The organism is Pseudomonas sp. Seg1 (assembly GCF_018326005.1).
GTDB lineage: Bacteria > Pseudomonadota > Gammaproteobacteria > Pseudomonadales > Pseudomonadaceae > Aquipseudomonas.
In genome coordinates this window covers 5,659,098-5,714,940 of the sequence record NZ_AP021903.1, presented here as the reverse complement: position 1 = coordinate 5,714,940, position 55,843 = coordinate 5,659,098, and the positions used below count along the sequence as shown (strand labels likewise).

Genomic DNA, 55,843 nt, shown 5'->3' with positions numbered 1-55,843 from the left:
CTCGCGCAATGCCTGGAATGCCTGCTCGACAACGCGATCAAATTCACCCGCGTCGGTGGTCTGGCGCTGCGAGTGACGGGCAAGCCGTCGACGGATAATCGTCTGGCGCTGTCGTTTGCGGTGATCGACACCGGCATTGGTTTTACCGATCTCGGCGAGGCAACCATGTACCAGCGTTTCTTCCAGCTCGACGGTTCGATGACCCGCGAGTACGGCGGCCTGGGTGTCGGTCTGGCGATCTGCCGACAATTGGTCGAACTGCTTGGCGGCAAACTGACTCACCGCTCCGAGCCGGGGCGTGGCAGTCGCTTCCAGCTGGACGTCGAGTTCGACCTGCCGGTGGTCGAACCCGCACCAATACCCGCGCCTTCGCGTGATTGCCTGCGCGCCCCGCAGGACTGCACGGTGCTGCTGGTGGATGACAACAGCGTCAACCAACTGGTGATGCGCGGCATGTTGCTCAAGCTCGGTTTCCGCGTGCGCACCGCTGACAACGGCGCGGCGGCGCTCGATTGCCTGCAACGCGAAATCGTCGATGCGGTACTGATCGATTGTCAGTTGCCGGCCCCCGACGGCGCGTCCTTGTGCTGCCAGATTCACGCTTTGCCGGGCTGCGCTCACCTCCCGGTGTTCATGCTTGCACTGGGCGCGGATCGCGAAGTCTGCGCCACAGGCACGGTGATCGATTACCTGAACAAACCGGTGAAATTCGAGGATTTGCAGTCCGCGCTGGAGCGGCGGGTTTTGTGCGGTTGATAGGGTAAAAGCGCCGCAAATTCGGCGGATATGACACTTTGTTCAGTGTGAGGGCGGTGCTTAACTGACCTTCTCGCTGAAGAAGGAACCCGTCATGAACCTGCATCAGTTCGCCGAAACCCACGAAGTCACCAACCAGCCGCCGTCGCTGGATGGCACCAACCTCTATCGCATCGACCTGCCTTTGCAGGAGTGGTCGCGCAGGTTCGGCGCCGGTTGGGCCGAGTCGCGGATCGACGCTTACGGCGCGCTGGCCGGCGGGCCGTTGATGGAGGCCGGGTTCCTGGCCAATCAGAACAAACCGGTGTTCGCCAGCCATGATCGTTTTGGCCATCGCATCGATCTGGTGGAGTTTCATCCTGCCTACCACGAGTTGATGCGCACCGCGATCGAGCATGGCCTGACCTCATTGCCCTGGACCCATCCGCAGGACGGCGCGCATGTCGCCCGCGCCTCCATGAGTTATCTGCACAGTCAGGCTGAGGCTGGCAGCGGTTGCCCGTTGACCATGACCTTCGCCAGTGTCCCGGCCCTGCGTTTGCAGGCGGATCTGGCCGAGCAGTGGTTGCCGAAAGTCCTCGCCACCGAGTACGACCCGCGTAATGTCGGCATGGCGCACAAGGCCGGCGTCACTATCGGCATGGCGATGACCGAGAAACAGGGCGGCACCGACGTGCGCGCCAATACCACCAAGGCTTATCCGGTGGGCGCCAGCGGTCCGGGTCAGGCCTATGAACTGGTCGGGCACAAGTGGTTCTGCTCGGCACCCATGTGCGATGCATTCCTGACCCTGGCGCAGACAGACAAGGGCCTGACCTGTTTCCTGCTGCCACGCCATCGCCCCGATGACACGCGCAATCAGTTCTACATCCAGCGCCTGAAAAACAAACTCGGCAACCAGTCCAACGCCTCCAGCGAAGTGGAATTCCGTGGCGCGCTGGCGTGGATGGTCGGCGAAGAAGGGCGCGGCGTACCGACGATTATCGAAATGGTCGCGATGACCCGTTTCGATTGCATGGTCGGCTCCAGTTCGTTGATGCGCCAGGCGCTGACCCAGGCCAGCCATCACTGCGCACACCGCAAGGTTGGCGGCAAACTGCTCAGCGAGCAGCCACTGATGCAAAACGTGCTGGCCGATCTGGCGCTGGAAAGTGAAGCGGCGCTGGCGCTGAGCCTGCGCATGGGCAAGGCGCTGGATCATCTGGATGATCGCCACGAAGCACAATTCGCCCGGCTGGTAACGGCGGTGGGCAAATACTGGATCTGCAAACGTGCGCCGGGAATGATCAACGAAGCGGCCGAATGCATGGGCGGCGCGGGGTATGTTGAAGAGAGCATCCTGCCGCGGCTGTACCGCGAGGCGCCGGTGAATTCGACGTGGGAAGGTTCGGGCAACGTGCAGTGTCTGGACGTGCTGAGAGCGTTGTCGAAAGAACCGGGTGTGCTGGATGTACTGTTCAGCGAACTTGGTGACGGGCATGGCGACAAACGGCTTGCCGCGCATATCCAGCAGTTGCAGGCGGCCTTCAAGGACACCAGCGACATTCAGTATCGGGCGCGGCAGTTGACCGAGGACATTGCGCTGGGCCTTCAGGCCAAATTGTTGCTGGAGGCGGGGAATCCGGCGGTGAGTGATGCTTTTATTGCCAGTCGCCTGAGCGGCAGCGGTGGGGTCTATGGCACGTTGCCGCGCGGCCTTGACGTCGAAGCCATCGTCGCCCGCTCGACCCCGCAAGGCTTCTGACCTCAATCTCCCCAACTCCACAAAACCCTGTGGGAGCTGGCTTGCCAGCGATGGCGGCCTGTCAATCAACATTGATAATGAATGTGACGGCCTCATCGCTGGCAAGCCAGCTCCCACAGGTATTCGAGTTGCCTGAAAGATTTGGGTACACCCATTACGCCACTGTTCCCGTGAGACCACGATGCAGGCAAGATGAAGCTCTGCAAGTCAGAACACAGGAAGCTGATCGTGACCGAAGCGTTTATTGTCGTTCAAACCGCCGAACAAGCCGTGGATCGTCTGGCCGAGCTGCATGAGCAGGCCACCACCGCACTGAATTCCGCACTCAAGCGTTACCTCAAGGATCGCGTCGAGCCCGACGCCGAGCAGCGTGCTCTGTTCCGTTATCCCGAATTGCGTCTGACCTACCACTGCCAGGGCGAAGTCCCGCAGACCACCCGCGCCTACGCCAAGGTGCAACTGCCGGGCACTTACAGCGTCACCGTCACCCATCCGAAAGCGTTCCGCAAATACTTGCTGGAACAGTTGGTGCCGTTGATGCACGACTTCACCGTGACCGTGGAAGTCGGTGTCAGTCAGCAGAACATTCCATATCCGTACGTGGTCGAGCAGGGCGATGAGCTGGCCGGCTCCGGCGTCACCGCTGCGGTGCTGGCGCGGGTGTTCCCGAGTACCGACCTGTCGGCGGCCACCGATGGCATCGCCGACGGCCTCTACGACTGGGAAAACACCGATCCGCTGCCGCTGGCGCTGTTCGATGCGGCGCGCGTCGATTTCTCGTTGCGCCGACTGGTGCACTACACCGGCAGCGACTGGCGTCATGTGCAGCCGTGGATTCTGCTGACCAACTATCACCGCTACGTCGACCAGTTCATCGTCCATGGCCTGGAACAACTGCGCAACGACCCGCGTTTCGTGCGCATGGTGTTGCCGGGCAACGTGATCATCGAGAAGGGCATGGATCACGGCGAGGCCTCGGCGATTGCCGCCGGTGTGGTCTGGCACCGTTATCAGATGCCGGCCTATCACCTGATCGCCAGCGATGGCCACGGCGTGACCCTGGTGAACATCGGTGTCGGCCCGTCCAACGCCAAGAACATCACCGACCATTTGGCGGTACTGCGTCCGCATTGCTGGCTGATGATCGGTCACTGCGGCGGCCTGCGTCAGTCGCAGACCATCGGCGACTACGTGCTGGCGCACGCCTACATGCGTCGCGACGGGATTCTCGACCGGGTGGTGCCGCCGAACATTCCGATCCCGGCGCTGGCCGAGGTGCAGATGGCGCTGCAACAAGCCGCAGCCAACATCACCGGCGAGAAGGGCGATGACCTGAAAAAACGCCTGCGCACCGGCACCGTGCTGACTTACGACGACCGTAACTGGGAACTGCGCTGGGCGCAGGAGCGTCCGCTGATCAACCTGTCGCGCGCTGTCGCGGTGGACATGGAAAGCGGCACCATTGCCGCCCAGGGTTATCGCCTGCGGGTGCCGTACGGCACGTTGCTGTGTGTTTCGGACAAACCGTTGCACAGTGAAATCAAGCTGCCGGGTTCGGCCAACGCGTTCTACGAGCGCGCGGTCAGCCAGCACTTGAAGATCGGCATCGAAGCGGTGGACCTGCTGCGTACCGAACTCAACTCGTTGCACTCGCGCAAACTGCGCAGCTTCGACGAGCCGCCGTTCCGCTGATTTGTTGATGGTCATTTAACGGTCAGGCTACTAGCATTGGCAGCCCTGACCGTTAGATGTTCTTTTCGCCATGTCCCGTCCCCCGCGTCCACCTTCCCGCCGCCCTGGCGCGAAGCCTCAATTGTCTTCCCCGCGCCGTGTCGCCAAAGCGCCACCGGCCGAGCCAAAGCTGATCCTGTTCAACAAACCGTTCGATGTGCTGACGCAATTCAGCGACGGTGAAGGGCGGGCGACGCTCAAGGATTACATTGATGTGCCCGGCATCTATCCGGCCGGACGCCTTGATCGCGACAGCGAAGGTTTGCTGCTGCTGACCAATGACGGGCAGTTGCAGGCGCGGATTGCCGACCCCAAACACAAATTGGCCAAGACGTATTGGGTGCAGGTTGAAGGCGTGCCGACGGTCGAGCAATTGCAGCGTCTGCGCGACGGTGTCGAACTGAATGACGGCATGACCTTGCCCGCTGAAGCGCGGCAATTGGACGAACCCGAGTTGTGGCCACGCAACCCGCCGGTACGTTTTCGCATGACCGTGCCGACCTCATGGCTGGAATTGGTGATTCGCGAGGGGCGCAACCGTCAGGTTCGCCGGATGACAGCGGCGGTCGGGCTGCCGACCTTGCGACTGGTGCGGGTCAGGATTGGGGACTGGACGATCGAAGGGCTCGATCAGGGCCAGTGGAAAGAAGTGCCGGCGCGCTTATAGAGCGCCGGACTCGATCAGGCCGATCACCACGCTTTTAATGATGAACGCGGCCACGCCCAGGCCCAGCACGAAAAACAGAATGAACGAGCCAAAGCGCCCGGCCTTGGACTTCTTCGCCAGATCCCAGACGATGAAACCCATGAAAATGATCAGGATGCTGACCAGGCCAGTCATCATCCATTCTTCAAATACTGCTGGATCCATCGGTCATCTCCGGCGTAGGCGGGGCAGGAAGGGCGGCGGGGATTATACGCCGAGGGTGGCATAGCCGCATTGACCTGCGTCGGTGTGCCGCAGTTATAAGGTGCCTGTACCGGCCTCTTCGCGAGCAGGCTCGCTCCCACATTTGGAATGCATTCCCCTGTGGGAGCGAGCCTGCTCGCGAAGACGATTTCAGCTACGCAGGTGGGTCAAGGGCAGTTCAGTGCTGTTCAACACCTGATTCAGCACAAAACTCGAACGCACACTGGTCACGCCCTCAATCCTGGTCAAATGCCCGAGCAACAGCTTCTGATAGTGATCCATGTCCGGCACCACCACCTTCAACTGATAGTCAGCATCCACGCCCGTCACCAGGCTGCACTCCAGCACCTGCGGCAACGTACGGATAGCCGCCTCGAAATTCTCGAAGCGCTCCGGCGTGTGCCGGTCCATGCCGATCAGCACATACGCGGTCAGGCTCAGGCCGAGCATCTTGCGATCAAGCAAGGCCACCTGACGCGAGATATAGCCGTCATCCTCCAGTTGCTTGACCCGGCGCGAGCATGGCGACGGCGACAGACCGATGCGCTCGGCCAGCTCCTGGTTGGAGATGCGGGCATCGCGCTGCAATTCCGCCAAAATGCTCAAGTCGTAACGGTCGAGTTTGCTCATCAATCTGTCCTTGGTTGTAACTATTGCGGCGGATTATCTATCCAGGGTTAAAAATTGCGCAAGTGGTGTTTATTTCAGCAATCTTCGCAATCATCTGTCGTGGCCCCGGGCCTATTCTTATCACCAGAATCACTGCTCGGTAACACAGTCCACTGCGGCCCGCCTATCAGGCCCGCCGCGGCCGCCACCCCCACCGGGGTCGTGCCGGCCCCCGAGCTGCACACTGTCCAGAAGACGGCGTGAGGTGAGCCGACGTCAAAAGCGTCGAGCCAGGACGAAGTTCTCTAGAAGGGAGGCCGACGGGTCTCCCTTTTTTCTTGCCTGCGATTTTTGCCGCGATGCGCCGCCGTCCTCAATAAATAAGTTTCGTGACTGATAACCTGTTGCAGAACCGGGCCTGTACATTCCCGGTCTTAGCTACAGGCCCCTCTTGATGACAGGCCGCCAGCCACAGTGAGGAATTTCATGAAGTCGCGCATCTGGCATCTGGCCAGTGTTGGTTTGCTGTGTGTGAGTGTCAGTGTGCAAGCACTTGCCGATGATCCACAAAGTCGCGGACCGGAGGGCGGTGGCCACGGTCAGGACCATCAGGGCAACAATCAGGGTCATGGCGGCAACAATCAGCCGCGCCCGCAGAATAATCCGCCGCCGCAAAATCAGCCTCGTCCGCAGAACAACGAGATCATTCGTGGCGACAACAGTCGTCAGTTCGAGCACAACGGCCAGCAGCACAACAATAACGGCCAATGGCAGAACCACGATCAGAACCGTCCGGCCTACAACCCGAATCCGGTACGTCAGCCGCCACCGCCGCCGCAATTGCCGGCCAATAGCCTGCCGATCCAGCCACGACCCGATGCCGTGCGCCAGACTCAGGAGCCACGTCAGGGTTACTACCGCGACGAACGTCCGCAGAACGGTTACAACAACCAGCATTGGCAAACCAACAACCGGCCCAACGACAATCGCTGGCCGGGGCGTCCGGACGGGCATGGCAACGGTTGGGGCCCAGGCCCGCAATATCGGCCGGGGCATGTGATCGACCGTTTCCCGGATCGCGACTATCGCGTGCCGTATCGTGGCCAGGATTACTTCTATTCCGGTGGTTACTGGTACCGTCCGCAAGGCCCGCGTTACATCGTCGTGCAGCCGCCACGGGGTATCCGCACTCAGTACTTGCCGGACTACGCCCGTGAAGTGTGGATCGGTGGTTCGCTGCTGTTTCTAGCGGCCGGTTCCTACTACGCCTATCAAGAAGCGACGCAGGATTACGTGGTGGTCGAGCCGCCGGTTCAGCAACAGCCGCAGCCGCAATCACAGGGCTATGACGTCGAGGCTTACCCGGCCAACGGTCAGTCGCCGGAGCAGGTGCAGCAGGACGGGTACCAGTGCTATCAGTACGCCGTGCAGCAAAGCGGTTTCGATCCGCGCAGCGCGACTTATCAACCGGCGCCCGAAGTGGTGCAAGCGTACCGTCAGGCGCAGGGCAATTGCCTGAGCAGTCGCGGTTATCAGGTGAGTTACTGAAGCCGGGTTTGCGTCCGTTCAGCCTTGACCACTTCCTGCGGGTCGGCGTGCACCAGCACTTCGGCCCGTGGGTAGGCTTTGTGAATGGCATCGGCCGCCTGATCGCTGATGCCGTGCGCGACTGACAGGGTCAATTCCCCCGGCAGCTCCAGATGCAACTGCACGAACCAGTGGTTGCCGGAAATCCGCGTGCGCAAGTCGTGCGCGCCCAACACTCCCGGCACACTGCACGCCAGTTCGAGCATGTGCTGACTGACGTCCGGTGGCAGCTCTTCATCCATCAGCACCGAAAAGCTCTCCCGGGCGATCTGGACCGCGCTCCACAAAATGTACGCGGCAATCCCCAGGCCGAACCACGCGTCCAGTTGTTGCCAGCCGAACCCGGCCAGCACCAGCGCCACCAGAATGCTGCCGTTAAGCAGCAAGTCTGATCGGTAATGCAACGAGTCGGCACGCACAGCGTTGGAGCCGGTCTGCTTGACTACCCGGTGCTGCAAGATCAGCAAAGCCACTGTCAGCAGCAGGGAGAAAATGATCACACCAATGCTGATCCACGGCGCACCGAGCGGTTCAGGTTGCTTGATCCGCTCATAGGCCTGCAAGGCAATCAGCACCGCACTGCCGCCGATGAACAATGCCTGCGCCATGCCGGCCAGGGATTCCGCCTTGCCGTGGCCGTATCGGTGATCGTCATCCGCCGGGCGCAGTGCGTAATGCACCGCCAGCAGATTGAGCAACGAAGCAATGCCATCCAGCGCCGAGTCGGTAAGGCCGGCGAGCATGCTGACTGATCCGCTCAGCCACCAGGCGATGGCTTTGGCGATGATCAGCGTACAGGCCACCGCCACCGAGGCGCGTGTCGCCAACCGCAGCAGGCGGGCGTGTTCGGGGCTGGAGGTCATGAAGTTTTTGATTCCTTATGCGGCAGGTTGCAGGCCGAACATCGCCAGTTGTTGAGTGCTGCCTTTGTGCTGGATCAGGCGCGGATCATCCAGCGGCAGATTGCGGCCCAGTTCAGATTCGAGAATAGCCTGCAACTTCATGTTATCGACCTGACCATCCGGGCCGATGGCTTGCTTGAGCTTGGCCGGATCGATCTGCGCGGTGTGCCCTGGTTCGAAATAGATCGCCCCCGTGGCGAAGTCGACGGCAAACGCGATCAGGCCGGGAATAACGTAGAACAGCAGGCCCACGGCATCGAGCACGGCAATCGCCGGATCGATCTTGCCGTCGATCTGGCCGCGACGATCCGGATAGAAAATCGAACCGCACGCGGTGATTTGGGTGAGCAGGGTGGCGACCAGTACACCGCCGATCAGGCGAAAAGGTAAGCGCATGGAAAATCTCCTGAGTCATCTGATAACGAAGCTTCGTCTTGTGAAGTTAAGACCCTGACGAACGCCAAGCAGTTCGCCGTTATACTCGCGGCTCTGTTTTGGAGCCAGTATGAATTCGCTGCCGATCGATGAAGTTTTACCCGCCCTGCGTGAAGCCCTCGCGACACGCCACGAAGCCGTGCTCGAAGCACCGCCCGGCGCCGGTAAAACCACCCGCGTGCCCTTGGCTTTGCTCAATGAAGCGTGGCTGGCGGGGCAAACCATTCTGATGCTCGAACCGCGCCGTCTCGCTGCGCGTGCTGCTGCGGAACGACTGGCCAGTGAACTCGGCGAGAAGGTCGGTGAAACCGTCGGTTATCGCATCCGCCTCGACAGCAAGGTCGGCCCCAACACCCGCATCGAAGTGGTCACCGAAGGCATTCTCACCCGGCGCTTGCAGGATGATCCGGCGCTGGAAGGCGTGGGTCTGCTGATATTCGACGAATTTCACGAACGCAGCCTCGACGCCGATCTGGCGCTGGCCTTAAGTCTGAACGGTCGCGAGCTGTTTCGAGCTGAACAGCCGCTGAAGATTTTGCTGATGTCCGCCACCCTTGAAGGCGAACGTCTGGCCGGGTTGCTCGATGACGCGCCGATCCTGCGCAGCGAAGGGCGCATGTATCCGGTGACGATGCGCTGGGGCCGTCCGTTCCAGCCCGGCGAATACATCGATCAGCGCGTGACACAAACCGTACTCGAAGCCCTGCACGACGAGACCGGCAGCCTCTTGGTGTTTCTGCCGGGGCAGGCGGAAATCCGTCGTGTCCATCAACAACTGGCCGACGCCATCGGTGAGCGCAAAGACGTCTTGCTCTGCCCGTTGCACGGTGAACTCGACCTCAACGCCCAGCGCGCAGCGATCGATCCGGCACCGGCCGGTCAGCGCAAAGTGGTGCTGGCGACCAACATCGCCGAGACCAGTTTGACCATCAACGGTGTGCGCGTGGTCATCGACGCCGGGTTGGCGCGGGTCCCGCGTTTCGATCCCGGCAGCGGCATGACGCGTCTGGATACCCAGCGGATTTCCAAGGCCAGCGCCACCCAGCGTGCCGGTCGGGCAGGGCGACTGGAACCGGGCGTTTGCTATCGCCTGTGGTCGCAGGATCAGCACGAACAACTGGCGGCGTATGGCAGCGCGGAAATTCTTTCGGCGGATCTGGCCAGCCTGGCGCTGCAACTCGGGCGCTGGGGCGTGACGCCGGGCGAACTGGTCTGGCTGGATGTGCCGCCAGCAGCGGCTTATGCACAGGCGCAGGATTTGCTGCAGCGGCTCGGCGCGCTGGAAGGCGAAGCGCTGACAACTCATGGTCAGGCCATGGCTGAATTGCCGGCGCACCCGCGCATCGGCCATTTGTTGCTGCGCGGTCAGGCGTTGGGCCTGGCCAACATGGCGTGCGACGTTGCTGCATTGCTCGGCGAGCGCGATATCTTGCGCGGCGCCGGGGCGGATTTGCACAGTCGCCTGGTGCTGCTGTCTGGCGAGGAGCGCGCTGCCCGTGGCGCGCAGGGTGGTGTGCAGCGCGCCCGGCAACTGGCGCGGCAATATCGCGGTTACCTGCGCGGCAAGGCGAGCGAGCCGGTCAGCGATCCCGATCATCCGCGCTGGCTCGGCGCGTTGCTGGCGCTGGCTTACCCGGATCGCGTCGCGCAACAGCGGCGTGCCGGTGGTGCCGAATATCGACTGGCCAACGGTCGCGCCGCGCTGTTCGCTGAGGCCGACAGCCTGATGAAAGAGCCGTGGATCGTCATTGCCGACCTCGGCAGCCGTCAGGGCCAGCGCGAGGAACGGATTTATCTGGCGGCGGATTTCGATCCGGCGCTGTTCGATTCCGTGCTCGCCGAGCAGGTGCGCAACGTCGATCAACTGGACTGGGACGAGCGCGAAGGTGTGCTGCGCGCCGAGCGTCAGCGCAAGGTCGGCGAGCTGATCTTGAGTCGCGAACCATTGACCGGTCTCGATGAAGCCGCACGCAGTCAGGCGCTGGTCAATCTGGTGCGGCGCAAAGGTCTGGAGCTGCTGCCATGGACACCGGAACTGCGTCAGTGGCAGGCGCGGGTGGCGTTGTTGCGCCAGCTCGATCTGACGAATCAGGATGACAGCCAATGGCCGGATGTCAGCGACGCAACGCTGCTGAAAACCCTTGAAGACTGGCTGATGCCGTATCTGGGCAAGGTCTCGCGACTCAGTCATTTTGCCAACCTCGATCTGTCGAGCATCGTGCGCAACCTGCTGCCGTGGCCACTGCCGCAACGCCTGGACGAGTTAGCGCCGCATCATCTGAGCGTGCCGTCGGGGTCGTCGATTCGTCTGGACTACAGCGAGTTTCCACCGATTCTGGCGGTGCGATTGCAGGAGTTGTTCGGCCTGGCCGAGACCCCGCGAATCGCTGGCGGCCGGCAAGTGGTCAAGCTGCACCTGTTATCGCCTGCGCGGCGTCCGGTACAGGTGACGCAGGATCTGGCCAACTTCTGGCGCAGCACCTATGCAGAAGTGAAGAAGGATTTGAAAGGGCGCTATCCGAAGCATTACTGGCCGGATGATCCGTTGGTAGCCGAGGCCACCGCGCGGGCCAAACCGCGCGGCACCTGAGGCGCGCAGGATCGCAACTTGCGATCCTGGCGATTTAGAGCTCATGGCGGTGCGCCACTAGCACATCCGCCCTAATTGCCCTTGTTTGTTTGCCCTCCTAAAGTCGCGGCTTGAACAATAAGCAGACCTGCTGCCTTGCAAGCTGCCGCCAAGGAACGGAATCGCCCTATGTCATCACTCTTCAAGTTCAAGAAGTTGTTCTTCTTGTCGGCTGCGCTGCTGGCCGCCTCCACTTCGGTCAGCGCCGAACAATCCAATCCTGTTGGCGACTGGTGGATCATCTACGGCAACGGTGTTGCGCATAAAAACATCATGTATGTCGCCGATGCCACGTCAGTGGTGCCATCGCAAAAAACCAAAGGCGCGACGATGGTTGCGGTGACCCTGGTTTACGAAGAGCCGGGAAAACCGATGATTGATGTCTACAACCTTGAAGCTCAGTGCTCCGCCGGTAAGGTGCGTTTTATCAACGGCCAGTCGATCGAGCGTCTGGCCTATACGATGCGCCACTTGAAAGTCTCGGATACATGGCAGGCTCCGAAAGAATTCTGGATCCAGCAAGCGTTGAAGTTTGCCTGTACGCCTGGCAGTCGTAATAAGAACGAGATGGTCACGCTGGGCAAGATGGAATACTTGCAGATGATCCAGACCCTGCAGCAGATGTTCTTCAAGCTCGCGCCGGTTCAGGAAAAGAGCCAGATGATGGACGACATGGACACCATGCTCGAGCTGAAAAAATAAGCGATCTGTCAGGGGACTCACGATGAAACAGTGGACGAAAACACGTTTACCGCTGGCGACAATTCTGGCGGTGTTGCTCTTGAATGGTTGTTCGACCATCGCACAGAACCGTTGGGAAGGTCGCGATGCCCAGGAAGCGCTGGACCTGTTCGGCAAACCCGATTCGATGAAAAAGGAAACCGGTCCGGACGGCCAGCCCTACGCTGTGCTGACCTGGTACAAGTCGTCGAGCTGGTCAACCACCGAAGCGGCCGGGACCTCGATGACCCATACCGGCAACGGCATGGTGTACACCGAGCATTATCAGCAAGTCGGGCACAGTTCCGATTGCAAGTTGCAGGCGAAGATCAACCAACAAAAGAAGATCGCGCAGTTTCTGATTGAAGATGGACGGATCCTTCATGGCAAATGCACCAACGTAAGGTATGTCCCCGGTTACATTCCGCCAGGGTTCTAAGCGGTCTTGGCGGTCAATTGTTCGCGGCAATAATCCGCGAACAACTGCGCCGGTTTGGTCAGTTGCCCACGCTTGAGCCACGCCGCCACCAAACCTGAACCGGTGACGTCCTCGACGATGTCCACGCACACAACCTTCTTGCCGTCGTAAGTGCATTCCGAATGCGGTCGCGTAACCAGGATCGAAAAGCCGAAACCCTGACCGACCATCCCGCGCACCATCTCGATGGACGGTGAGCTGAACTCGATGCGCGGCGTCAGGCCCAGCTCTTCGAACAGGCTGACGAAGTAGGTCCGGCTCGGTTGCACATCCAGCAGAATCATCGGTTCCAGGCACAGATCGCGCAGCGACACTTGCTTGTACTCGGCAAAGCGATGATCGGCCGGCAGTAGCGCATAGGGTCGTTGCGCCGGCATCAGCGGTTCGGTCTGAATCGTCGCGTCGAGTTCGTGTTCATAGAGGATCACCAGGTCAAACGCGCCTGAGGTCAGGCCTTGTACCAGTTCCTGTTGTTCGCCGTCGCGGATGCGGATCTTCACGCCCGGGTACAGGGCGGAAAACCCGGCGATCAATTGCGGCAGGTACAACGGCGCAACGGTTTCGAAACAGCCGATGTCGATCTGCCCGGCCACCACATCGTTATCGGCAAGGGCGTTCTGTTCGAACTCCTTGGCCATGCGCAGCAGTTCCTGGGCCTTGCGCAGGAAACGCGCGCCGCTCGGTGTAAGAGAAACCCCTTGGGCGTGATGGCGGATCAGCAGTTGCACGGCGAAGCTGTCTTCCAGCGCCTTGATCGCCGTGGAGATCGCCGGTTGAGCGATGTACAGCTTGCGTGAAGCCTCGGCAACGCTGCCGCACTCGACGGTGGTGATGAAGTATTTCAACTGACGCAAATTGTAGGCGGCCACGGCAAACCTCAGGACGAGCGGACTCGACTTCCAAGCAATTTGTGCGCCGCCGCGTCCGCTGCGCGACGTTGTTCTTATCCCTCAACCATAGCCACCTGTGCGGCGTTTGGGGGAAGTCACTGCCCAGTGTTTTTATTGCCTGCGAAGACATTTTTACTATTTTTAGCCCGTGCGGGCCTGAGCGACCATCGACGGCACAATAAAGCCCTAGGAGCATCCGCCGTGTTCGAGCTTGCAGAGTGGCAGCGCCGCGCCGTTGCATTGAAGTTTCCCGATCAAGCCGTGATCGACGGCAAACATTACGCGGCGCAATCGGGGCAGACCTTCGCCGCGATCAACCCGGCTACCGGCCAGTTACTGGCCAACGTTGCCGCGTGCGGCGAGGCCGATGTCGACGCAGCGGTGGGCAATGCCCGACAGGTATTTGAGGCGGGCGTGTGGTCGCGACGTTCGCCGGCCGAGCGCAAGCAAGTGTTGTTGCGTCTGGCCGATTTGCTGATGAGCCATCGCGAAGAGCTGGCGCTGCTCGACTCGCTGAACATGGGCAAACCGGTGATGGACGCCTACAACATCGACGTGCCGGGCGCCGCTGGCGTGTTCCGCTGGTACGCCGAAAGCATCGACAAACTCTACGACCAGGTTGCGCCGAGCGCGACCAACGTGCTGGCGACCATCACCCGTGAAGCACTGGGCGTGGTTGCCGCTGTGGTGCCGTGGAATTTTCCTTTGGACATGGCCGCGTGGAAACTCGCGCCAGCGCTGGCGGCGGGCAATTCGGTGATCCTCAAACCGGCCGAGCAGTCCCCGTTTTCGGCCTTGCGTCTGGCCGAGCTTGCGCTGGAGGCGGGCCTGCCGCCGGGTGTGCTGAATGTGCTGCCGGGGCTTGGCGAGCAGGCCGGCAAGGCCTTGGGTTTGCACGCGGATGTCGATTGTCTGGTGTTTACCGGTTCGACGCAGGTTGGCAAATATTTCATGCAGTACGCTGCGCAATCAAACCTCAAGCAGGTGGGGCTGGAGTGCGGCGGCAAGAGCGCCAATCTGGTCTTCGCCGATTGCCGGGATCTGGAGCTGGCGGCGGAGAAAGCTGCGTTCGGGATCTTCTTCAATCAGGGCGAAGTCTGCTCGGCCAACTCGCGATTGCTGGTGGAACGTTCGATTCATGATGAGTTTGTCGAGCGTCTGCAAGCGCAGGCCGAGCGTTGGTTGCCGGGCGATCCGCTGGATCCGCAAAGCCGCGCGGGTGCCATCGTCGATCAGCAGCAGACGGCGAGCATCATGCGCGCCATTCGCCAGGCACAAGAGCAGGGCGCGACGCTGGTATGTGGCGGTCAGCAACGGCGTTTCAATGGCTCGGACAACTTCATCGAGCCGACGATTTTCACTGGCGTGAAAGCCTATATGGCGTTGTTTCGTGAAGAGGTGTTCGGCCCGGTGCTGGCGGTTGTGCCGTTCGACAGTGAAGAGGAGGCCGTGCGTCTGGCGAATGACAGCGTGTATGGGTTGGCGGCGTCGCTCTGGACAGATGACCTCAACCGCGCACACCGAGTGGCGCGGCAGTTGCGGGCCGGTACGGTGTCGGTCAATACGGTGGATGCGCTGGACGTGACGGTGCCATTTGGCGGCGGCAAACAGTCCGGGTTCGGTCGCGACCTGTCGTTGCACTCGTTCGACAAATACACGCAGTTGAAAACCACCTGGTTCCAATTGCGCTGAAACCGCGTCGCCCCGCTATCGCGAGCAGGCTCGCTCCCACAGGGGATTCTCGGTACGGCATAGATCCAGTGTGGGAGCGAGCCTGCTCGCGATAGCGGTGGGTCAGGCAGCAAAGATATCGACTGACCTGACGCCATCGCTGGCAAGCCAGCTCCCACAGGTTTCGGTGGTGTGCAGAAATTCCGGGTACAACCGAGATCCCTGTAGGAGCGAGCCTGCTCGCGATAGCGGTGGGTCAGCAACGAATATCTCGACTGACCTGACGCCATCGCTGGCAAGCCAGCTCCCACAGGTTTCAGTGGTGTGCACATATTCCGGGTACAACCGAGATCACTGTGGGAGCTGGCTTGCCAGCGATGGCATTCTTTCTGTCACAGAAAATCCCCGACTTGCACCGACCTCGAACATCTCCGCAAGCCTCGCTCTTTTGCGGTGCGCACTAAGCAGTTTTTTCATTGTTCGCAGCCAACAATTTCCTGATTTTCCTCACCGCGCACATGGGCCACCATCGATCTCGCCAGCCCAAGTGGTTCACGCCAGAGTCCAGCAGAGACCGCAGTGTGCATTCACAGCATTTGGCGCTGGCCGTACTGCCCATGACAAAACTAAATCAACAGCGTCGGGAGTGCTCCATGATCAAGTCCTTGTGTATTCGTCTCGCTCATCCTCTGGCAATCACCGCTCTGGCCGCCACAGTCGCCACCAGCGCCGAGGCCGGCACCCTGTCCATCGGCCACACCACGTGGGTCGGCTACGGCACGCTTTATCTGGCTCAGGACCTGGGCTATTTCAAGGAAAACGGCCTGACCGTCGAATTACCCGTGGTCGAAGAGGCCTCGATGTACATGGCCGCGCAGGCCTCCGGGCAACTGTCCGGCTCGGCGTCGACCATCGATGAAGTGCTCAAGTATCGCCCGCAATTCTGCTTCAAGGCTGTCGCGGCGCTGGATGACAGCCATGGTGGCGACGGCGTGCTGGTCGGCAAGGAGGTGAAGAGCCTGCAGGAACTCAAGGGCAAATCCGTGGCGGTGAACGAAGGCTCGACTTCGCAGTTCTGGCTCTCGTATCTGCTGAAAAAGAACGGCATGAAAATGAGCGACATCACCGTGCAGAACATGACCGCTGACGATGCCGCCACCGCGTTCATCGCCGGTCGCGTGCCGGCGGCGGTGACCTGGGAACCGCATCTGTCGATGGTGCGCGACAAGCAGCAAGGCAAGGTGTTGATCGACAGCAGCACCACGCCCGGGGTGATCGTCGATGTGGTAGCGCTCAACTGCAGCGTCATCGAAAAACAGCCGGAAGACGTCAAGGCCCTGGTCGCCGGTTTGTACAAAGCCGTGCAGTACACCAAGGATCATCCGGAAGATGCTTACAAGATCATGGCCAAAGGCGTTGGCGGTTATCTGTCCGATCCGAAGGAGCTGGCGGCTGCGGCGCAGGGCGTGCGCTTCTACGATCAGGCCATGAGCGAAAAACTCCTCGGCTCGCCGGGCCAGCCGGGTGACAGCGCCGCGTTGATCAAACTGGCCAACGAAACCGCCAGCGAGTTGCAGGGCAAACCCTACAACGTCAGCCATGACGATCTGGTCGACAACCGTTTCGTCAGCCCGCTCTAGGAGGTTTGCAATGTTCAAGCGCAATTCGTGGCTGAGCCGCAGCCTCACGCCGAAAACCGCTTTGCCAGTACCCGTGGTTTGGAGCGCCAGCGGTCTGGCCTGGGTGCTGTTGGTCGGCCTGTGGGCCGGGTTGTCCTATGGCGGCATCGTGCCGGGCATGTTCTTGCCTACTCCGGGTGCGGTGGTCGAAGCGGCCGTGCGGTTGAGCCGCGACGGCACCCTCGGCACGCATGTGTGGGCCAGCGTCGAAGTGGTCATGGTCGGTTTCATTGTGTCGTCGCTGGTTGCGGTGCCGCTGGGATTGCTGATGGGCAGTTTCCGCATCGTCCAGGCGTTTCTGGAACCGCTGGTGAATTTCATTCGTTATCTGCCGGTGACCTCGTTCGTGCCGCTGTTCATCCTGTGGATCGGCATCGGTCTGGAGCAGCGCGTATCAGTGATTATCTTCGGCGTGTTCTTCCAGCAACTGGTGATGATTGCCGATGTGTCGAAAGGCATTTCCAAGGATTTGATCAACGCCTCCTATACGTTAGGTTCCAACCGCCGCGATGCGGTGTTGCACGTGATCGCCCCAGCGTCGGTGCCCGGCGTGCTCGATACCTTGCGGGTGACCATGGGCTGGGCCTGGACCTATCTGGTGGTGGCCGAGCTGGTCGCGGCCTCCAGCGGCCTCGGTTATTTGAGCCTGAAAGCCATGCGCGGCTTTCAGGTTGACGTGATTTTCCTCGCCATCGCGATCATCGGCCTGCTCGGTCTGGTCACCGATCAACTGTTCCGCTTTCTCCGCTTGAGGGTTGCCGCATGGGCTCAGTGACTGCTGCCAATCATCGCTTTATCGAGCCGCTCGCGGCACCGGCGCAAGCCGCGCCACGCTTGCAGGTGGACAAGGTCAGCCTGCGTTACAAGAGGCCCGATGGCGGAACGTTTACCGCGCTGGAAGAGGTGTCGTTCGAGGTGCCGGATCAGCAATTCGCCGTGCTGGTCGGGCCGTCGGGTTGCGGCAAGTCGAGCCTGTTATACCTGACCGCCGGCCTGGCTGAACCGACTTCCGGCGAGATCTACGTTGGCGGCCAGCAAGTGCAAGGTCCCGGCGCGGATCGCGGCATGGTCTTTCAGAGCTATACGTTGTTCCCGTGGCTGACGGTGCGGCAGAACGTCGAGTTCGGCCTCAAGCGTCGTGGCCTGCCGGCGGCGCGGCGCAAGGAGATTGTCGATTATTACGTCAACGAAGTCGGCCTCACCGGGTTCGCCGACAATTACGCCAAACAGCTCTCGGGCGGGATGATGCAGCGTGTCGCCATTGCCCGGGCGCTGGCCAATGATCCGCAGATTTTGCTGATGGACGAACCGTTCGGTGCGCTGGATAGCCAGACGCGTTTGCAGATGCAGCAACTGTTGCTGCGGGTGTGGGGCAACAGCAAGAAAACCGTGCTGTTTGTCACCCACGACATCGACGAAGCGATTCTGCTTGGCGACCGGGTCTATGTGATGGGCGCGAAACCGGGGCGGATCAAACAGATTCTCGATGTGCCGATCGAGCGGCCACGCTCACTGGACATGGTTATGGAGCGCTCGTTCATCGACATGAAACGGCAGATCTTCGGGCTGCTGCATGATGATCTGGAAGAAGTGCACTGATGCGCTGATACACCAGCTCTGTGGGAGCGAGCTTGCTCAAGAATGCGCTGGCTCAGGTCACACATTCATCGACTGACACTACGCCTTCGCGAGCAAGCTCGCTCCCACAGGGGGATGTGTGCGGGCTGTTGGCGAGGTCAGTTCACGGCACGGCAAACACGGTTTTGACCCATCCTTGCAGGGTGTATTTCTGGTAGACGTGTTCAGGCACGTCGACATACGGATCCGTAATGAACCGCTCCGGAATCACCGGGTTGGCCTCATCGATGACCAGAATGTTCGTCGGGTTGTAAAAGTCGTAGTCGACCACGCTCTTGTTGGTGGTGATGACTTTCTTCCGTGAGGCCATGGCCTCGAAGAAACGGAAGCTCAACCCGGCCTGACCGGGCTTGGCAATGTCGAGAATGATCCGCGAGCGCTTGACCAGTTCACCCACCGACTCCAGCGACATTCTCTGCTCGAAAAATGTGATGCCCGGATGCGCGCCCGAGACCGGTTTGCACTGGACCAGAAACTTGTAATCGGTGACTCCGAGGCGATCGAACTCCTGCGCCAGCCCTTCAAGTGCCGGCACCCGATCCTTGCCCGCCATCACCACAAACGCCGAGTATTCACCGGGCTCGCCGTCGGCGATGTAGTCGTCGTAGATGAAGTTGTAGAGTTTTTTCAGGCCGTAGCTTTCAGCATTCTCCGGGTCGAAGGAAAACACCTCGTCATAACCGGCAAGCGCTTCGCGGGTCATCGGCCAGCGACTGAAACTGTCGTAGAGGTAAGCGATCTTGCGGTCGCAGGCATTGAGGGCAGCGGTCAGTTGCCTGGGTTCGATTTGCGCCGGATTGATGATCAACCCGACGTGAAAGTGCGCCGATGCACCGAGGCTCTTCTTGAACTGGCGCAACTGCGCCCAGCGCTTCAGAGGGCGGCGGAGGATCTTCGGGGCTCGATCAAAACGGTTGGACAGCGACGATGTATCGATGAAGCACACATCGTTGTCACGTTTCAGGTAGTCGGCCAGTTTGCCGGCGTAACCGCCGATGTCCTTGCACACCAGTAAGATTTTCATGCGAGTTCCATTTCTTCAATTCGGGGCTGACGCCATGTTCGGTGGGGCTGGCTGGCAGTTTGCTCACGCCGGTTGCTAGGGCGCGACGGGGAGCAGGAAGCGGGCAATCACCGGCAAATGATCGGAGATACGCAGCGTATCGTCCTGACGGACCGTTGCCTGGATCCGTTTGATCTTCGGGCTGTAGAACAGATAGTCGACCGTACGATCCGGGCCATTGAGACCGGGGTCGTTGGGGTAGTGGGTCAACCACTGTGCACGGTCGATGCCGCTGGCTTCGTTGTTGGTCGGGATCATCGGGTATTTGTCCCACAGCAGGTGCAGCTCGCTGTCGGCGGAGTACGGCCTGCGCTGTTCGGCAGGCAAACGACGATATTGGCCAAGCGGCAACAGATTGAAATCGCCACCGATCAGCCACGGCAAGCCCTGGCTTTCATACTTGTCGAGCACCTTGGCCACGGCGGCCACTTGCGCCTGCAAGGTGTCGTCCGGTTGGCTGGCGCGCTCCAGATGGGTGTTGAATACGGTGAGTTGCCCGCCGTCGCTGAGCGGCAGTTTGGTCGCCAGCAGCGCATCTTTCGGCTGGAACTGGCGACTGATGAAATTGCTTGATGCCACTGGCAATTGCAGGCGTTCGGCATGCTCGATGCGGTAGCGGCTGAGCGTCGCCAGTTGTCGGCCAACGCTGCCGAAGATGTGTGGTTCAGGGACGAAGTCGGCTTTCCAGTCAAACGCACTGGCGCTGCACGGATACAGATCGGCCACGCGTTCCTGCAACAATTTGAGCTGGTCCTGATAGTCGCTGGCCTTGGCACCGTCATCCAGTTCCTGCAACAGGACCACATCGGGCTGTTCGTCGCGGATCACCCGTGCCACTTCATCAAGGCTGAAGGCCATGTCTTCCAGCGTTGGCGCTTCGTCGTCGCCCTCGGCCTGGTCATTCCAGAACACGTAACGCTTGCCCGCCAGGTACTGCACGTTCCAGGTCATGACTTTCAGCGCCTGCCCGGGCACCAGCGTCGGCGGCGTTCCGGTACAGCTGACCGGCAGGGTTTCCCGGGCGTCGGGGCGCCAGGTCAGGCCAAAGATCAGCCCGCCAATCAGCGCGATGGCGAGCACAACAAGGAGCAGGGTGTAGCGCAGCAGGCGGGTCATGGCTCGGCTTATAGCGTTACAGAAAGTGGCCCCGAGCATACCCGAGTGCGCCGCCGTCGCCCAAGGCCAAAACCGTCAGACCGATCTGTCGCGCTTGTCAGGCAATTCACTGATCAGCATGAACAGACGGAACAGCACCACGCTGGTGAACAGTTGCAGGAAACTGTGGGCACTGTCGATCAGTACGGCAAGTGCCGGGTTCTGCGGGTCTGGATAGACCTGCAGGGTCAAGCCCTTGAGCAGCCACAGCGGTCCCATCACACAGAGAATGCACAGCAGGATCCGCCAGAAATGCCCACGGGTCAGGCGCAGGCTTTCCTTCATCGCGTGCAATGGATTGAGGCCACGCAGCACCAGCAGGTATTCGCCGAAAGCCAGCATCACCATCAGGATCAGCCCCGGCAGGAAGTAAAGCGAAAGCCCCAGCAGAATCAGCAACGTGTTGAGCGCCGTGAGCAGGGCGAAACGCGGCCACAACCGGGCAGACATCGCCAGCAGGTCGAGGGTGCGCGGGGCTTCGCCACGGGTGCGGGCGTCGAGAAACAGGATCAGCGCGGCGGTGTACAACGGATAGACCAGCAGCCCGACAATGATGCTGTAAGCCGAGAAACTGTCCGGATCGCTGGCGCGGTCGACCACTTGTTGCAGCAATGCTTCGACGATCACCAGCGGCAGGCACAACTGCACGATGCTGGCCAAATGGCGTTTGAAAAAATACAGAGAGTCGCGCAGCACTTCTAAGGCATTCATCAGTCGGTATCGCAGGTCGAAAACAGTGGCTCACTTTAACCGATGATGCGCGGGGCGACACAAACGTAAACATTCGGTAAAGGTCGTTGAAACATCCTGTCACTGTCTCCATTACAGGAGAGCACCTTGTCCACAGTGGGCGAGGGCAACGTTATCCCGGCAATCTACGAGGTCGCCATGAACAGCGAAGAGCAAACCCTGATCGATGGACTGTTTTCCCGGCTGCAACAAGCCGAAACGGAGGCAGCCCCGCGTGACGCCCAGGCCGAGGCGCGGATCAAGGAACACCTGACACGCCAGCCGGCCGCAGGTTATTTCATGACCCAGGCGATTCTGGTGCAAGAGGCGGCGCTCAAAAGCCTCGACGAGCAGAACAAGCAACTGACCCAGCAGGTCCAGCGTCTTCAGGCCGAACTGCAATCGGCCAAGGCGCAAAGTGCGGCACCGGCACCAAGCGGCGGCGGTGGTTTCCTGTCGAGCATCTTTGGTGGCAGCCCACGCCCGGCGCCGACCCAGAGCGCCCCGGCGTCCACTGGCGGCTGGCGCGAACCAGCGCCGCAGCAGAATTTTGGTAATCCGGCCCCGCAACAGAATTTCGGCGCACCGCCACCGAACTACGCGCAGCAAGCGGCCCCGGCAGCGGGCAGCAGCTTCCTCGGTGGCGCATTGAAAACCGCTGCAGGTGTGGCGGGCGGCGTGATGCTGGCGCAAGGCATCAGCAGCCTGTTCCACCACAACCAGCAGCCGGAAGAAATTGTTGAGGTGATCAAGGAAGAGCCGGCGCAGGTGGCTGACCAGAGCAACAACGACTGGGACAACGATCAGCGCATGGCTGGCAATGACCAAGGCGGATTTACCGATACCGACTATAGCGATGACAACTCGTCGTTCTTCGATGACGACGATTCCTTTGTCTGACCCCCACATTTCTCAGCTTTGATACCAGACCTGTGGTGAGGGGATTCATCCCCGATGGGCAGCGCAGCGGCCCCAGAAATGGGACTGCTGCGCAGTCCGTCGGGGATAAATCCCCTCACCACATTCACCATTCGTCAGTAGCACTTCGGCGCCTGCCGGTGTTTATTCGCTGAAACTTCCTCATGGCTGGCATACTGGGCGCCTTTTTCGGGCCAGGCGCCTGATCCCGCTTCGGGCGCTTGCGCGCTCACAGGAACTCCGGTGAAAAAAATCGCAGTGTTCGCCGACGTACAGAACCTCTATTACACCGTGCGTCAGGCCTATGGTTGCCATTTCAACTACGCCGCGCTGTGGGCCGACATCAGCAAGGAAGGGCAGATCGTCGAGGCCTACGCCTACGCGATCGACCGTGGTGACAGCAAGCAGCAGCAGTTTCAGCAGATTCTGCGCAACCTCGGTTTCACCGTGAAGCTCAAGCCGTACATCCAGCGCAGCGACGGCTCGGCCAAGGGCGACTGGGACGTGGGCATCACCCTCGACATCATGGACGCCGCCGATCACGTTGACGAAATCGTCCTGGCCTCCGGTGACGGTGACTTCGACATGCTGCTCGAACGCATCATCAGCAAGCACGGCGTGCAAGCCGTAGCCTATGGCGTGCCGGGCCTGACCGCCAACTCGCTGATCCGCGCCGCCAGCCGTTACGTGCCGATCGAAGGCGCGCTGCTGCTGAAGAACTAAGCGACTACTCAAGAATTGAACGGAGTTAAACCCGGTTTGGAACGCATTGCAGTCATCGACTTTGAAACCACCGGCCTCTCGCCGAACAGCAGCTGTCGCGCCACGGAAATCGCCGTGGTCATGCTGGAAAACGGCCGCATCGTCGAGCGTTACCAAAGCCTGATGAACGCCGGCGTGCGCGTCCCGGCCTTCATCGAACAACTGACCGGCATCAGCAACGCCATGCTGCGCACCGCGCCGTCGGCCGAGAAGGTGATGGAAGAGGTCAACGAATTCGTCGGCTGCACGCCACTGGTCGCGCACAACGCCTCGTTCGACCAGAAGTTCTGGGATTTCGAACTGGGGCGGATCAAGCGCACGCGGTTGCAGAACTTCGCCTGCTCACTGCTGCTGGCCCGCCGCTTGATGCCGGCCGCGCCAAACCACAAACTCGGCACCCTCACCACGTTCGCGCGATTGCCGCATACCGGCCAGGCTCACCGGGCCATGGCCGATGCCGAGATGGCGGCCAACCTGATGGCGCATCTGGCTGAAGAGTTGCGCAGCAAGCACGGCGTGCGCGAGCTGTCGCACGACCTGCTGTGCAAATTGCAGAAAGTCCCTGCCGCCAAAGTCACGGAACACTTGCAGCGCTTTCGCTGATTTTCAGGCAAATAAATTACCTGTGGGAGCGGGCTTGCCCGCGATGGCTTACCGTCTGCCACCCAAATTGTTGGATGTGATGGCGTCATCGCGGGCAAGCCCGCTCCCACAGGAGGCATCATCGTCCTCAGGATTTGCCGTTGCCTTCGATCTGGCCGAGCGGCACGCGTTTTTCGATGGCGCTCGACAGCACAATCGAGGTCTTGCTGAAGCCGAACTTCGCCACCCGGTTGATCAACTCCTCCAGCTCCGGCATCGAGCCCACCGCGCCCTTCATCATCACGCACGGATCGCCCGTGACTCGAAAGCACTCGGTCAGTTGCGGGATTTTCACCAGTTCGTCGTAGACCTTCTGGCTGCCGTTCTGGTGTAGACGCAATTCGATCATGCACTGGATCGGCAGACCGATTTTCGACAGGTCGATTTTCGCCTCATACCCGGTGATGACCCCGGCTGCCTCAAGCTTGGCCACGCGTTCGGCGACGGCGGGGGCGGAGAGGTTCACTTTGCGCGCCAGATCGGCGTAGGACGCGCGTCCGTTTTCGAGCAGAGCGCTGAGCAGCATGCGGTCGTATTTGTCCAAGGCTGAACTCCTGAAAATGCCAGACTTTCGAAATCGTGGTTTATCCCGTCGATCTCCGTGTTTTCAAAAGTGTACCGGCGCGATAAACAGGTTTTGTAACTTATTTTTGCTCACCGGCCTTTCTAGAATAATTCATCCGCTACCTCTGACATTCGAGCTGCCCATGCCTGCCTTGCGCCGTTTTTCCTTACCTCTGATCGCCGCGTTTTTTGCGTTGTATGTGATTTGGGGGTCAACCTATCTGGTGATCCGCATCGGCGTTGAGTACTGGCCGCCGCTGATGCTCGGCGGTGTGCGTTTCGTGATCGCGGGGACGTTGATGTACGCCTTCCTGCGCTGGCGCGGGGCACCGGCGCCGACTTGGGCGCAGTGGAAAGCGGCGGGGATCATCGGGATTTTGCTGCTCAGTTTCGGTAACGGCGCGGTCAGTGTTGCCGAGCACACCGGGGTGGCGTCCGGCGTTGCGGCATTGGCGGTGGCGACGGTCCCGCTGTTCACGTTGCTCTGTGGCTATTTCTGGGGGGCGCGCAATACCCGCCTTGAATGGGCCGGGGTGGCGCTGGGGATCATCGGCATCGCCATGCTCAACATGGGCTCCAACCTGCAATCGAGTCCGATGGGCGCGGCGTTGCTGATTTTTGCGGCGGCGACCTGGGCGTTCGGTTCGGTGTGGAGCAAGCACTTGCCGTTGCCGCAAGGGGCGATGGCCAGTGCCGTGGAAATGCTGGTCGGCGGCGTGGCTCTGCTGATCGGCAGTGCGGTGAGTGGCGAACATCTGCAAGCCGTGCCCCCCGTGGAAGGCTGGCTGGCGCTGGCGTACCTGATCTTTTTCGGTTCGATCATCGCCTTCAATTCCTACATGTACTTGCTCAAGCACGTGCGTCCGGCGGCGGCGACCAGTTATGCCTACGTCAACCCGGCGGTGGCGGTGTTGCTGGGGATTGTGTTTGTCGGCGAGACCATCGGGATCGAAGAAGCACTGGCGATGCTGGTGATCATCAGTGCCGTGGTACTGATCGGTCTGCCACAGTGGCGGCGCCCGGCGCAGCCGCTCGTCGTGGAGCCGCCGAAGACAGCCATTCCGACTGAGCAGCGTGTGAATTAGGGTAAACTGCGCGCAATTGCATCCTTGTTTTGCGCAACCGCGCTGATTTTTCCTACGGTACTCCCATGACTTTCGCCTCCCTTGGCCTGATCGAACCCTTGCTGCGCTCCCTCGAGACGCTCGGCTACCAGACCCCGACGCCGGTGCAGGCGCAAGCCATTCCGGCCGTTCTGGCCGGCCGTGACCTGATGGCAGCCGCCCAGACCGGCACCGGCAAGACCGCCGGTTTCGCTTTGCCGCTGTTGCAGTTGCTGACCATGGAAGGGCCGAAAGTCACAGCGAATTCGGCGCGTGCGCTGATTCTGGTGCCGACCCGCGAGTTGGCCGAGCAGGTTCATGAGTCTGTGCGCCAGTACGCCGAAAACCTGCCGCTGCGCACTTATGCGGTGTACGGCGGAGTCAGCATCAACCCACAAATGATGAAGCTGCGCGGCGGCGTTGATGTGCTCGTCGCCACGCCCGGGCGCCTGATCGACCTGTTCCGCCAGAACGCGCTGAAACTCGATCAGTTGCAAACTCTGGTGCTGGATGAAGCCGATCGTATGCTCGACCTCGGTTTCTCCGAAGAACTGGCGAACATTTACCGCATGCTGCCGAAGAAGCGCCAGACCCTGCTGTTCTCGGCGACCTTCTCCGACGACATCCGCCTGCTGGCCGGGCAGATGCTCAACGATCCGTTGAGCATCGAAGTCAGCCCGCGCAACGTCGCCGCCAACACCGTCAAACAGTGGATAGTGACGGTGGACAAGAAGCGCAAGGCCGAACTGTTCGTGCACCTGATGCGCAAGAACAAGTGGAAGCAAGTGCTGGTGTTCGCCAAGACCCGCAATGGTGTGGATGCGTTGGTGGAAAAACTTCAGGGCCTGGGCGTGAACGCCGATGGCATCCACGGCGACAAACCGCAGGCAACCCGTCAGCGTGCGCTGGATCGTTTCAAACTCAGTGAAGTGCAGATTCTGGTCGCGACTGACGTGGCTGCGCGGGGGCTGGACATCGAAGACCTGCCGCTGGTGGTCAACTTCGATCTGCCGATCGTGGCTGAGGATTACATTCACCGAATCGGCCGTACCGGTCGTGCGGGCGCTACCGGCGAGGCAATTTCGCTGGTGTGTGCCGATGAAGTGAACATGCTCTCGGCGATCGAGATGCTCACGCGTCAGACGCTGAAGCGTCAGAACGAACCGGACTTCGAACCTGAACACCGCGTGCCGGATACCGACGCCAGCGGTCAGGTGATCAAGAAGCCGAAGAAACCGAAAAAGCCGAAGACGTCTGGCGGTGGTGGCAAGCGCAATTTGGGCAAGTGGGTCGATAGCGGCGAGACGCAGGCGCCGGAGCCTTCGATCAAGCCAGTGCGCAAGGTGCCGGTATTCAACACCGGGCCGCGCAAGCGTAAACCTTAATATTCGCTGCACCTGTAAGGCCGCTATCGCGAGCAGGCTCACTCCTACATTGGAACGCATTCCCCTGTAGGAGTGAGCCTGCTCGCGAAGGGCACAACGCGGTCTTCAGTCCTTGCGCAACCACTCCAGCATCCCAAAACCCGCAGCCCGCCCGCTGGCAAAACATCCCGTCAGCAGATACCCGCCCGTCGGCGCTTCCCAATCCAGCATCTCACCCGCACAGAACACCCCCGGCAACGCCTTGAGCATCAATCGCTCATCCATCGCCTCGAACTTGACACCGCCGGCGCTGCTGATCGCCTCGTCCAGCGGCCGGGTTTTGATCAACGTCAGCGGCAACGCCTTGATTGCCCGAGCCAACAACGCTGGATCGGCAAAGGTCGCAGCGTCAGTGAGTTCACGCAACAGCGCGGCTTTCACCCCGTCAATCCCGACCTGACTGTGCAGATGCTTGGCCATCGAGCGCGAGCCACGCGGTTTGCTCAACGCAGCCTGCAATTTATCCACAGGTCGGCCCGGCAGCAGATCAATGTGAACAGTGGCTGAGCCATGCACATTGATCGCTTCGCGAATCGGTGCCGACAGCGCGTAGATCAGACTCCCTTCAATCCCCGTCGCGGTGATCACGCATTCGCCCAGGCGGGGGATGTCATCGTTCAAACCGATGGCGATATTTTTCAGCGGCGCCCCGGCGAATTTGCTCACGAGCAATTCGCTCCAGGCTTGCACCTCGAAGCCACAATTGCTCGGCTGCAACGGCGCCAGTCCTACACCGCGCTGCTCCAGGGGCAGCATCCATGCGCCGTCCGAACCCAGCCGCGACCAACTGCCGCCGCCAAGGGCGAGCAGGGTGGCGTCCGGTTTGAGGGATATTTCGCCGTCGGGGCTGGCGATGCGCAGTGCGCCGGTTTCATCCCAGCCGAGCCAGCGATGGCGGGTGTGGATAACCACGCCACTGTCGCGCAGGCGTTTGAGCCAGGCGCGCAGCAGCGGGGCGGCTTTCATGTCGGTGGGGAATACACGGCCGGAGCTGCCGATAAACGTCTCGATGCCCAGGTCGTGAATCCAGCGGCACAGTGCGTCGGCATCGAACCCGCGCAGCAGCGGAGCAATGTGCGGGGCGCGTTCGGCGTAGCGTGAGAGAAAGGCCGGATAGGGTTCGGAGTGTGTGATGTTCATGCCGCCGACGCCAGCCAGCAGGAACTTGCGGCCCACCGAGGGCATGCCGTCGTAGAGGTCGACGCGCACTCCGACCTGGCTCAGCACTTCGGCGGCCATCAGGCCGGCGGGGCCACCGCCGATAATGGCGATGTGAGCGGGGAGGGCGGCGGGAGTCTGGGTCATGGCGTGCGCTGCGGTCTGGCGGGATAAGGCGCGCATTCTAACAGCGCAAACCAATGTGAGAGATGGGAGATCCTTGTGGGAGCGAGCCTGCTCGCGAAAGCGCCAGGTCAGTCAGTTAAATCTTGAATGTCCGGACGCCTTCGCGAGCAGGCTCGCTCCCACCGGGGAATTTTCGTGCGATTCAATAACTGGTTGAAAATTGATCAGCGTGCTGCAGGCCATAGCCAGCATGGCCTGTAGTCCCTTTCGCTCAGGTTATCCACAGGCCGTTCCACAGCGATTGTGGGTAACGCAGCACAACTCAATGACAGCCGTGTGACTGCCAGACCCGCTGCGCGCTGTGGTGAAGAATGCCGTGGCGGCGGGCGAGGGCGTGGCGGTCCTTGCTGTAACCGCCGCCAATGACGCCGACCACCGGGATATCGCGACCCAGGCAGTGGCGCATCACGCTTTCATCGCGGGCGGCGACGCCTTCATCGGTCAGTTGCAGATAACCGAGGGCGTCGTCCTTGTGCACATCGACGCCAGCGTCATATAGCACCAGATCCGGTTGATACAGCGGCAGTAAATAGTTGAGCGCGTCGTCCACCACGTTCAAGTAATCGGCGTCGCCCATGCCTTTGGGCAGCGGAATGTCCCAGTCGCTTTCGGCTTTGCGTGCAGGAAAGTTCTTCTCGCAGTGCAGGGAAACGGTGATCGCCTCCGGGGTGTCGTGGAGGATCCGCGCAGTGCCGTCGCCCTGATGCACATCGCAATCGAAGATCAGCACCCGGTTCACCCGGCCGCTTTGCAGCAGATAGTGGCTGATGATCGCGAGGTCATTGAAGATGCAAAACCCGGCCGGGTAGTCGTAATGGGCGTGATGCGTGCCGCCCGCCAAGTGACAGGCCAAACCGTGCTCCAAGGCTTTTTCCGCCGCCAGTATCGAGCCGCCAACCGCGCGGACGGTACGCCGGGCCAATGCTTCGTTCCACGGCAGGCCGAGGCGCCGCTGGTCTTCGCGTGACAACTCGCCGCTCATGTAGCGCTCGATATAACGACGGTCATGGGCGAGGGCGAGGATATCGTTGGGGCAGATTTCCGGGCGCAGCAACGCGGCGTCACTTGTCAGGCCGCTGTCGACCAGGTGATCGCGCAGCAAGCGGAACTTGTCCATGGGAAAGCGGTGATCCGCCGGGAATTCCGGGCTGTAGTCTTCGTGGTAGATCAGCGGCAGTGGCATGGTGATTTCATGTAGGAAACGTAGGAAAGAGTGAAGGATCCTACCAGCGATGTAGACTTGCGGCATGGAAACGGAGGGGCACAATGGAGCCGATACTGGAACTTGAAAGCGCACGCCTGCTGATGCGTCAGTGGCAGGACGAGGATTTGCCGGCATTTGCGGCGATGTGTGCCGATCCGCAGGTGATGCGCTACTTTCCCGCCCCGTTGAGTCGACTGGAAAGCGCCGCGTTGATCGGCCGTGTGCGTGGGCATTTTGCCGAGCACGGTTATGGCCTCTGGGCGCTGGAGCGCAAGGACAGCGGCGAGTTCATCGGTTTCACCGGCCTGGGCGTGGTCGGTTTCGATGCGCCGTTCACCCCGGCGGTGGAAATCGGCTGGCGTCTGGCCAAGGAACATTGGGGCCTCGGTTACGCCAGTGAAGCGGCCTGGACCGCTCTGCGTTGCGGCTTTGATCGGTTGGCGCTGAAAGAGATCGTGTCCTTCACCGCGCAAAGCAATCTGCCATCGGAAAAAGTCATGCAGGCAATCGGCATGCATCATGCGCCGGCTGATGACTTTGATCATCCGAAGCTGGCCGCCGATCACCCGTTGAGAAGACATGTGCTGTACCGCATCACCCGGGAGCAGTGGCTGCAAACCTTGCATGGATAAGCCGACACGGACGTTTACAATGGCCGCCAAATCATTGGCCCGCGCCAGAACCAGAATCGGCCGCCGCAGCCAAGACTGCGCGGCATTGCTTTGTGTGAGGAGAGTCTGAATGAGCCAAGTGTTGGAAGATCTGGTCGATTTGCTGACCCTGGAACCGATCGAGGAAAACCTGTTCCGTGGCCGCAGCCAGGACCTGGGGTTCCGTCAGTTGTTCGGTGGTCAGGTGCTCGGTCAGTCGCTATCGGCGGCCAGTCAGACAGTTGAAGAGGCGCGCCATGTGCATTCCATGCACGGCTATTTCCTGCGTCCGGGCGACGCGAAGTTGCCGGTGGTGTATTCGGTTGACCGCGTGCGTGACGGCGGCAGTTTCAGCACCCGTCGTGTGACGGCGATCCAGAAGGGCCATCCGATCTTCACCTGCAGCGCTTCGTTTCAATACGACGAAGAAGGCTTCGAGCATCAGAGCCAGATGCCGGTTGTGGTCGGCCCGGAAAACCTGCCGTCGGAGCTGGAACTGACCCAGCAACGCGCACACCTGATCCCCGAACACATGCGCGAAAAACTGCTGTGTCCGAAACCGATCGAAGTACGCCCGGTCACCGAAAAAGATCCCTACAACCCGCAGCCAGCGGACCCGGTGAAATACGTGTGGTTCCGTGCCGACGGCGCGCTGGCCGACATTCCGGCACTGCACAAATACCTGCTGGCCTACGCCTCGGACTTCGGTCTGCTGACCACCTCGATGCTGCCCCACGGCAAATCGGTCTGGCAGAAAGACATGCAAGTCGCCAGCCTCGATCACGCGCTGTGGTTCCATAACGATCTGCGCGCCGATGACTGGTTGCTCTACGCGATGGACAGTCCATGGGCCGGCAACTCTCGCGGTTTCTCCCGTGGCAGCGTGTACAACCGTGCCGGTCAACTGGTGGCATCGGTAACTCAGGAAGGTTTGATCCGGCATCGCAAGGATTGGGCATGAGCCTGGCCGAAGTTCGTCATTGGGTGTTCGACATGGACGGCACGCTGACCGTCGCCGTGCATGATTTTGCGGCGATTCGCGTGGCGCTGGCGATCCCGCCCGAGGATGACATCCTCACGCATCTTGCCGCCTTACCGGCGGATGAGTCCGCAGCGAAACATGCCTGGTTGCTGGAGCATGAGCGCGATCTGGCGCTGGGATCGAAACCGGCCGCCGGTGCGGTGGAGCTGGTGCGTGACCTGCACTCGCGCGGGTATCGTCTCGGCATTCTGACGCGCAATGCCCGGGAGTTGGCGCACGTCACTCTTGAGGCCATTGGCCTCGCTGACTGCTTTGCGGTAGACGATGTGCTTGGGCGTGATGAAGCGCCGCCGAAACCGCATCCAGGTGGCTTGTTGAAACTGGCCGAGGCCTGGAAAGTGCCGGCCAGTGAGATGGTGATGGTTGGCGATTACCGCTTTGACCTGGATTGCGGGCGAGCGGCGGGGGCGCGGACGGTGCTGGTGAACCTGCCGGATAATCCGTGGCCGGAGCTGACGGATTGGCATGCCCAGGATTGTGTCGAGTTGCGGCGGATGCTTCTGGCCTGAAACCTGTGTCGCCTGTAATTGCCCCATCGCTGGCAAGCCAGCTCCCACAGTATCTGCGTCGGATGCAATTCTGGACTCGCCTGAGAACCTGTGGGAGCTGGCTTGCCAGCGATGAGGCCGGTTCAGCCCCCACAAGACCTACTGTTCAAACAGAGCCTTTTGACCCTCCGCCGAAGTCAACATCCCATCACCGTTATGCCCGACTCCGGGCACTTCCACCAACCGCTGATTCACTCCTTCCGGATGGCGACGCAACAAATACCCAAAGTACAGTTTGCCGCGTATCAAGCGGTAAGCGCCTTGGGCCTCGGCCTCACAGCCTTTGTCCAGCGCCGGATGTTGCGGGTCGATGTCCTGCTGCCCAAGCAGATAAATCACCTCGCGCTTGATGTAACTGCTTTCAAGCTGCAACGGCGTTTGCCCACCGGCATACACCGGCATGTCTGACAGCCCGTACTTCCAGCGATTGAAACCCACGCACTTGGCGTGATCGAACGCCACCGGCCGCTGCTCGTTGAAATAAGCGTAGGAGGAAGGATTGGCCACGACGTAACGCAGGCGAATGTTGTTGGCTTTCAGCGCAGGCTGGTCCTTGGCGAGCAGGGCATAACGCTGCACCACCTGGCCGCCGCCGGAGTGGCCGAAAATCACGATCTGCTTCACGTCCGGAAACTGTTTGCGATCACTGACCCGGGCGACGATCGCGTCGAGGGCCGCGTAAGAACTCAACGGATTCGGCCCTGTGGATAACCCACCGCCCATCCATTCGTTGCCTTTCCAGCGCAACAATGTCGCGGGGAGCGAGTACAGGGCGACATCACTTTCATTGAGAAACTGCGGCGCGATCACCAGCGTGTGCGCGGTTTGCCCAGCCAGCTCGGCGGCACTCTCGGCGCTTTTGCGATAGGTCTCGGCGTTGCGCAAACGGCCATGAATGACGATCAGCACACGCTCGATTTTCTCTGGCGCCGGGCCGATGCCCACCGCCATTTCCCCGGCCTGCAGTTGCAAGCGGCCGGGACTGATCGCGTCGACGCCGGCCGCTTGTGCGGTGCTGCCAATGATCAGTAAAGCCAAAAGCCATTTATGCATTTACAGGTTTTTCGCCGCGAAGGTATCGCACTGGCCGACCTGGCCCTGCGCGAAGCCGGTTTTGAACCAGCGCACCCTTTGCGCCGACGTACCGTGGGTGAACGAGTCCGGTACCACACGGCCCTGACCCTGTTGCTGCAAACGATCATCACCGATAGCGTTGGCGGCGTTCAAGGCTTCTTCAATGTCGCCGGGCTCCAGCCAGTTCAGGCGCTTCTGCGCGTTGTAGGCCCAGACACCGGCCAGGCAATCGGCTTGCAGTTCCTGGCGCACCAGTAAGCCACCGTCACCTTCCATCTGCCGACCTTGCTGGCGGGCTGTCTGAATTTTCGCCGAGACACCGAGAAGCGTCTGCACATGGTGTCCGACTTCGTGAGCAATCACGTAGGCCTGAGCGAAATCGCCTGCGGCCTTGAAGCGTTGCGACATTTCCTGGAAGAACGCCATGTCCAGATAGACCTTCTGATCCGCCGGGCAGTAGAACGGCCCGGTGGCGGAGGTGGCCAGACCACAGGCGGAGTTGACCCGATTGCTGAACAGCACCAGGGTCGGGTCCTTATATTGCCGGCCGGCCTGCTGGAAAATCGAACCCCAGGTGTCCTCGGTGTCGCCGAGGATCGAGCGGACAAACTCGGCTTGCTCATCATTGGCGGGAGGGGCCTGACGGGTTTGCGAAGACGGCGCCGGTTGCTCGGACATTTGCCCCGTAAGCTGACCGAGAATTTGAAGAGGATCCTGGCCGGTGATCCAGCCGATGCCGACGATCAACAGGATCGCTCCAAGGCTCAGTCCCTTGCCGCCGCCAAACCGCATCCCGCCGCCGCCACCGCTATCATCGCCACGGGCATCGACGACGTTGTCACTGCGTCGGCCTTTTTTCCATAGCATGTGGGAATCCTCTATTTGTTGTGGTGATGAGTGTTGCTGGTGTGTGAGTGTGGCGCCAGTCCGGTCGTCCGTCTATTCGTACACTCGACTGGTCGACCGGTAAGAACCTGTAGTGCTCGGTGAATTCCATACAACAAAAGTTTTTTGTGAAAGGGCAGGCGGTTCCAGATTTCGATTTATGCTGCGAATATTTTAGAATCCACGAAATTTCACTGGGATCACACCATGGCCGGCAGTCAAATCGAACGGGTTTTCAGCGTGCTGGAACACCTCACCAGTGATCCGCGCGGGTTAGCGTTGCAAACCCTGGCCGAGCAGATCGACATCCCGAAAAGTGCAACACACCGCTTGCTCGCAGAGCTGACCCGGCTGGGTTATGTCCGACAAAACCCGGACACCCTGCGTTATCACCTGTCGACCAAATTGGTGGCGATGGGCTTTCGTTACCTGTCGAGCAGTGGTGCCGACATCGTGCAACCGGTGCTTGATCGCCTGGCTCAGGAAACCGGGGAGCTGGTGCGTCTGGGCGTCATCGAAAGTGATCGCCAGACCTGGATTGCCAAGTCCCAGGGGGCGCGCACCGGGCTGCGCTATGACCCGGACATGGGGCGTGATGCGCCGTTGTTCTATACGGCGTCCGGGCATGCGTGGCTGGCGAGCATGAGCGACGCCGAAGCGTTGTCGCTGGTTGAGCGTCAGGCCGCCGCAGTGCCAGCCGATCTCGGGCCGAATGCACCGCGTTCCAATATCGAATTGCTCGAGCGCCTGCGGCTGGCGCGCGAACAGGGCTATGCCTGTGTCGAAGAAAGTTCGGCCGTCGGGACATCGGCGATTGCTGCGGTGGTGCGTCATCCTGCCGAGGGGCGGGTAATTGGTGTGTTGAGCATTGCCGGGCCCAGTGCACGAATGCCGGGGGCGAGGCTGCACGAACTGGCGCCGTTGCTGCTGAAGTTTACTGAGGAGTTGTCTGCGGCGAGTCTGGCGTCCGAGTTGTTCGTCTAACCTGTTCGCTGAAGATTCGGTGGGCGCGGGCTCTACGAAAGAGCGAAATTGTGCGTTGATCGCACGTTTTTATGATTACGAGCTGTAAGAATCTGGAACCAGGTTCTAGATTGTTGCTTGAGGGCTTTCCTCGCTTCACTTTTCTTCAGAGATAATCGATGACCGTCAGCACCCCACTCTCCGGAGTCAATCAACCCTTCAAGGGGATTTTGCTGATTGTCGTGGCAACCTTCCTGTTTTCCAGCCATGACGCGCTGTCGAAGTACCTCTCGGGCTTCTATCCGATCGTGATGGTGGTGTGGGCGCGGTATGTGGTGCACACGTTGTTGATGGCGGGGATTTTCCTGCCGCAGTCCGGTCTGCGCGTCCTGCGCACAAAAAAGCCTTTGTGGCAGTTGCTCCGCGCACTTTGCCTGCTGGGCACCAGCCTGTTTTTCACCACGGCGCTGTTGTACATCCCGCTGGCAGAGGCCACGGCGGTGAACTTCCTGGCGCCGGTCTTGGTGACGGCGCTGTCGGTACCGTTGCTCAAGGAGCGGGTCACGCGGGGGCAGTGGATTGCGGTGATTTGCGGCTTTGTCGGCGTGCTGATTATTGTCCACCCCGGCGGTGAACTGTTTACGCCGGCCGTGTTGCTGCCGTTCTGCTCGGCACTTTTTTTCTGCTTCTATCAATTGCTGACGCGCAAGCTCGCAGCCATCGACAGCCCGACCACCAGCAACTTCTTTGCCGGGTTGTGCAACACGTTGGTGATGAGCGCGCTGGTGCCGTTCTTCTGGCAGGTGCCGACCTTGACTCACGCCGGGCTGATGCTGGCGCTGGGCACTTGCGGGATGACCGCGCATTTGTTTCTGACTCAGGCGTTCCGCCACGCTGCGCCGGCATTGTTGGCGCCGTTCGGTTATTGCCAGATTGTGTTTGCGGGATTGTTGGGCTGGCTGCTGTTCAATCACACGCCGAGTCTGTTGACGGTGATCGGCATTGCGGTGATCTGTTGCAGCGGCCTGGCGGCGGCGTGGCAGCAGAGCCGCCGCTGAAGCACCGCAACCCCCTGTAGGAGTGAGCCTGCTCGCGATGGCGGTCGGTCAGTCGATGACAATGTTGACTGATAAAAAGCCATCGCGAACAGGTTCACTCCTACAGGAGAGGCTGGTGTAGGCAAGGTTACTCGGCGACGGTTGGAATCTTGCGCGGCGCCATGAAGTACATCCAGGTCAGTGCGAGGAAGTACATCGCCGGAATCAGCGTGAACAACACCGTGTAGTTGTTGTTGGTGACCGTCAGGATATGGCCGACGATCTGAGTCATGAACATCCCGCCGATCGCTGCGCACATGCCGCCGAAACCAAATACCGTGCTCATCATGTGCTTGGGCGTGTAGTCCATCACCAGGCTCCAGATGTTCGCCGTCCATGCCTGATGCGCACCGATCGCCAGCGAGATGGCAGCCACTGCGACCCACAGATTGGCGGAACCTGCGGCCATGACCACGCCGATGATGCAGCAGGCAAACAGGAACATTGACAGCAGACGTGCCTTGATCGAGTTCATCCCGCGACCGATCAGGAACGACGACAGAATGCCGCCGCCCACGCTGCCGAAATCGGCGGTGACGTAGATGATGATCAGCGGGATGCCCATCTGGGTCACGTTGATGCCCAGGTTGTATTGCTGATTAAGGAACGGCGGCAGCCAGTACAGGTAGAACCAGAACACCGGCGCGGTCAGCGAGTAGGCGAGGGCGAAGGCCCAGGTACCGCGCATACGGAGGATTTTCGAGAAGGGTACGCGGGCTTGCTCCGGTTCGACCTCTTGCTGGATGTAATCCAGTTCCGATTGTTTGACGCTCGGATGATCTTCCGGGTTGAAGTACTTCAGTCCCCAGAACAACAGCCAGATGCCGCCCAGCGCCGACATGCACAGGAACGCGGCCTGCCAGCCCCACACATGCAGTACCAGAGGCAACAGCATCGGCGTGAACATCGCGCCGACGTTGGTCCCGGCGTTGAAGATGCCGGTGGCGACCGCACGTTCGCCGGCCGGGAACCACAGGCGCGTGGTTTTCACACAGGCCGGGTAGTTCGCCGCTTCGGTCAGGCCGAGGATAAAGCGGCAGACCATGAAGCCGACCGCCGAGGTCGCCAGACCGTGAGCGCCGGTCGCCAGGCTCCACAACAAGACTGCGCAGAAGAACACGCGTTTGACGCCGACCCGGTCGATCAACCGCCCTTGCAGCACGAAACCGATGGCGTATCCGACCTGAAACCAGAAATTGATGTTGGCGTAATCCATCGCCGTCCAGCTCATTTCCTTGGCGAGGATGGGCTGCATGACGCCGAGCGCGGCGCGGTCGATGTAGTTCAGAGTGGTGGCGAAAAACACCAGCGCCAGCATCCCCCATCGGGTTTTGCCGACCGCCATGGCGCCGCGGATCTTGTCGCCGATGCCACCCGTGGCAGTGCTCATGGCCGGAGCCATGCGGGAAGTCTGTGAAGGAATCATGTGTTCCACCCGTTTTTGGATTTTTTATTTGGTGTGCTTTTTTCTTGCACGCTGCGACCGGTGGTTCAGATCCGGACTCAATGTGCGGTCGATGTTGGGCAGTGGACAAAAAATCGTCAATTCGCCAAACCGCCATTGTGTTCGATAATCGCACGCAAAACTAACCGGGTAGTACACTTTAAATTGCTGCGCGAAGGGATGCAGCCAATAATTTCCCCCACGACAAAAACGATCCCCCGCCACACAGCGGCGTAGACCGGGAGTTGAAACATGCAGCGTTCCATTGCCACCGTTTCCTTGAGCGGCACCCTGCCGGAAAAGCTCGAAGCCATTGCCGCCGCCGGGTTCGACGGGGTGGAGATTTTCGAAAACGACCTCCTGTACTACGACGGCAGTCCGCGTGAAATTAAACAGATGTGCGCCGACCTCGGGATCGCCATCACTCTGTTTCAGCCATTCCGCGATTTCGAAGGCTGCCGCCGTGATCGTCTGGCGCGCAACCTTGAACGGGCCGAACGCAAGTTCGATCTGATGCAGGAACTTGGCACCGACCTCGTGCTGGTGTGCAGTAATGCGTCGGCCGACAGCGTTGGCGATCAGCAAATACTCGTCGATGATCTGCGTTTGCTGGCCGAACACGCGAGCGCCCGTGGCTTGCGTATTGGTTACGAAGCACTGGCCTGGGGTCGGCACGTGAACACTTATCAACAGGTCTGGGACATCGTGCGCCAAGCCGATCACCCAAGCCTTGGCGTGCTGCTCGACAGCTTTCATACCCTGTCGTTGAAGGGCGATCCGCGTGCGATTGCCGACATTCCCGGTGACAAGATTTTCTTCGTGCAAATGGCCGACGCACCGATTCTGGCCATGGACGTGCTGGAGTGGAGCCGGCATTTCCGCTGTTTCCCGGGGCAGGGCGAATTCGATCTGCCGGGGTTTCTCGCGCCGATCATCCAGAGTGGTTACACCGGGCCGCTGTCGCTGGAAATCTTCAACGACGGTTTCCGCGCCGCACCGCCACGGGCCAACGCTGCCGACGGCTTGCGCTCGCTGTTGTACCTGGAGGAGAAAACCCGGCAACGCCTGGAGCAGGAAGCAACGCCTGTCGCCAACCGCGAAATCCTCTTTGAAACACCGAAGGCCAGCGAATACAACGGCATCGAGTTTCTCGAGTTCGCCGTCGATGAAAGCCTCGGCGCCAAACTGTCGAATTGGCTGGAGCGCCTCGGTTTCGTCAAGGCCGGGCAGCACCGCTCCAAGAGTGTGAGCCTGCTGCGCCAGGGCGATATCAACCTGATCCTCAACTCCGAGCCGTATTCGTTTGCACACAGCTTTTTTGAAGCCCATGGCCCATCGCTGTGCGCGACTGCCGTACGGGTCAACGATAGCGCCAGCGCACTGGCGCGTGCCGTGGCTTATAAAGGCCAACCCTATCGCGGACTGGTCGGCCCCAATGAACTGGAGCTAGCGGCCGTACGTGCGCCGGATGGCAGCCTGATTTATCTGGTGGATGAAGAGGCCGATGTCTACGGCACCGATTTCAATCTGCTCTCAGGCGCGGTAGCCCGTGGTGGTCTCAAGCGCATCGACCACATGGCCATGGCGCTGCCGGCGGACAGCCTCGACAGTTGGGTGTTGTTCTACAAGAGCCTGCTCGATTTCGAGGCCGACGACGAAGTGGTGCTGCCCGACCCGTACGGTCTAGTGAAAAGCCGAGCTTTGCGCAGCCGCGACAGCTCGATCCGCTTGCCGCTGAACATCTCCGAGAACCGCAATACTGCGATTTCTCACGCACTGTCGAGTTATCGCGGCTCCGGAGTGCATCACATTGCCTTCGATTGTGAAGACATCTTCGCCGAGGTCAGGCGCGCCAAAGAGGCTGGCGTGCCGCTGCTGGATATCCCGCTGAACTATTACGACGATTTGGCGGCACGCTTCGATTTCGATGACGAATTCCTCAGCGAATTGGCGTATTACAACGTGCTCTATGACCGTGATGCCCAGGGCGGCGAGCTGTTTCATGTGTACACCGAGCCGTTCGAAGGACGCTTCTTCTTCGAGATCATCCAGCGCAAAAACGGTTATGCCGGTTACGGCGCGGCGAACGTCGCGGTACGTCTGGCGGCGATGGCTAAATCTCGCAGTGGCGCGGTACGCCAGGCGAAGTTGTAGGAAATTCGTAAACGCGGGATTAAACACGGGCCGCGCAGCTTCCTTCACTGTGCTGCGCGGCCCATAATCGCCAGCCTGTGCAGTGATGGCCGTGAGCCCGCAATGACAATGACATCAGAACTCCCCGCAGCCCCCGTCGTACCCGCCGTAGAGCCGCGCAAGAGTCGCAAGAACAATCCGGAAAAGACCCGCGAGAACATCCTGCAGGAGGCGATCGTCGAGTTCGTCCAGCAAGGATTGTCGGGCGCCCGCGTCGACGCGATCGCCGAACGCATCCACACCTCCAAGCGCATGATCTATTACTACTTCGGCAGCAAGGAGCAGTTGTACGTCGAAGTGCTGGAGAAGCTTTACGGCGACATTCGCACCACGGAAAACCGTCTGCACCTGGCTGAGCTGCCGCCGGTGGTGGCGATTCGGCGACTGGTGGAGTTCACCTTCGATCATCACGACCGTAACGTCGATTTCGTGCGGATCGTCTGCATCGAGAACATCCACAATGCCGAATTCGTGAAGCGTTCCGATGCGATCAAGGCGATGAACAACACCATCCTCGATTCACTCGGCGAGATCCTCCGTCGGGGCGCCGAGGAGGGCGTTTTCCGCAGTGGGCTCGATGCGCTTGATGTGCATCTGCTGATCAGCTCGTTCTGCTTCTATCGTGTGTCGAACCGCCACACGTTCAGTGAGATTTTTCAGATCGATCTGCCGGACGAAAGCATCAAGCAGCGCCACCGCGAGATGATTTGCGAGTCGGTGTTGCGGTATCTGCAAGCCTGACGCCACCCCTTGTGGGAGCGAGCAAGCCCGCTGCCACAAGGGAATGAGTTCAGCCCTTCATGCTTTGAAAATGCGCCAGCATCCGCTGCGCATCCGGCACCACGCCGCTGAACAATTCAAACGCCTTCACCGCCTGAAACACCGCCATGTTGCCACCATCCAATGTGCGGCAACCCAATGCGCGGGCATTGCGCAGCAGTTCGGTTTCCAGCGGGAAGTACACGATCTCCGCCACCCACAATGCCTTGCGCAGCAACTCGACCGGCACCGGCATGCCCGGCAGTTTGGCCATGCCCATCGGCGTAGTGTTCACCAGGCCGTCGGCCTGATTCATTGCACTCGGCAAATCATGCCCGGCCACTGCGCGACCAAAACCGAAATGTTGATTGAGATTGTTCGCCAGGCTTTCGGCGCGATCCGTGTCGACGTCGAAAATACTCAGTTGCTGTACGCCTTCGCTCAACAGCGCGTGGGCCACAGCCGCACCGGCACCGCCAGCGCCCATCTGGACCACGCGCTCACGGGCAACGTCATTCAAGCCACGGCGAAAGCCCTCTGCAAAACCCAGGCAGTCGGTATTGTGGCCGACACGTTTTCCATCCTTCAGCACCACGGTATTGACCGCGCCGATGCCACGGGCTTCGGGCGACAGTTCGTCGAGCAGCGGGATGATCGCCTGTTTGCATGGGAAGGTGATGTTCAGGCCGGTGTAGTTCATTCGCTCGGCCGCCAGCAGCAAGTCGGGCAGGGCGGTGATGTCCATGCGCAGTTGATCGAGGTCGATCAGGCGATACAGGTAACGCATACCCTGCGCATCGCCCTCATGTTCATGCAGCGAGGGTGTGCGCGAGGCTTGAATGCCGGCGCCGATCAGTCCGGCCAGTATTACCGGTTTGCGGCTCATGCTGCGCGCCCCTTCAGCCGTTGGCTGAAATGTTCCAGGGCCAGGCGATAGCCATGACTGCCGAAGCCGCACATCACTGCAATGGCGATGGCCGAGACGAACGAATGATGCCGGAACGGCTCACGCGCATGGACGTTGGACAGATGTACTTCGATCACCGGCAACTCACTGGCAACCAACGCGTCGCGGATCGCCACCGAGGTGTGTGTCCACGCCGCCGGATTGATCACGATCCCGGCACAACGCCCGCGTGCGGCGTGAATCCAGTCGAGCAGCTCGCCTTCGTGATTGGTTTGGCGAAACTCCACGGCCAGACCGAATTCTTCGGCAGCGCGGCCGCACAAAGCCGAGATGTCAGCCAGGGTTTCGTGACCGTAAGTCGCCGGTTCACGGGTGCCGAGCAAATTCAGGTTCGGGCCGTTGAGCACCAGAACGATAGGGGGCATGAGGGGTAACTCCACTTATTGTTTTTGGCTTGGGCCGAGGGTTTCAGCCTGTGGAGGTAAAATGTACTAGATGGTTACATCGGTCAATTGAACGAAGATTACCTCGGCGTGTTCTGTTCGGTGATCGCACAAGCAATTTTCAGATTGTTTTTTGATCAAGATGTAACGACAGCTTTGCTTACGTTTTTTGCTGAAGATTGGACAACTTCTCGCCTGCTCCGACGCTAGCCTCAAAGTGGTGAGGCGAAACCTATGCTCGTTCACCAGTCGTCGGATTTGAAAGGAATATCAAATCCTGAAAGTTATTAACCTAACGGATGGGTTAGCATGAAGGTGTGCAGCTACAAAGGATTGTCGATTGTCATCATGCTGCGAGATGAGCATTGCCCGCCGCACGTTCATGTGAACGCGGGTAGTTGGAGTGCCCGGTTACAGTTCAGTTTCTGGCACAACGATATTGAGCTTTGGGATGTCGTTCCGCTCTCTCGTCGGCCACCGTTGGCCGTGCTGGAAGGCTTGTGTCGATCCCTTGAACAGCCCGCTCATCTACGACGGGCACGGGGGATCTGGTGGTCAAGATTGCAAACAGTCTGTCTCGACAATCAGTTGTGGGATAGCCAATCAAACGAAGTGTTGACGATGCGACTTGTCACCGACACGACGTACAGAGTGGGTTCAGCGCGTTATGAGCCAGAAGAGGACAAGACCCTTCTGACGTTGATAGGCGCATTGGAGGGAGTCGAAATCGAATTATGACAATCATCAAGGCAAAGCCGTCCGCACGTCTGCCGCTGACGGAGGAAATGATCGATACCGCCATCCAGCGCGGGGAAGCACGACGAGCGAACAGTTTGCAGGTTGTCTCTGTAACCTTTGAAAATCCGTCCCTGGTCATCCGTTTTGAAGACGGTAGCGGCGTATTGCTACCGGTGGATCGCTATGCGGAGTTCGACGGATTCGATGCACAGGATTATGAGAACCTGAGAGTTGATTTCGCCGGTACTGCGCTATGCCACGAAGGCAAGGATCTCGACGTTTCCATTGCCGGAATGATTTCGGCGAATCCATCATTGATGTTGATGGCCGCCTCGGTAGTGGCTTCGCGCAATGGTCGTCAGAGCAGTGCTGCAAAGTCTGCCGCCGCACGGGCGAATGGCAAAAAGGGTGGGCGCCCACGCAAAGCCGATCCCGTGTTGTAAGCACCCACAAAAAAGCCGTCAATCACGACGGCTTTTTCGTCTACGGCCTCTGCACTCAGCGTCGGGTCAGCAACACACCCGATTCCATGTGATGCGTCCACGGGAACTGATCGAACAATGCGCAACGGGTGATGCGGTGCGTATCGTGCAATTGGGCGATGTTGGCCGCCAGGGTTTCCGGGTTGCAGGAGATGTACAGGATGTTGTCGAAGCGCCGGGTCAGCTCGCAGGTGTCCGGGTCCATGCCGGCGCGCGGCGGGTCGACGAACACGCTGCCGAACTCGTAGCTCTTCAGGTCGATGCCGTGCAGGCGACGGAACGGACGCACTTCGTTGAGCGCTTCGGTCAGCTCTTCGGCGGACAAACGCACCAGCGTGACGTTATCCACAGCGTTTTCGCTGAGGTTGCTCAATGCGGCATTAACCGAGGTCTTGCTGATCTCGGTGGCCAGCACTTTGCGCACGCGGGTGGCGAGCGGCAGGGTGAAGTTGCCGTTGCCGCAGTACAGCTCCAGCAGATCGTCAGGGCGATCGCCCAGTGCTTCGTAAGCCCAGTTCAACATCTTCTGGTTCACGGTGCCGTTGGGCTGGGTGAACGCGCCTTCCGGCTGGCGGTAGCTGAAGGTGCGACCGCCGACTTCGAGCTTCTCGACCACGTAATCAAGGCCGAGCACTTCGCGTTTGCCCTTCGAGCGCCCGATGATGCTGACGCCGAGATCCGCCGCAAGCTTCGTCGCCGCTGCATGCCAGTGCTCGTCCAGCGGGCGGTGATAGCACAGGGTGATCATCGCATCGCCGGCCAGCGTGGTCAGAAACTCGACCTGAAACAGCTTGTGGCTAAGCGCCGAACTGGCTTGCCACGCTGCCTTGAGCTGCGGCATCAGTTGATTGATGCGCAGGCTGGCAATCGGAAATTCTTCGATGAGGATCGGCGTGCGTTTGTCGTCCTGCGAGAACATCGCGTAATGCCGCTCGCCGGCCTCGCGCCACAGGCGGAATTCGGCACGCAGACGGAAGTTCTGCAGCGGCGAGTCGAACACGGTCGGCTCTGGCGCATCGAACGGGGCCAGCAGGTCACGCAAACGCGTGACCTTGTCTTCTAGCTGTGCGGCGTAGGCCTGGGAATCGAAAGTCATGCGTTGAACCAACCCAACTTGATCACAAACAGAATCGACAGGATCACCAGCGCCGGGTTCAGCTCACGGGCGCGGCCCGACAGCAACTTGATCACGGTCCAGGAGATGAAACCGAACGCGATGCCGTTGGCGATCGAATACGTGAACGGCATGGCCAGCGCGGTGACCACGACCGGTGCGGCGACGGTGATGTCGTCCCATTCTATTTCTGCCAGGCCCGACATCATCAATACAGCGACGAACAGCAACGCCGGTGCGGTGGCGAAAGCCGGAACGCTGGCCGCCAGTGGCGAGAAGAACAACGCCAGCAGGAACAGAATCGCCACGACAACAGCGGTCAGCCCGGTACGGCCGCCAGCACTCACGCCGGCAGCGGATTCGATGTAGCTGGTGGTGGTCGAGGTGCCCAGCAGCGAACCGGCCATGGCGGCCGTGCTGTCGGCGATCAGGGCGCGCCCCATTTTCGGCATGTGGCCATCTTTGCCCATCAGGCCGGCGCGCTTGGCAACGCCGATCAGGGTGCCGGAGTTGTCGAACAGGTCGACGAACAGGAAAGCGAAGATCACGCTGACCAGACCGATGTCCAGCGCGCCTTTGATGTCCAGTTGCAGGAATGTCGGGGCCAGCGAAGGTGGCATCGAGGTCACGCCATTGAACGGCGTAAAGCCGAAGGCGATGGACGTGATCGTCACCGCCAGAATGCCGATCAGCACTGCACCGCGCACTTTCAGCGCTTCGAGGGCGACGATCAGGGCGAAACCGAGGGTGGCGAGGATCGGTGCCGGCGCTTTCAGGTCACCGAGGCCGACCATGGTCGCCGGGTTGCTCACCACGATGTCGGCGTTGTGCAGGGCGATCAGCGCCAGGAACAGGCCGATACCGGCGGCAATCGCCGAGCGCAGCGGCAACGGGATGCTGTTGATGATCCATTCACGGATGCGGAAGATCGACAGCAGGAAGAAGCATACGGCCGAGATGAACACCGCGCCCAGCGCCACTTGCCAGGTGTGGCCCATGTGCAGCACGACGGTATAAGTGAAGAAGGCGTTCAGGCCCATGCCCGGAGCGAGGGCGATCGGGTAGTTGGCGATCAGGCCCATGACCGTGGAGCCGATGGCGGCTGCCAGACAGGTGGCGACGAACACCGCGCCCTTGTCCATGCCGGTCTCGCCGAGAATGCTCGGGTTGACGAACAGAATGTAGGCCATGGCCAGGAAAGTCGTGATGCCCGCGAGAATCTCGGTGCGCACGTTGGTGTTATGTGCCTTGAGTTGAAACAGCCTTTCCAGCATGTCTGCTCCCCGTGGCGCGCGTGGCGCCGTGAATGTATCGACCTCAACAGCAAAGCACAGACCGTCGCAAGCGCCTGGAAAATTGTGGTGGGCCGGAAAAAGCCGCGCATCATACCAGCAGCGTGAGGAATATGGCGGTTGTTGGTGTCGATCGTCGTCGAAGTTTTGCACTGCGGCCAACTGCGCCATACTGCGCGCAGTTTTTTTCAGGATGGGCAACGCATGAGCAAGCGCTGGATGACGGCTTTCGGATTGATCGCAGGGCTGATGACGGGAGCCTCTGCTGCGTTCGCGGCATCGGCGCCACCATTGACCGAGGTGAAGGTGATCAAGGTGCAATCGTCGGCCTGTGGCCTGGAAGACATTGCTGATAACCAGGCGCAAACCCAGTGCAATCACAGCGGACCGAGCATCAAGGTCTACGTGCTGGAAGTCGGCTATGGCCAGAGCCAGCCGCACGCCACGCTGGACGGCTTCGAAGTGAATGGCACGCGCTCCCCGGTGTGCGCCTTCGATAACGGCAACCTGACCGAATGCACACCCGGCAGCAAAACCGTTGGCTCCCTCTATACCTTCGATATGGCAGGCAAGCAGGAAGGGACTTTCAGCTTCAGCAACACCTCGATCAACGCCCCGCGCAACACCCTGTCGACGCAGCTTTACATCAAGTAACGGCTGCACCCGAACGGTCGCGGGCAAAGCTGACTACGCTTTAAAGATCAACCAGCGGAAATCGCCCATGACCTTTAGAGCCCTGATTACCCTCGCCGAGGGCATCGATGATCTGCAAAGCGTGACCCTGATCGATGTGTTGCGCCGCGCCGGCATCGAAGTGGTGGCGGCGAGTATTGAAGGACGCCGCATGCTGACCTGCGCACGCGGTACTCGCTTGACCGCCGACGGCATGCTGGTCGATGTGCTGGCGCAAACCTTCGACCTGATCGTCCTGCCCGGCGGGGCTGTCGGTTCACAACACCTGGCGGCGCATCAACCTCTGCAGCAACTGCTCAAGGACCAGGCCAGCGCCGGACGCCTGTTCGCCGCCATCGCCGAAGCCCCCGCGCTCGCCCTGCAAACCTTCGGCGTATTGCGCCAGCGGCGCATGACCTGCCTGCCGAGTGCCAGCCATCAACTCTCCGGTTGTACGTTTGTTGATCAACCGGTGGTGGTCGACGGCAACTGCATCACCGCCCAAGGCTCAGGCGCCGCACTGGCGTTTGCGCTGGCGCTGGTGGAGCAACTTGGCGGCAAGGCCTTGCGGGCGAAAGTGGCGGGGGAGTTGCTGGTTTGAAGGGTTCAGGCGTGCGCGGCGATAGGTTCAATCGCCGGTTGCTCCCGATGTTCCGCTTGCCACAGATCGTAGTCGGTTTGAACACCTAACCAAACGCGTGCCTTGCCTATGCCTGCTCGCTCCAGCCGCACGGCCAGATCCGGGCTGATCGGCGCATGCCCATGCAATACACGGGAAAGATGCGGGCGAGCGAAGCCGAGGTGCCGTGCCAGTTCGGTCACGCTGATGCCAAGCTCGGGCAAGACATCCAGCAGCAGTGTTTCACCGGGGTGTGGCGGGTTGTGCATGGGCATGAGCCTGCCTCCTGTCAGTGGTAGTCCAGATAATCGACCAGTTCGATGTCCGAACCGACAAAACGAAAGATAACCCGCCAGTTGCCTGAAACACTGAGCGACCAGTATGTCGACAGCTCCCCCTTCAGTGGATGCAAACGCCAGCCTGGAAGATCAAGATCTGCGGGGAGCGCTGCGCGATCCATGAATTGCAGCATGCGCGCTAACCGTTTTGCGTGATCGGCGCGAATTCCGCGAGTCGAACCTGTTTCATAGAAGCCACGAAGGCCTTTGTGCTGAAAGGATTTGATCATGCCAGCGAGTGTAAGGCGATACATTACACTCGATGCGGTATCTATGTACCGCACCTTTTCGATTAATTTGTGTTGGTGTGCTGTATCGGTAAACGAAAACTAAGCCTTCGCCTCTTCGACCAACTCTGTCATTCGGTCTCGTCTGGCCAGCGTCGGGAACAACTTGATCCACGTTCCCGTCACCACCAGCGTACCGATGCCGCCCATGACCACCGCCGGTACGGTGCCGAACCAGTGAGCGGTGAGGCCGGATTCGAATTCGCCCAACTGGTTCGAGGCGCCGATGAACAAGCCGTTGACCGCGCTGACCCGGCCGCGCATTTCGTCAGGGGTTTCCAGTTGTACGAAGGAGGCGCGGATCACCATGCTGATCATGTCCGCCGCGCCGAGCACCACCAGCACCGCCAGCGAGAACCAGAACGAGGTCGACAGGCCGAAGGCAATCGTTGCGACGCCAAAGATGCCGACTGCGGTGAACATCACCCGGCCGACGTTGCGCTCCACGGCAAACCGCGCCAGAAACAGTGACATTCCCAATGCACCCACTGCCGGTGCCGAACGCAGCAGGCCCAGGCCCCACGGGCCCGTCAGCAGAATGTCTTTGGCGAATACCGGCAGCAGCGCGGTGGCGCCACCGAGCAGCACCGCGAACAGGTCCAGCGAAATCGCGCCGAGGATGTCTGGACGGCTGCGAATGAAGCGGATGCCCGCCAGTAACGAATTTAGCGTGGCTTTGCCTTTGTTCAAAGGTGTCTGACGCGCCGGCAGGTTGAGCATCAGCGAGCAGGCAATCACATAGAGAAGCACCGTCGGGCCATAGACCCAGACGCTGCCGAATGCGTAAAGCAACCCGCCGATGGCTGGCGCCACGATGGTCGCCGATTGTTGTGCCGATTGCGCTGCCGCGACAGCTCGCGGGAACAGCGCAGTGGGCACAATGCTTGGCAGCAGCGCTTGAGTGGTGGGCATTTCAAACGAACGCGCCGCGCCGAGCAGGAAGGCGAGGATGAAGATCATTTCCCGGGTGACGTGATCGGTGGCGCTGCCAATGGCCAGGGCCAGGGCGATCAATGCCTGCAATGACTGACAGATTGCTGCGACTTTGCGTCGGTCGTAGCGGTCGGCGACATGCCCGGTGTGCAGCATGAACAGCACACGCGGGGCGAATTCCACCAAGCCGACCAGACCCAGGTCGAGCACGTTGCCGGTCAGTTGGTAGAGGTTCCAGCCAATCGCCACGGTGAGCATCTGAAATCCGCTGGCGGTGAAGATCCGGGCGAACCAGAACGCAAGGAAGGGGCGATGGTGACGTAACAGCAAAGGCTCTTGGCTGGGCATCTGAAGGCAGGTCTGGCTCGGGGGAGAATCGCGAGGTTATCACCAGTCTGTAACAGGAAGTTGCTATGACAAAAAATTTAGTTAGCCAGACATCGATTTTCCCTGCCTGTGAGATTTCCCTTGTGGTGAGGGGATTTATCCCCGATGGGCCGCGAAGCGGCCCCGATAGCATTCAACTCAGCTCTTTCAGATGAATAACGGGGTCGGATTTGCGACTGCTGCGCAGCCGATCGGGGATGAATTCCCTTGCCACAGGGGACTTCATTCATCTGACAAATGTATTTCAGAGCCTTGCAGCTGCAATGAGGCAACTTGTCACGCGGCAAACGACCACGCGGTTCTTCGTCGCAAATGGGACTACTCTTTCAACGTTGCTTGATCCAGATCAAGACCCCAGAAGGAATTGATCCGGTGGCCCGTTGGCCAGACTCCCTGCGTTGCGATGGTTGTTTAAAAAGAACGAATCAGAATTCGCCGCACTCCATATCCGTGGGGGCAGTGGGTGCAGGCCTCCGGGCCCGCAACCGGTATTACCTGACAGAGGAAGCCATATGTTCGGTTTAGAGGCACTCGATCTCGCCCGAATTCAGTTCGCGTTCACCATCTCGTTCCACATCCTGTTCCCGGCCATCACCATCGGTCTGGCGAGTTACCTTGCGGTACTCGAAGGCCTGTGGCTGAAAACCCTTAATGACACCTACCGTGACCTCTACCACTTCTGGTCGAAGATCTTCGCCGTCAACTTCGGCATGGGCGTGGTGTCCGGGTTGGTCATGGCCTATCAGTTCGGCACCAACTGGAGCCGATTCTCGGACTTCGCCGGTTCTGTCACCGGGCCTTTGCTGACCTATGAAGTGCTCACGGCGTTCTTCCTCGAGGCCGGTTTCCTTGGGGTCATGCTGTTTGGCTGGAACAAGGTCGGGCGCGGCCTGCACTTTTTCTCCACGGTGATGGTGGCCATCGGCACGCTGATTTCGACCTTCTGGATTCTCGCCTCCAACAGCTGGATGCAAACCCCGCAGGGCTTCGAGATCATCAACGGCCAAGTGATTCCGACCGACTGGCTGGCGATCATCTTCAACCCGTCGTTCCCCTATCGTCTGATGCACATGGCGACTGCAGCGTTTGTCGCCACGGCGTTCTTCGTCGGCTCGTCAGCGGCCTGGCACCTGCTGCGCGGCAAGGACAACCCGGCGATCCGCACCATGCTGTCGATGGCGATGTGGATGGCGTTGATTGTCGCGCCGATTCAAGCCGTCATCGGTGACTTCCACGGCCTCAATACCCTCGAGCATCAACCGGCGAAAATCGCCGCGATCGAAGGCCACTGGGAAAACAAGGGCGACGAGGCGACGCCGCTGATCCTGTTCGGCTGGCCGGACATGAAAGAGGAAAGAACCAAATTCGCCGTGGAAATTCCGTATCTCGGCAGCCTGATCCTGACCCACTCACTGGACAAGCAGGTACCGGCGCTCAAGGAGTTTCCGCCAGAAGACAGGCCGAATTCGACCATCGTGTTCTGGTCGTTCCGGATCATGGTCGGCCTCGGTTTCCTGATGATCTTCACCGGTCTGTGGAGTTTGTGGCTGCGTAAACGCGACACCCTCTACACCTCGCGTCCGTTCCTGTACCTGGCGCTGTGGATGGGGCCGTCCGGCCTGATCGCGATTCTTGCCGGCTGGTTCACCACGGAAATCGGTCGTCAGCCGTGGGTGGTCTACGGGTTGATGCGTACAGCGGATGCTTCCTCCAACCACAGTTTCATGCAGATGAGCATCACCCTGATCATGTTTGTAGTGGTGTATTTCGCCCTGTTCGGTGCGGGCCTCGGTTACATGATGCGTCTGGTGCGCAAAGGGCCGAAGATCAGCGAAGGCGCAGAAACGCCGGAAGGTGGCCCGGGCAAAAAACGCACGCCGGCCCGTCCGTTGTCCGCTGCCGACGATTCGGCCGATGCCGACCACGGCGACGACGTCACCCTGACCAAGGAGATTTGACTCATGGGTATTGATCTTCCGCTGATCTGGGCCGTGATCATCATCTTCGGCATCATGATGTACGTGGTCATGGACGGCTTCGACCTGGGAATCGGGATTCTCTTCCCGTTCATCCCGGGCAAGGTTGACCGTGACGTAATGATGAACACCGTCGCCCCGGTCTGGGACGGCAATGAAACGTGGCTGGTACTCGGCGGCGCGGCCTTGTTCGGTGCGTTCCCACTGGCGTATTCGGTGGTGCTGTCGGCGTTGTACCTGCCGCTGATCTTCATGCTGATCGGTTTGATTTTCCGTGGCGTGGCATTCGAGTTCCGCTTCAAGGCCAAGGACGACAAGCGTCACCTGTGGGACAAGGCGTTTATCGGCGGTTCGGTGGCCGCAACGTTCTTCCAGGGCGTGGCCCTAGGTGCGTTCATCGACGGTTTGCCGGTGGTCAATCGGCAGTACGCCGGTGGCTCGCTGGACTGGCTGACTCCGTTCACCCTGTTCTGCGGCGCTGCGCTAGTGGTGGCGTATGCCTTGCTCGGCTGTACCTGGCTGATCATGAAGACCGAAGGCAAGTTGCAAGAGCAGATGCACAATCTGGCGCGGCCCTTGGCCTTTGTGCTGCTGGCGGTGATCGGTGTGGTCAGCCTGTGGACCCCGCTGGCGCACCCGGAAATCGCCACACGCTGGTTCAGCATGCCGAATCTGTTCTGGTTCATGCCGGTGCCGATTCTGGTATTGGTGACGATGTATGGCCTGATTCGCGCCGTCGCGCGCAATGCCAACTACATGCCGTTCCTGTTGACCCTGGTGCTGATTTTCCTCGGCTACAGCGGTCTGGGCATCAGTCTGTGGCCGAACATCGTGCCGCCGTCGATCTCGATCTGGGACGCTGCCGCGCCGCCGCAAAGCCAGGGCTTCATGCTGGTGGGCACGTTATTCATCATTCCGTTCATCCTGGGTTACACCTTCTGGAGCTACTACGTGTTCCGCGGCAAGGTCACCCATGAAGACGGTTATCACTGAACCTGTGGCAGCGGGCTTGCTCCGGGCGGCGTTCCGACGATGACGTCGGCTGCGACGCCCGCTCTGAATGAGGATCGAAACAATGACCGGCAAACATTCCCTGCACGACATTGAAGAAGCCGAAAAAAAACCGCTGTGGCAGCGGCTCGGCTGGTTGGCGTTGATCTGGGCAGGCAGTGTCGGCGTGCTGTTTATCGCCGCCAGCCTGATGCGCATGTTCATGAATGCGGCAGGCTTGACCACTCATTGAATCACCCCGTCCCCGGCGCCTTCGGGTACGGATTTGAAACCCTCCGCATGGAGGGTTTTTTTTGCCCGCAGGTTACTTGCGCGCTTTGAGCACCACGAATTTCGGGGTGGCCGCCACTTGCTCGACGCCCCGGAACAGCCGAGCCAGTTTGCTGTGATAACCCAGATGACGGTTGCCGACGATATACAACGCACCGCCTACCACCAGCGCTTCGCGTGCCTGCTGGAACATGCGCCAGGCCAGGAAATCGCCGACCACTTGCTGTTGATGGAACGGCGGATTGCACAGCACCACGTCCAGCGATTGCGGTTCCTGACCGGCCAGACCATCCCCGGCACGCACAATCACTTCGCGATCACCGAGCGCGGCACGCCAGTTTTCAGCAGCCGATTGCACGGCCATGAATGATTCGTCGACCAGCGTGTACTGCGCATCCGGATTTTGCAGGGCGCTGGCAATCGCCAGTACACCATTGCCGCAGCCCAGGTCGGCGACTCGTGCGCCGCCAAGATTCTTCGGTAAATGCGGGAGAAAGGCGCGGGTGCCGATGTCCAGTCCCTCGCGGCAGAACACATTGGCGTGGTTGAGCAGTTCGATGGCTGGCGTGTCGAGGCGATAGCGGGTCGGGTAGGGCGACACCGCCGCGGCTTTCGCCTCTGGGGTGGCAATCAGCAAGCGGGCTTTTTTCACCGCCAGTGAGGCCTGAACCGGACCGATATAGCGCTCCAGCAGATCGCCAGCGGCGCGCGGTAAATGCTTGATCATCGCCGCCGCAATCACTTCAGCGCCGGGCGCCAACTGCCCTTGCAGCCGAATCAGTTGTTCTTCCAGCAAAGCGAGGGTTTTCGGAACGCGGATCAGTACGCGGTCGAACGGCCCGAGCAACGGCTCGCTGGCCGGGATCCCGCGAATGGCGTCGAATGCCTGGCCATTGCGCAGCAGGTTTTTTTCCAGCCCCTGAAAGCCCAGAAACGAATCGCCGCTGCTGGTGACGTCAACCTTGCCCAGCAAACTGGCGGCCAGCGCACCGAAGCTGTCGTTGAGCACCAATACCCGCGTGTCGGTCGTCGGTTGCTGCGCAGCCAGATGATTGAGCAGGTATTCGTCGGCGGCATCGAAAGCTTGCAGCGGTTCGTTCTGCTGTTCGGGCTGGCGGATCAGGTCGAGTTGGGCAAAGGGCGTATCGAGCAAAGGCATGGGACGGGGACTCAGGGTAATCGACGGGTGTCCCGCAGCCTTGGTGTTGTGCGGCGGAACCGACCGAGTGGACTGCGGCGCGGGGAAATCACGCCATCACTCAGGAAGGCCACAAATGGTACTTTTTTTTTCAGCGAAATACCCGCAGGTTTTCAGGCGTCAACCAAGACATCGGTCAGATGATTCCGGCTCTGGCAGCCGCGATGACGGCGGAAATCTTGTTGCAGACGTTGAGCTTCTCGATCACGTTTTGCACGTGGTAGTTCACGGTGCGTTCGCTCAGGCTGAGGATCTTGGAGATCTCATAGGCCGTCTTTCCGCCGGCGGACAATTGCATGATTTCCAGTTCTCGTGACGAAAGTTTTGGCTGCCGGGGTTTGGCAGGTTGCTTGGGTAAGGTCCGGGCGAACAATTCGCTGAGGTGGCTGGCGGCGTAAAAGATGTAGCCAAAATGCTCATACAACTCCAGGGGGCTGATCGGGCAATGCCTGCGTGCGAGGCTGAGAATGCAGCACAAGCCGCTTTCCTCGTGGTGGAACGATTGCGACCAGCCATGTTGCAGACCCTGTTGCTTCAAGCCTTGCCATAGTTGTGGGGCATTTGAGAATGCCTTTTCATTCCAGACGATGGGGATCATTGAATGATTGCAGTGTGCTATTACGGGATCAATTTGATTGAAGTTGTCTTTTTCATATTTTTGATTCCAGTCTTGAGGGTAGTTGTTGATTTGCAAGGCGTTTAATTGCGTGACCTGCCGGGGCGAAGTAACCGATATCGCACAAAAGTTAAAACCCAGATTTTCGGCAAATCTGAGCAATATCGGATATGCCGAATCTATACCTTTGGCGAAAGTCAGTTGCTTTAACTGCGACTCCTTCCACGTTTCCATTACCAAAGCTCCATGCGATAACTGGGGTGCTTTTTTGGATCCAACCGGATCCGCACGCCAACGAGTGTAGGACCTTCCCTACGCATTGTTTTGATTTTTTTGCACTTGAATGGAGTAAAAACTGAATAACTAGTTCTTAAGTACATATTGTTTTATATGGGGTGTGACATCTTTTACAAAGTTTTACTTATTAGTCATAAATGTCATGGTTTTGTACAGGATTTACAAGCACGAAATACGTGCTGAATGCCATTACAAATCGGTGGTATTTAAGCGCGTGGCTTTGCGGGAAACTGGTGGCAACCGTTGAATGGAGTGCCCTATGACAGCCAGTACAGAGAAGTTCACCCGGCAGACCCTCGTGGCCATACAACCCTTGACCCCCAGTCTGTTCACCTTGCGTACAACCCGCGACGCGGGATTTCGTTTTCGGGCGGGTCAGTTCGCTCGACTCGGCGTGACCAGGGCCGATGGCAGCACCGTGTGGCGTGCCTACTCCATGGTGTCATCTCCCTTCGATGAGTTTCTTGAGTTCTTTTCCATTGTGGTGCCCGGGGGCGAGTTCACCAGTGAGCTGAGTCGGCTTGAGGTTGGCGACTCGCTGCTGGTCGATCGCCAGGCGTTCGGCTATCTGACCCTTGATCGTTTCGTCGACGGTCGCGATTTATGGCTATTGTCCACAGGCACAGGGGTGGCGCCTTTCCTGTCGATCCTGCAGGACTTCGAGGTGTGGGAGAAATTCCAGCGCATCATCCTTGTGTACAGCGTCAGAGAGGCGCGCGAACTTGCCTACCAGACACTGATCGCCGAACTGGCGCAGCGTGATTACCTCGCCGAGCACATTCACAAACTGCAGTTCATTGCCACTGTCACCCGCGAGCAACACCCGGATGCGCTGCATGGCCGAATCACCACGCTGATCGAGAACGGTGAATTGGAGCGTGCTGCAGGCGTTGAGCTGACTGCCGAACACTCGCGGGTCATGTTGTGCGGTAACCCGCAAATGATCGACGACACTCGCGCGCTGTTGAAAAAGCGCCACATGAGCCTCAGCCTGACCCGCAGGCCTGGCCAGGTCGCGGTAGAAAACTACTGGTAAACAAACGGCGCCCACAGGCGCCGTTTTTTATCGTGCGATGGGTTCAGGGCCGGGTGTTCTGGGCCTTGAGCAGATCGCGGATCTCGCCCAGCAATTCTTCTTCTTTGGTTGGCACCGGTGGCAGGGTAGGCGCCACGGCTTCTTCGCGTTTCAAGCGGTTGATGGCTTTGACGCCCATGAAGATCGCGAAAGCGACGATCACAAAATCAAGGATGCTCTGGATGAACTTGCCGTAAGCCAGCATCACCGCAGGGGCATTGCCTTCGGCGGCTTTCAGCGTAATGGCCAGATCGCTGAAGTCGACGCCGCCGATCAGCAGACCGATTGGCGGCATGATCACATCACCGACAAAGGACGAAACGATTTTGCCGAACGCGGCACCGATGATGATACCGACGGCCATGTCGACCACATTGCCTTTGACCGCGAAGGCCTTGAACTCGCTAAGCACGCCCATAGGTTATTTCCTTGTTACAGATGAGTTTTGGTGTACGCAGTGTAAATCAGCAAAACGCGTCCTGCGCGAAACACCTTCTTACAATGCCCGTTTTTATCGACACACTAATCGACGATTAGTTTGCAAAGTGCCACTAATCGCGCGCGAAATACGCCGTAACCTGCTGATCGGAAAGCCAAATTTTTCAATCATGGAGTTACGTTCTTTCTATTTATGTTCGACGGCACAGGCCTCTAGCCTTGGTGGGGCGCACCTGGATGCGCCCAAAAAAACCAGAGGATCCTGATATGAATTCCGCTCTTGGACAGGGGGCTTTTCCCCATCGCCGTACGATTGGCTTACTCACCGCCAGCCTGCTGACCTTCTCCGTGCAGGCCGCTCCCCTGACCCGCGATAACGGTGCAGCAGTTGGCGACAACCAGAACTCGCAAACCGCAGGTGCCAATGGCCCGGTGCTGCTGCAGGATGTGCAACTGATCCAGAAACTGCAGCGTTTCGACCGCGAGCGCATCCCGGAGCGCGTGGTTCACGCCCGTGGCACCGGCGCCCATGGCACTTTCACCGTGACCAATGACCTTGGCGACCTGAGCAAGGCCAAGGTCTTTGCCGCCGGCCAGAGCACGCCTGTATTCGTGCGGTTTTCCGCCGTGGTGCATGGCAACCACTCTCCGGAAACCCTGCGGGACCCGCGTGGTTTCGCCACCAAGTTCTACACCGCCGATGGCAACTGGGACCTGGTCGGCAACAATTTTCCGACCTTCTTTATTCGTGATGCAATCAAGTTCCCGGACATGGTGCATGCGTTCAAACCCGACCCGCGCACTAACC

General features: G+C 59.9%; 57 protein-coding genes (2 of these 57 only partly in view). 33 read left to right on the top strand and 24 right to left on the bottom strand.

Annotated elements, in window-relative coordinates:
* From KI231_RS25685 to KI231_RS25670, 4 genes are all read left to right on the top strand, one after another.
* A protein-coding gene (locus tag KI231_RS25685) for a hybrid sensor histidine kinase/response regulator (RefSeq protein ID WP_213026665.1) crosses the window boundary here: on the top strand, positions 1–756 show its 3' end. The gene continues 1,599 nt to the left of window position 1, outside the view; the window shows 756 of its 2,355 coding nt (coding positions 1,600–2,355); the start codon falls outside the window, past its left edge; its stop codon occupies positions 754–756.
* Between the two features lie 94 nt (positions 757–850).
* Positions 851–2,500 carry an acyl-CoA dehydrogenase family protein gene (locus KI231_RS25680; RefSeq protein WP_213026664.1) on the top strand — a complete coding sequence of 550 codons (1,650 nt, stop codon included), beginning with the start codon at positions 851–853 and terminating at the stop codon, positions 2,498–2,500.
* Positions 2,501–2,692: 192 nt separating this feature from the next.
* Complete coding sequence (gene amn, locus KI231_RS25675) at positions 2,693–4,192, top strand: AMP nucleosidase (protein ID WP_177431387.1); 1,500 nt, start codon at positions 2,693–2,695, stop codon at positions 4,190–4,192.
* A gap of 70 nt (positions 4,193–4,262) precedes the next feature.
* Positions 4,263–4,898, top strand: a complete 636-nt coding sequence (locus tag KI231_RS25670) for a pseudouridine synthase (protein WP_249412074.1) — start codon at positions 4,263–4,265, stop codon at positions 4,896–4,898.
* Here KI231_RS25670 and KI231_RS25665 read toward each other — a convergent pair.
* Together KI231_RS25665 and KI231_RS25660 are read right to left on the bottom strand one after the other, a co-directional pair.
* Positions 4,893–5,102 carry a DUF2788 domain-containing protein gene (locus KI231_RS25665; RefSeq protein WP_003228500.1) on the bottom strand — a complete coding sequence of 70 codons (210 nt, stop codon included), beginning with the start codon at positions 5,100–5,102 and terminating at the stop codon, positions 4,893–4,895. The genes KI231_RS25670 and KI231_RS25665 overlap by 6 nt on opposite strands.
* 189 nt (positions 5,103–5,291) lie before the next feature.
* On the bottom strand, positions 5,292–5,771 hold the full coding sequence (locus KI231_RS25660; RefSeq protein WP_007909658.1) for an Lrp/AsnC family transcriptional regulator: 480 nt from the start codon (positions 5,769–5,771) through the stop codon (positions 5,292–5,294).
* A gap of 465 nt (positions 5,772–6,236) precedes the next feature.
* Here KI231_RS25660 and KI231_RS25655 point away from each other — a divergent pair, with 465 nt between their 5' ends.
* Positions 6,237–7,298 (top strand): DUF6515 family protein, encoded by a 1,062-nt coding sequence (locus KI231_RS25655; protein ID WP_213026662.1) that lies wholly within the window; start codon positions 6,237–6,239, stop codon positions 7,296–7,298.
* On the opposite strand, the gene KI231_RS25650 is transcribed toward KI231_RS25655, so the two are convergent.
* Positions 7,292–8,200 carry a cation diffusion facilitator family transporter gene (locus tag KI231_RS25650; RefSeq protein WP_103303666.1) on the bottom strand — a complete coding sequence of 303 codons (909 nt, stop codon included), beginning with the start codon at positions 8,198–8,200 and terminating at the stop codon, positions 7,292–7,294. The two genes, KI231_RS25655 and KI231_RS25650, sit on opposite strands and share 7 nt — an antisense overlap.
* A gap of 15 nt (positions 8,201–8,215) precedes the next feature.
* A complete protein-coding gene (gene pmcY, locus KI231_RS25645) occupies positions 8,216–8,635 on the bottom strand; it encodes a periplasmic Zn2+ metallochaperone PmcY (protein WP_103303665.1) in 420 nt (139 codons plus the stop codon).
* A 109-nt stretch (positions 8,636–8,744) separates the two neighbouring features.
* On the opposite strand from pmcY, the gene hrpB reads away from it, so the two are divergent.
* From hrpB to KI231_RS25630, 3 genes are all read left to right on the top strand, one after another.
* Complete coding sequence (gene hrpB, locus KI231_RS25640; RefSeq protein ID WP_213026661.1) at positions 8,745–11,264, top strand: ATP-dependent helicase HrpB; 2,520 nt, start codon at positions 8,745–8,747, stop codon at positions 11,262–11,264.
* Between the two features lie 168 nt (positions 11,265–11,432).
* Positions 11,433–12,005, top strand: coding sequence for a hypothetical protein (locus KI231_RS25635; RefSeq protein ID WP_213026660.1), 573 nt, complete (start codon positions 11,433–11,435; stop codon positions 12,003–12,005).
* Positions 12,006–12,027: 22 nt separating this feature from the next.
* Positions 12,028–12,462 carry a hypothetical protein gene (locus tag KI231_RS25630; protein ID WP_213026659.1) on the top strand — a complete coding sequence of 145 codons (435 nt, stop codon included), beginning with the start codon at positions 12,028–12,030 and terminating at the stop codon, positions 12,460–12,462.
* On the opposite strand, the gene KI231_RS25625 is transcribed toward KI231_RS25630, so the two are convergent.
* Positions 12,459–13,370 (bottom strand): LysR family transcriptional regulator, encoded by a 912-nt coding sequence (locus KI231_RS25625; RefSeq protein WP_103303661.1) that lies wholly within the window; start codon positions 13,368–13,370, stop codon positions 12,459–12,461. The genes KI231_RS25630 and KI231_RS25625 overlap by 4 nt on opposite strands.
* 222 nt (positions 13,371–13,592) lie before the next feature.
* Between KI231_RS25625 and KI231_RS25620 the strand changes: the two genes are divergently transcribed.
* The 4 genes from KI231_RS25620 (at position 13,593) to KI231_RS25605 (ending at position 18,340) form a co-directional block, all read left to right on the top strand.
* On the top strand, positions 13,593–15,083 hold the full coding sequence (locus KI231_RS25620) for an aldehyde dehydrogenase (RefSeq protein WP_213026658.1): 1,491 nt from the start codon (positions 13,593–13,595) through the stop codon (positions 15,081–15,083).
* 632 nt (positions 15,084–15,715) lie between these two features.
* Positions 15,716–16,702, top strand: coding sequence for an ABC transporter substrate-binding protein (locus KI231_RS25615; protein WP_103303658.1), 987 nt, complete (start codon positions 15,716–15,718; stop codon positions 16,700–16,702).
* A 10-nt stretch (positions 16,703–16,712) separates the two neighbouring features.
* Positions 16,713–17,516 carry an ABC transporter permease gene (locus KI231_RS25610; protein WP_103303657.1) on the top strand — a complete coding sequence of 268 codons (804 nt, stop codon included), beginning with the start codon at positions 16,713–16,715 and terminating at the stop codon, positions 17,514–17,516.
* Positions 17,504–18,340 (top strand): ABC transporter ATP-binding protein, encoded by an 837-nt coding sequence (locus KI231_RS25605; RefSeq protein WP_103303656.1) that lies wholly within the window; start codon positions 17,504–17,506, stop codon positions 18,338–18,340. The genes KI231_RS25610 and KI231_RS25605 overlap by 13 nt, the downstream gene beginning before the upstream one ends.
* Before the next feature lie 142 nt (positions 18,341–18,482).
* Here the strand turns inward: KI231_RS25605 and KI231_RS25600 are convergent, their stop codons facing one another.
* The 3 genes from KI231_RS25600 to KI231_RS25590 all read right to left on the bottom strand — a co-directional run bounded on the left by KI231_RS25600 (position 18,483) and on the right by KI231_RS25590 (position 21,308).
* Positions 18,483–19,403, bottom strand: a complete 921-nt coding sequence (locus tag KI231_RS25600) for a WaaS/CpsH family glycosyltransferase (protein ID WP_213026657.1) — start codon at positions 19,401–19,403, stop codon at positions 18,483–18,485.
* 75 nt (positions 19,404–19,478) lie between these two features.
* Positions 19,479–20,558 (bottom strand): endonuclease/exonuclease/phosphatase family protein, encoded by a 1,080-nt coding sequence (locus tag KI231_RS25595; protein ID WP_213026656.1) that lies wholly within the window; start codon positions 20,556–20,558, stop codon positions 19,479–19,481.
* Between the two features lie 75 nt (positions 20,559–20,633).
* On the bottom strand, positions 20,634–21,308 hold the full coding sequence (locus tag KI231_RS25590; RefSeq protein ID WP_103303653.1) for a YciC family protein: 675 nt from the start codon (positions 21,306–21,308) through the stop codon (positions 20,634–20,636).
* Between the two features lie 177 nt (positions 21,309–21,485).
* Between KI231_RS25590 and KI231_RS25585 the strand changes: the two genes are divergently transcribed.
* The 3 genes from KI231_RS25585 (at position 21,486) to KI231_RS25575 (ending at position 23,609) form a co-directional block, all read left to right on the top strand.
* The gene (locus KI231_RS25585; protein WP_213028840.1) at positions 21,486–22,226 is read left to right on the top strand and encodes a DUF2076 domain-containing protein; all 741 of its coding nucleotides are present in this window, start codon (positions 21,486–21,488) and stop codon (positions 22,224–22,226) included.
* A gap of 261 nt (positions 22,227–22,487) precedes the next feature.
* Positions 22,488–22,967, top strand: coding sequence for a LabA-like NYN domain-containing protein (locus KI231_RS25580; protein WP_126366619.1), 480 nt, complete (start codon positions 22,488–22,490; stop codon positions 22,965–22,967).
* Between the two features lie 36 nt (positions 22,968–23,003).
* The gene (locus KI231_RS25575; RefSeq protein WP_213026655.1) at positions 23,004–23,609 is read left to right on the top strand and encodes a 3'-5' exonuclease; all 606 of its coding nucleotides are present in this window, start codon (positions 23,004–23,006) and stop codon (positions 23,607–23,609) included.
* 127 nt (positions 23,610–23,736) lie between these two features.
* On the opposite strand, the gene KI231_RS25570 is transcribed toward KI231_RS25575, so the two are convergent.
* Positions 23,737–24,192 (bottom strand): Lrp/AsnC family transcriptional regulator, encoded by a 456-nt coding sequence (locus KI231_RS25570; protein WP_103303651.1) that lies wholly within the window; start codon positions 24,190–24,192, stop codon positions 23,737–23,739.
* A 163-nt stretch (positions 24,193–24,355) separates the two neighbouring features.
* Between KI231_RS25570 and yedA the strand changes: the two genes are divergently transcribed.
* Positions 24,356–25,297 carry a drug/metabolite exporter YedA gene (gene yedA / locus KI231_RS25565; RefSeq protein WP_103303650.1) on the top strand — a complete coding sequence of 314 codons (942 nt, stop codon included), beginning with the start codon at positions 24,356–24,358 and terminating at the stop codon, positions 25,295–25,297.
* 65 nt (positions 25,298–25,362) lie between these two features.
* Entirely contained in the window at positions 25,363–26,700 is a 1,338-nt protein-coding gene (gene rhlE1 / locus KI231_RS25560; RefSeq protein ID WP_103303649.1) for an RNA helicase RhlE1, read from the top strand.
* A gap of 105 nt (positions 26,701–26,805) precedes the next feature.
* Here the strand turns inward: rhlE1 and KI231_RS25555 are convergent, their stop codons facing one another.
* Together KI231_RS25555 and KI231_RS25550 are read right to left on the bottom strand one after the other, a co-directional pair.
* Positions 26,806–28,044, bottom strand: a complete 1,239-nt coding sequence (locus tag KI231_RS25555) for a TIGR03862 family flavoprotein (RefSeq protein ID WP_213026654.1) — start codon at positions 28,042–28,044, stop codon at positions 26,806–26,808.
* A gap of 301 nt (positions 28,045–28,345) precedes the next feature.
* On the bottom strand, positions 28,346–29,266 hold the full coding sequence (locus KI231_RS25550; protein WP_213026653.1) for a histone deacetylase family protein: 921 nt from the start codon (positions 29,264–29,266) through the stop codon (positions 28,346–28,348).
* Between the two features lie 83 nt (positions 29,267–29,349).
* On the opposite strand from KI231_RS25550, the gene KI231_RS25545 reads away from it, so the two are divergent.
* From KI231_RS25545 to KI231_RS25535, 3 genes are all read left to right on the top strand, one after another.
* The gene (locus KI231_RS25545; RefSeq protein WP_213026652.1) at positions 29,350–29,919 is read left to right on the top strand and encodes a GNAT family N-acetyltransferase; all 570 of its coding nucleotides are present in this window, start codon (positions 29,350–29,352) and stop codon (positions 29,917–29,919) included.
* 109 nt (positions 29,920–30,028) lie between these two features.
* The gene (gene tesB, locus KI231_RS25540; RefSeq protein WP_064589320.1) at positions 30,029–30,898 is read left to right on the top strand and encodes an acyl-CoA thioesterase II; all 870 of its coding nucleotides are present in this window, start codon (positions 30,029–30,031) and stop codon (positions 30,896–30,898) included.
* Entirely contained in the window at positions 30,895–31,488 is a 594-nt protein-coding gene (locus KI231_RS25535; RefSeq protein WP_103303646.1) for an HAD family hydrolase, read from the top strand. The genes tesB and KI231_RS25535 overlap by 4 nt, the downstream gene beginning before the upstream one ends.
* Positions 31,489–31,626: 138 nt before the next feature.
* On the opposite strand, the gene KI231_RS25530 is transcribed toward KI231_RS25535, so the two are convergent.
* Positions 31,627–32,580 carry an alpha/beta hydrolase gene (locus KI231_RS25530; protein ID WP_213026651.1) on the bottom strand — a complete coding sequence of 318 codons (954 nt, stop codon included), beginning with the start codon at positions 32,578–32,580 and terminating at the stop codon, positions 31,627–31,629.
* Positions 32,581–33,468, bottom strand: a complete 888-nt coding sequence (gene ypfJ, locus KI231_RS25525; RefSeq protein ID WP_213026650.1) for a KPN_02809 family neutral zinc metallopeptidase — start codon at positions 33,466–33,468, stop codon at positions 32,581–32,583.
* A gap of 225 nt (positions 33,469–33,693) precedes the next feature.
* Here ypfJ and KI231_RS25520 point away from each other — a divergent pair, with 225 nt between their 5' ends.
* Positions 33,694–34,470, top strand: a complete 777-nt coding sequence (locus KI231_RS25520) for an IclR family transcriptional regulator (protein WP_213026649.1) — start codon at positions 33,694–33,696, stop codon at positions 34,468–34,470.
* Positions 34,471–34,628: 158 nt separating this feature from the next.
* Positions 34,629–35,507, top strand: a complete 879-nt coding sequence (locus tag KI231_RS25515) for a DMT family transporter (RefSeq protein ID WP_213026648.1) — start codon at positions 34,629–34,631, stop codon at positions 35,505–35,507.
* A gap of 127 nt (positions 35,508–35,634) precedes the next feature.
* Here the strand turns inward: KI231_RS25515 and KI231_RS25510 are convergent, their stop codons facing one another.
* Positions 35,635–36,972 (bottom strand): MFS transporter, encoded by a 1,338-nt coding sequence (locus KI231_RS25510; protein WP_213026647.1) that lies wholly within the window; start codon positions 36,970–36,972, stop codon positions 35,635–35,637.
* Positions 36,973–37,242: 270 nt separating this feature from the next.
* Between KI231_RS25510 and quiC the strand changes: the two genes are divergently transcribed.
* Positions 37,243–39,144 (top strand): 3-dehydroshikimate dehydratase QuiC, encoded by a 1,902-nt coding sequence (quiC, locus tag KI231_RS25505; protein ID WP_213026646.1) that lies wholly within the window; start codon positions 37,243–37,245, stop codon positions 39,142–39,144.
* Positions 39,145–39,246: 102 nt separating this feature from the next.
* On the top strand, positions 39,247–39,924 hold the full coding sequence (locus KI231_RS25500; RefSeq protein ID WP_213026645.1) for a TetR/AcrR family transcriptional regulator: 678 nt from the start codon (positions 39,247–39,249) through the stop codon (positions 39,922–39,924).
* 49 nt (positions 39,925–39,973) lie between these two features.
* Here KI231_RS25500 and KI231_RS25495 read toward each other — a convergent pair whose 3' ends face one another.
* Together KI231_RS25495 and aroQ are read right to left on the bottom strand one after the other, a co-directional pair.
* Complete coding sequence (locus tag KI231_RS25495; RefSeq protein WP_213026644.1) at positions 39,974–40,828, bottom strand: shikimate dehydrogenase; 855 nt, start codon at positions 40,826–40,828, stop codon at positions 39,974–39,976.
* The gene (gene aroQ, locus KI231_RS25490) at positions 40,825–41,274 is read right to left on the bottom strand and encodes a type II 3-dehydroquinate dehydratase (protein ID WP_103303637.1); all 450 of its coding nucleotides are present in this window, start codon (positions 41,272–41,274) and stop codon (positions 40,825–40,827) included. The genes KI231_RS25495 and aroQ overlap by 4 nt, the downstream gene beginning before the upstream one ends.
* Positions 41,275–41,601: 327 nt before the next feature.
* Between aroQ and KI231_RS30120 the strand changes: the two genes are divergently transcribed.
* Complete coding sequence (locus tag KI231_RS30120) at positions 41,602–42,030, top strand: DUF4160 domain-containing protein (RefSeq protein ID WP_249412073.1); 429 nt, start codon at positions 41,602–41,604, stop codon at positions 42,028–42,030.
* Entirely contained in the window at positions 42,027–42,473 is a 447-nt protein-coding gene (locus KI231_RS25485) for a DUF2442 domain-containing protein (protein WP_213026643.1), read from the top strand. The genes KI231_RS30120 and KI231_RS25485 overlap by 4 nt, the downstream gene beginning before the upstream one ends.
* Positions 42,474–42,528: 55 nt before the next feature.
* Here the strand turns inward: KI231_RS25485 and trmA are convergent, their stop codons facing one another.
* Positions 42,529–43,608, bottom strand: a complete 1,080-nt coding sequence (gene trmA, locus KI231_RS25480) for a tRNA (uridine(54)-C5)-methyltransferase TrmA (protein ID WP_103303636.1) — start codon at positions 43,606–43,608, stop codon at positions 42,529–42,531.
* Positions 43,605–44,900 (bottom strand): NCS2 family permease, encoded by a 1,296-nt coding sequence (locus tag KI231_RS25475; protein WP_103303635.1) that lies wholly within the window; start codon positions 44,898–44,900, stop codon positions 43,605–43,607. Before KI231_RS25475 ends, trmA begins: the two co-directional genes overlap by 4 nt.
* Before the next feature lie 222 nt (positions 44,901–45,122).
* Here KI231_RS25475 and KI231_RS25470 point away from each other — a divergent pair, with 222 nt between their 5' ends.
* A complete protein-coding gene (locus KI231_RS25470; RefSeq protein ID WP_103303771.1) occupies positions 45,123–45,572 on the top strand; it encodes a DUF4879 domain-containing protein in 450 nt (149 codons plus the stop codon).
* Positions 45,573–45,639: 67 nt separating this feature from the next.
* Positions 45,640–46,191 (top strand): DJ-1 family glyoxalase III, encoded by a 552-nt coding sequence (locus tag KI231_RS25465; RefSeq protein WP_213026642.1) that lies wholly within the window; start codon positions 45,640–45,642, stop codon positions 46,189–46,191.
* A 5-nt stretch (positions 46,192–46,196) separates the two neighbouring features.
* On the opposite strand, the gene KI231_RS25460 is transcribed toward KI231_RS25465, so the two are convergent.
* The 3 genes from KI231_RS25460 to KI231_RS25450 all read right to left on the bottom strand — a co-directional run bounded on the left by KI231_RS25460 (position 46,197) and on the right by KI231_RS25450 (position 48,115).
* Entirely contained in the window at positions 46,197–46,484 is a 288-nt protein-coding gene (locus tag KI231_RS25460; RefSeq protein WP_103303633.1) for a HigA family addiction module antitoxin, read from the bottom strand.
* Between the two features lie 14 nt (positions 46,485–46,498).
* The gene (locus tag KI231_RS25455) at positions 46,499–46,777 is read right to left on the bottom strand and encodes a type II toxin-antitoxin system RelE/ParE family toxin (RefSeq protein ID WP_103303632.1); all 279 of its coding nucleotides are present in this window, start codon (positions 46,775–46,777) and stop codon (positions 46,499–46,501) included.
* A gap of 99 nt (positions 46,778–46,876) precedes the next feature.
* Positions 46,877–48,115 carry an MFS transporter gene (locus tag KI231_RS25450; RefSeq protein WP_213026641.1) on the bottom strand — a complete coding sequence of 413 codons (1,239 nt, stop codon included), beginning with the start codon at positions 48,113–48,115 and terminating at the stop codon, positions 46,877–46,879.
* A gap of 551 nt (positions 48,116–48,666) precedes the next feature.
* Between KI231_RS25450 and KI231_RS25445 the strand changes: the two genes are divergently transcribed.
* The 3 genes from KI231_RS25445 to KI231_RS25435 all read left to right on the top strand — a co-directional run bounded on the left by KI231_RS25445 (position 48,667) and on the right by KI231_RS25435 (position 51,373).
* Complete coding sequence (locus KI231_RS25445; protein ID WP_213026640.1) at positions 48,667–50,112, top strand: cytochrome ubiquinol oxidase subunit I; 1,446 nt, start codon at positions 48,667–48,669, stop codon at positions 50,110–50,112.
* A 3-nt stretch (positions 50,113–50,115) separates the two neighbouring features.
* Positions 50,116–51,123 (top strand): cytochrome d ubiquinol oxidase subunit II, encoded by a 1,008-nt coding sequence (gene cydB, locus KI231_RS25440; protein WP_103303629.1) that lies wholly within the window; start codon positions 50,116–50,118, stop codon positions 51,121–51,123.
* 82 nt (positions 51,124–51,205) lie between these two features.
* Complete coding sequence (locus tag KI231_RS25435) at positions 51,206–51,373, top strand: DUF2474 domain-containing protein (protein ID WP_103303628.1); 168 nt, start codon at positions 51,206–51,208, stop codon at positions 51,371–51,373.
* Positions 51,374–51,445: 72 nt separating this feature from the next.
* On the opposite strand, the gene KI231_RS25430 is transcribed toward KI231_RS25435, so the two are convergent.
* Complete coding sequence (locus KI231_RS25430; RefSeq protein WP_103303627.1) at positions 51,446–52,570, bottom strand: methyltransferase; 1,125 nt, start codon at positions 52,568–52,570, stop codon at positions 51,446–51,448.
* A 175-nt stretch (positions 52,571–52,745) separates the two neighbouring features.
* Positions 52,746–53,459, bottom strand: coding sequence for an autoinducer binding domain-containing protein (locus KI231_RS25425; protein WP_213026639.1), 714 nt, complete (start codon positions 53,457–53,459; stop codon positions 52,746–52,748).
* A 322-nt stretch (positions 53,460–53,781) separates the two neighbouring features.
* On the opposite strand from KI231_RS25425, the gene KI231_RS25420 reads away from it, so the two are divergent.
* Positions 53,782–54,558 (top strand): ferredoxin--NADP reductase, encoded by a 777-nt coding sequence (locus KI231_RS25420; protein ID WP_103303625.1) that lies wholly within the window; start codon positions 53,782–53,784, stop codon positions 54,556–54,558.
* A 43-nt stretch (positions 54,559–54,601) separates the two neighbouring features.
* Here the strand turns inward: KI231_RS25420 and mscL are convergent, their stop codons facing one another.
* Positions 54,602–55,015 (bottom strand): large-conductance mechanosensitive channel protein MscL, encoded by a 414-nt coding sequence (gene mscL, locus KI231_RS25415; RefSeq protein WP_103303624.1) that lies wholly within the window; start codon positions 55,013–55,015, stop codon positions 54,602–54,604.
* Between the two features lie 287 nt (positions 55,016–55,302).
* Between mscL and katB the strand changes: the two genes are divergently transcribed.
* Positions 55,303–55,843, top strand: partial view of a catalase KatB gene (gene katB / locus KI231_RS25410; RefSeq protein WP_213026638.1) — the 5' end (the start) only. 1,001 nt of this gene lie beyond the right edge of the window; only the first 541 of its 1,542 coding nucleotides appear in the window; the start codon lies at positions 55,303–55,305; the stop codon falls past the right edge of the window.

Bases quoted from the DNA above. Each gene is read 5' to 3' on its own strand.
- KI231_RS25650 (WP_103303666.1), bottom strand. From the start codon at position 8,200: ATGACCTCCAGCCCCGAACACGCCCGCCTGCTGCGGTTGGCGACACGC.
- yedA (WP_103303650.1), top strand. From the start codon at position 24,356: ATGCCTGCCTTGCGCCGTTTTTCCTTACCTCTGATCGCCGCGTTTTTT.
- KI231_RS25455 (WP_103303632.1), bottom strand. From the start codon at position 46,777: ATGATCAAATCCTTTCAGCACAAAGGCCTTCGTGGCTTCTATGAAACA.
- KI231_RS25550 (WP_213026653.1), bottom strand. From the start codon at position 29,266: ATGCCACTGCCGCTGATCTACCACGAAGACTACAGCCCGGAATTCCCG.
- KI231_RS25595 (WP_213026656.1), bottom strand. From the start codon at position 20,558: ATGACCCGCCTGCTGCGCTACACCCTGCTCCTTGTTGTGCTCGCCATC.
- KI231_RS25615 (WP_103303658.1), top strand. From the start codon at position 15,716: ATGATCAAGTCCTTGTGTATTCGTCTCGCTCATCCTCTGGCAATCACC.
- KI231_RS25425 (WP_213026639.1), bottom strand. From the start codon at position 53,459: ATGGAAACGTGGAAGGAGTCGCAGTTAAAGCAACTGACTTTCGCCAAA.
- aroQ (WP_103303637.1), bottom strand. From the start codon at position 41,274: ATGCCCCCTATCGTTCTGGTGCTCAACGGCCCGAACCTGAATTTGCTC.
- trmA (WP_103303636.1), bottom strand. From the start codon at position 43,608: ATGACTTTCGATTCCCAGGCCTACGCCGCACAGCTAGAAGACAAGGTC.
- KI231_RS25515 (WP_213026648.1), top strand. From the start codon at position 34,629: ATGACCGTCAGCACCCCACTCTCCGGAGTCAATCAACCCTTCAAGGGG.
- mscL (WP_103303624.1), bottom strand. From the start codon at position 55,015: ATGGGCGTGCTTAGCGAGTTCAAGGCCTTCGCGGTCAAAGGCAATGTG.
- tesB (WP_064589320.1), top strand. From the start codon at position 30,029: ATGAGCCAAGTGTTGGAAGATCTGGTCGATTTGCTGACCCTGGAACCG.
- KI231_RS25555 (WP_213026654.1), bottom strand. From the start codon at position 28,044: ATGACCCAGACTCCCGCCGCCCTCCCCGCTCACATCGCCATTATCGGC.
- KI231_RS25545 (WP_213026652.1), top strand. From the start codon at position 29,350: ATGGAGCCGATACTGGAACTTGAAAGCGCACGCCTGCTGATGCGTCAG.
- KI231_RS25495 (WP_213026644.1), bottom strand. From the start codon at position 40,828: ATGAGCCGCAAACCGGTAATACTGGCCGGACTGATCGGCGCCGGCATT.
- KI231_RS25485 (WP_213026643.1), top strand. From the start codon at position 42,027: ATGACAATCATCAAGGCAAAGCCGTCCGCACGTCTGCCGCTGACGGAG.
- KI231_RS25520 (WP_213026649.1), top strand. From the start codon at position 33,694: ATGGCCGGCAGTCAAATCGAACGGGTTTTCAGCGTGCTGGAACACCTC.
- KI231_RS25470 (WP_103303771.1), top strand. From the start codon at position 45,123: ATGAGCAAGCGCTGGATGACGGCTTTCGGATTGATCGCAGGGCTGATG.
- KI231_RS25510 (WP_213026647.1), bottom strand. From the start codon at position 36,972: ATGATTCCTTCACAGACTTCCCGCATGGCTCCGGCCATGAGCACTGCC.
- ypfJ (WP_213026650.1), bottom strand. From the start codon at position 33,468: ATGCTATGGAAAAAAGGCCGACGCAGTGACAACGTCGTCGATGCCCGT.
- amn (WP_177431387.1), top strand. From the start codon at position 2,693: ATGAAGCTCTGCAAGTCAGAACACAGGAAGCTGATCGTGACCGAAGCG.
- KI231_RS25590 (WP_103303653.1), bottom strand. From the start codon at position 21,308: ATGAATGCCTTAGAAGTGCTGCGCGACTCTCTGTATTTTTTCAAACGC.
- KI231_RS25585 (WP_213028840.1), top strand. From the start codon at position 21,486: ATGAACAGCGAAGAGCAAACCCTGATCGATGGACTGTTTTCCCGGCTG.
- KI231_RS25530 (WP_213026651.1), bottom strand. From the start codon at position 32,580: ATGCATAAATGGCTTTTGGCTTTACTGATCATTGGCAGCACCGCACAA.
- KI231_RS25600 (WP_213026657.1), bottom strand. From the start codon at position 19,403: ATGAAAATCTTACTGGTGTGCAAGGACATCGGCGGTTACGCCGGCAAA.
- rhlE1 (WP_103303649.1), top strand. From the start codon at position 25,363: ATGACTTTCGCCTCCCTTGGCCTGATCGAACCCTTGCTGCGCTCCCTC.
- KI231_RS25660 (WP_007909658.1), bottom strand. From the start codon at position 5,771: ATGAGCAAACTCGACCGTTACGACTTGAGCATTTTGGCGGAATTGCAG.
- KI231_RS25635 (WP_213026660.1), top strand. From the start codon at position 11,433: ATGTCATCACTCTTCAAGTTCAAGAAGTTGTTCTTCTTGTCGGCTGCG.
- KI231_RS25460 (WP_103303633.1), bottom strand. From the start codon at position 46,484: ATGCCCATGCACAACCCGCCACACCCCGGTGAAACACTGCTGCTGGAT.
- KI231_RS25475 (WP_103303635.1), bottom strand. From the start codon at position 44,900: ATGCTGGAAAGGCTGTTTCAACTCAAGGCACATAACACCAACGTGCGC.
- KI231_RS25435 (WP_103303628.1), top strand. From the start codon at position 51,206: ATGACCGGCAAACATTCCCTGCACGACATTGAAGAAGCCGAAAAAAAA.
- pmcY (WP_103303665.1), bottom strand. From the start codon at position 8,635: ATGCGCTTACCTTTTCGCCTGATCGGCGGTGTACTGGTCGCCACCCTG.
- KI231_RS25420 (WP_103303625.1), top strand. From the start codon at position 53,782: ATGACAGCCAGTACAGAGAAGTTCACCCGGCAGACCCTCGTGGCCATA.
- KI231_RS25680 (WP_213026664.1), top strand. From the start codon at position 851: ATGAACCTGCATCAGTTCGCCGAAACCCACGAAGTCACCAACCAGCCG.
- KI231_RS25535 (WP_103303646.1), top strand. From the start codon at position 30,895: ATGAGCCTGGCCGAAGTTCGTCATTGGGTGTTCGACATGGACGGCACG.
- KI231_RS25450 (WP_213026641.1), bottom strand. From the start codon at position 48,115: ATGCCCAGCCAAGAGCCTTTGCTGTTACGTCACCATCGCCCCTTCCTT.
- cydB (WP_103303629.1), top strand. From the start codon at position 50,116: ATGGGTATTGATCTTCCGCTGATCTGGGCCGTGATCATCATCTTCGGC.
- KI231_RS25655 (WP_213026662.1), top strand. From the start codon at position 6,237: ATGAAGTCGCGCATCTGGCATCTGGCCAGTGTTGGTTTGCTGTGTGTG.
- KI231_RS25630 (WP_213026659.1), top strand. From the start codon at position 12,028: ATGAAACAGTGGACGAAAACACGTTTACCGCTGGCGACAATTCTGGCG.
- KI231_RS30120 (WP_249412073.1), top strand. From the start codon at position 41,602: ATGAAGGTGTGCAGCTACAAAGGATTGTCGATTGTCATCATGCTGCGA.
- KI231_RS25670 (WP_249412074.1), top strand. From the start codon at position 4,263: ATGTCCCGTCCCCCGCGTCCACCTTCCCGCCGCCCTGGCGCGAAGCCT.
- quiC (WP_213026646.1), top strand. From the start codon at position 37,243: ATGCAGCGTTCCATTGCCACCGTTTCCTTGAGCGGCACCCTGCCGGAA.
- hrpB (WP_213026661.1), top strand. From the start codon at position 8,745: ATGAATTCGCTGCCGATCGATGAAGTTTTACCCGCCCTGCGTGAAGCC.
- KI231_RS25430 (WP_103303627.1), bottom strand. From the start codon at position 52,570: ATGCCTTTGCTCGATACGCCCTTTGCCCAACTCGACCTGATCCGCCAG.
- KI231_RS25445 (WP_213026640.1), top strand. From the start codon at position 48,667: ATGTTCGGTTTAGAGGCACTCGATCTCGCCCGAATTCAGTTCGCGTTC.
- KI231_RS25605 (WP_103303656.1), top strand. From the start codon at position 17,504: ATGGGCTCAGTGACTGCTGCCAATCATCGCTTTATCGAGCCGCTCGCG.
- KI231_RS25610 (WP_103303657.1), top strand. From the start codon at position 16,713: ATGTTCAAGCGCAATTCGTGGCTGAGCCGCAGCCTCACGCCGAAAACC.
- KI231_RS25500 (WP_213026645.1), top strand. From the start codon at position 39,247: ATGACAATGACATCAGAACTCCCCGCAGCCCCCGTCGTACCCGCCGTA.
- KI231_RS25665 (WP_003228500.1), bottom strand. From the start codon at position 5,102: ATGGATCCAGCAGTATTTGAAGAATGGATGATGACTGGCCTGGTCAGC.
- KI231_RS25465 (WP_213026642.1), top strand. From the start codon at position 45,640: ATGACCTTTAGAGCCCTGATTACCCTCGCCGAGGGCATCGATGATCTG.